This is a genomic window from Mesorhizobium sp. M1142 (assembly GCF_040318565.1).
Classification (GTDB): Bacteria; Pseudomonadota; Alphaproteobacteria; order Rhizobiales; family Rhizobiaceae; genus Mesorhizobium.
In genome coordinates, this window is sequence record NZ_JAMYMK010000008.1 from 1 (window position 1) to 54230 (window position 54230).

A 54230-nucleotide genomic window follows, 5' to 3' on the forward strand; every position below is an offset into this window, starting at 1 on the left:
AAGGCCACCGCCCAGGTGACATTGGCGGCGATCGCCTTCAACATGCGCCGATGGGCCGCCATCACGGGATAGGTGCGCCCGCAGCGCGGCCGCCCGGGCCGAAACCGCCGCCGAAAGCCCAAACAAGGGGGCGGAGCTCACAAAGACGAGCGAAATCCCTGCGATCCCGCCCCATCCAAACATCCCCGGTTACTGCGCAACAGGCCCACAAGGGGAGAAGGAAGGACGGTGCCGCTACCGCCCTTCGCGGTACCACATAGAGCCCATCGCCAAAAGCAGCAGGCCGAGTCCGAGGAAGCCACCGAACAGCGGCACGCGCGAGACGGCCTTGAGCACGCTGTCGTCGGTGGTGCGCAGGCCGATCCAGTCATTGCCGGAAGCCGCTCCCGAGGAGCGGACTGGAACGATCGAGGGCAGCGTGACCATGCTGGTGAGATTGCCAAGTGCCGAGGCCGGCGCCAGCCGGCGAACGCTGCCGCCGGTTGCCTCAGCCGGTGGTTTCAGCCGGTTCTCGGTGGAGACCACATCGGTGAATTCCGGGGCGTTGACCGGCCCGACATGGGCCAATGCCGTCAGGTCGCCATTGCCGACCTGGTAGAGACCGATTTCGCTGGTCTCGACGCTGCCGAGGAAGACACCTGGTTCGGATTTCTCGAGCCTGACGATCAGTGCCTTGCCGGATGGCGTGATGACTTGCGCCGGGCCGGGGTCGTCGCTCATTGTCTGGCGGCGGATTTCCAGCACCATGCCGCGGCCGTCGGCGGTCAGCCGCTCTTCCTCGAGTTCGGGCTCCTTCATCAGCCAGTGGGCGATGCGCCGGTAGAGCTGGACGTGGGGGCCACCGCCCTCGAAGCCGCGCGCCCACAGCCAGCCCTGGTCGGACAGAAGCATGCCGACGCGGCCTTCGCCCTTGCGATCGAGCAGCAGCAGCGGCCGGTTGTCGGCGCCCTTCATCACCACCTCGCCCTCGGGGTTCTCGACCCCGATGGTGCGGAACCAGCGGCTCCAGTGCGGCGGCTCGGTCGCGGAGCCGTCGAGCCCGCGCGTTACCGGATGACGCTGGCCGGTATCGGTGAGGCGCGGATAGAAGGCCTTGTCGATGACCTCGCCGGTCGGCATTGCCGGCAGCGCCGATATCAGCGGCGTGCGGGCGATCGAGCTTTCGCCGGCATATTCGGGGCCTGCCGCGATCAGCAGCGCGCCGCCCTTTTCGACATATTCGGAGATATAGTCGTAATAGAGGATCGGCAGTACGTCGCGGTGCTGATAGCGGTCGAAGATGATCAGGTCGAAATCCTTGATCTTCTCAACAAACAGCTCGCGCGTCGGGAAGGCGATCAGCGACAATTCGTTGATCGGCGTGCCGTCCTGCTTTTCCGGCGGGCGCAGGATGGTGAAGTGCACGAGGTCCACCGAAGCGTCGGATTTCAGCAAATTGCGCCAGGTGCGCTCGCCCGCATGCGGTTCACCGGAAACGAGCAGTACCCGCAGATTTTCGCGAATACCGTCGATCAGCGCGATGGCGCGGTTGTTGGTGTCGGTGAGTTCGCCCGGCTCGTGGTTGATGGCGAGTTCGACAATGTTGCGCCCGGCGCTGGGAATGGTCACCTGCAGCGGCATCGCCTGGCCGATGTTGGCGTGCTCGACCGATACCTGCTCGCCATTGACCGATACGCGGACATCGACCGGGCCGGTGTCGTTGTTGGTGGCGATGACGCGATAGGTCATGTCGAGCGGCTTGCCGACGAGGCCGAAGCGCGGCGCATTCTCGAAGCGAATGCGACGGTCCTTTTCATGCTCGTTGCCGGTAATCAGCGCATGCAGCGGGGCATTGAAGTCGGGTGTGCCGGACGGCGCGTCATGCACCTCGCCATCGGTGATCATGATGGCGCCGCCGATGCGCGATGGCGGCACGTCGCGGAAAGCATTTTCGAGCGAGGAAAACAACCGCGTCTCGGTGCGCTCGTCGGCGGCTTCGGACTTGCCGGCTTCGACGACACGGACGTCGAACTGCTTGAAGCGGCCGAGACGCTGCTGAAGCCCGGCTAACGCCGCGTCGGTCTGCTTGGTGCGGTCGCCGATATCCTGGCTCTGGCTGCGGTCGACGACGACGGCGACGATGCTTTTCAGCGGCTCGCGCTCTTCGTCGAGGAACACCGGATTGAGCAGCGCCGCAGCCAGGGCAATCAGGGCTGCCAGGCGGAAAATCGCACCGCGCTGGCGAAACCAAAGGCCGGCCAGCGCCAGCAGCAGCAGCGGCACCAGGACCACTGCGAGCAGCGGCCAGGTGATGAGCGGTTCGAAGGAGAGCGACCAGTTCATAGTCTACTGCCCCAGCCGTTCGAGCAGCACCGGGACGTGCACCTGATCGGACTTGTAGTTGCCGGTCAGCATGTACATCATGATGTTGACGCCGGCGCGCAGCGCATAGATGCGCTGCATCGGATCCGAAGGCACCGTCGGCAATAGCGGGTCGCCATTCTCGTCGACCGCCCAGGCGCCGGCGAAATCATTCGCGGTGATCATGATTGGCGAAACGCCGTCGCCGGTGCGCACCGGGCGGTTCTCGGTGTTGCTGGCTTCGAGCGATGCCTCGACCCAAAGCGGGCTGCCGGCAAAACGGCCAGGAAACTCCGGAAGAATGTAGAAGGATTTGGTCAGCACGTGGTCCGACGGCACCGGTTCCAGCGGTGGCACGTTGAGGTTGCCGAGGATGTCGCGCAGCCGCTCCGTAGCCGGGCTGGTCGAATCCGCACCAATGCCATTGGCGAACTGGTCACGGGTGTCGAACAAGACCGTTCCGCCCTGCTGCATATAGGCGTCGATGCGGGCGATGGCGGCCTCGCTCGGCATCGGGGCCGAGGGATCGATCGGCCAGTAGATCAGCGGGTAGAAGGACAGTTCGTCCTTCGAGATGTCGACGCCGGCGGGTGCTCCGGGTTCGAGCGCGGTTTTTTCGATAAGAAAGCGGGTCAGCCCTTCGAGCCCGGCGCGGCTGATCGAATCGACACCCGGTTCGCCGGTCAGCACGTAGGCGATCCGGGTCTTTGAAATGTCCCCGATCGCCTCTGTATCTCCCGGTTTGGCGTCGTCGGCACGCGCGACGTCCGCGTGGCCAATCAAGGCGCAGAGCGCAATCAGCAGGACGGCTGCCGTCGCCGCAGCGCCGGCACGGCGCGGCCGGCGCGACAACAGGCCGCCCATCCAGAATACGGCAAGCGTGTCGAGCACCATCAGCACCAGGGCGGCCGTGACAAGCGGACCTTTGAGGTTGCGCTGCTCGTCGAAGGCATACTGGATAGTGGTGACCGGCACCGTGATTTCAGGCCGGGCCAGCGGCGTGAATGCGCTGTCGCCACCGAGCAGATTGTGAGCGAACACTCCCGTCTCCGAGCCGTAGAGGCCGGGCGGGTTTTCCAGCGTCACCGGCAGCGGGCCGGCGCCGGGCACCAGAGGCCTGGCATCCGGCGTCGGCGGCACCAGCGTGCCGTCGGCGGCGATCATGCGATAGGGTGCCAGCGACGTGGCGGCTGCCTCCGCATTGGCGACCGCCGAGCCCTGGTTGCGCGACAATTGCACGATGCGCCGCAGCATCTCGACGAAGCTGCCGGAGATCGGCAGATTGGACCACGTCGCCTCGGGGGTGACGTGGAACAGTACGAGGGTGCCCTTGTCCTTCTTCATCCCGGTCACCAGCGGCGTGCCGTCGGCAAGCGTGGCCCAGGTGCGCTCGACAATGTCGGGCGTCGGCTCGGCCAGCACCTGCCTAGTAACGGTGACCTCGGTTGGCGGCGCGAGGTCGGCGAAGGGACCGGTTTTCGGGAATTCGGTGACCGGCTGCGGCGCCGTCCATGACAGCGCGCCGCCAAGCGATCGCTCGCCGGTGCGCAGCCGGACCGGCAGCAGATCGTCGTCATTGCCGGCAGCGGCCAGCCGCGAACCGGCAAAACGCACCAGTGTGCCGCCCTTGTCGACCCAGTCGACCAGCCTCTGCCGCGCCTGTTCCGGAATGGTGCCGACATCCGCCATGACGATCATCGCCGGTTTCTGGTCGAGCAGTTGCGGAATGGCGTCGGCGAGATCGACGCTCGACGGCTCGACGAGATCGGCGAAGGGCTGCAGGGCGCGGCGGATGTAGTAGAGCGGCGACAGCAGCGGTTGCGCCTGATCGGCCTCGGACTGCGACAGCAACCCGACGCGGCGGCGTTTTGAGCTCTCATCGAGCACGCGGACGGCACCGGCCTGGCGCTCGCCATCGAGCGCGATGTAGGCGAAGTCGTTGCGCAGTTCGAACGGCACCGCCATCGTGCCGGTTGCGGTGGTTCCGCCCGGGGCAAAGGTAAGCGTCGCGTCGGCAATGCGGCGGCCCTTGTCGTCGAACGCGCCGGCCGTCACCTGTGCAGGTGCTGGGTCGCCCGGTGCGCGAATGGCGGTCAGTGCGAAGCCGTCGACCTGGTTGTCGGCGCCGGTCAGGCCGGTCAGCGACAGCCGGTCGGAAACGGCCCAGACAACACGTGCCGCGTTCTTTGACAACAACGTGTCAAAGGCGGCTTCGTCGCCTTGCGCCGCCAAGCCATCGGCGAGCACTGCGACGCTGGCGCCCGGCAGCGAGTTCAGGGCTGATGCGACGCGGGCGTAGACGGCGGGGCGGTCGGTCGGGATCGGCCGCGGCTTTGCCGCGCGCAGCCGGTCGAGCGCGGCAGCGGCATCGAAGGGACCGATCTCGGCATTCGGCTTCTCGGCGGTGAAAGCGATGAGCACCGGCACGCCGTTCGAATTGGCATCGGCGATCAGCCGCTCGGCGGTGGCGACCCGCTTGCCCCAGTCGGCGGCACTTGCCCAGTCATTGTCGATCACCAGCGCCAGGGCGGCGCCCTCGGCCGGCAGCTTTTCGCGCGGGTTGAAGACGGGTTCGGCAAGTGCTGCCACGACAAGCGCGGCCATTAGCAGCCTGAGCAGCGTCAGCCACCAAGGGCTCTGCTGCGGCGTTTCTTCGCGCCTCAACACGCGGGCGAGAATCCTGAGCGGCGGAAACACCTCGGTTTGCGGCCTGGGCGGGGTCAGCCGCAGAAGCCACCAGATCACCGGCAGCGCCAGCAGGCCCCACAGCACCATCGGCGCCCCGAAGGAGAGCGGCAGCCAACTCATGCGCGGGCCCTCCCGGCAAAGCTGCCCTCGGCGGTCATCGCCATATGGATGCGCACCAGCGCCTCGGAGGCAAGGCGATCGGTATGATTGACGGTAAAGCTCCAGCCAAGCCGTTTGCACCAGGCGGCCAGTTCCTGGCGGCGGGCGGCATAAAGCAGGCGATAGCCCTCGCCCAGCATTTCGGCACGGCCGGCGGTCAGCTTGTCGCCGGTCTCAGGATCGGTGAATTCGGTGCGCCCGGCATAGGGGAAGCTTTCCTCGGCCGGATCGGCGACCTCGATCAGGTGTGCGCGCACGCCGTGGCGGGCGAGCACGTCCAGCCAGGCCATGGTGTCCTCGACCGGGTCGAGGAAATCGCTGACGAGGACGATGTCGCAGAAGCGACGAATGCCGGACAGGTCGGGCTTTGCCGGCAGGTCGCCGGCGTGCATCAGTTGCGCCGCGATGCGCTCGGCGCCATTGCGGGCGGTGAACGGGTCGGTCAGGCCGGGCCAGGCAATGCGCTCGCCGCTGCGCGACAAAAGCTCGGCCATGGCCAGCGTCAGCACAAGGGCGCGCGATTCCTTGGAAACGCTGGCTCCGGTCGATTTGTAGAGCATGGAAGGCGAGGGGTCGGCCCACAGCCACACCGTGTGGGCGGCCTCCCATTCACGGTCGCGGACATAGGTGTGGTCGTCGCGGGCGGAACGGCGCCAGTCAATGCGCGAGGAATCGCCTTCGACATAGGGCCGGAACTGCCAGAAGTTCTCGCCGATGCCGCGCTTGCGGCGGCCATGCCAGCCGGCAATTACCGTGTTGACGATGCGGCGCGCCTCGACCAGCAGGTCCGGCACCAGAGAAGCCCGCAACCGGCCTCTGGCGAGCGCATCGCGCGTCGCTGCCGGTACCTGCGCTTCACCGATGCGCGCCATCAAATCCCTTTCGCGAGCTTCGCCACGACGTCGCGAACCGTGGTGCCCTCGGCGCGGGCGGCGAAGGTCAGCGCCATGCGGTGCTGCAGCACCGGCTCGGCCAGTGCGCGGACGTCGTCGACCGACGGCGCCAGCCGGCCGTCATAGAGGGCGCGGGCGCGGGTGCACAGCGTCAGCGCCTGACTGGCGCGCGGGCCTGGGCCCCAGGCGACGTGCTTGTCGGTATCGGCGTTGCCCTGGCCGGGACGCGCAGAGCGCACCAGCTTGAGGATCGCCTCGACGACGCTTTCCGGCACCGGCATGCGGCGGATGAGCGTCTGGATGTCCTTCAGCCGCGCCGGCTGCAGCACGTTTTCAGCCTTGGCATCCTCGATACCGGTGGTTTCCAGCAGGATGCGGCGCTCCGCCTCGATCTCGGGGTAGAGGATGTCGACCTGCATCAGGAAGCGGTCGAGCTGTGCCTCGGGCAGCGGATAGGTGCCTTCCTGCTCCAGCGGGTTCTGTGTCGCCAGAACATGGAACGGTGACGGCAAGTCGTGGCGCACGCCGGCAATGGTGACGTGGTATTCCTGCATCGACTGCAGCAGCGCCGACTGGGTACGCGGTGAGGCGCGGTTGATCTCGTCGGCCATCAGCAGTTGCGCGAAGATCGGCCCGGAAATGAAGCGGAACGAACGCTTGCCGAATTCATCCTGCTCCATCACCTCTGAGCCGAGAATGTCGGACGGCATCAGGTCGGGCGTGAACTGGATACGGCGTGAATCGAGGCCGAGCACGATGCCCAGCGTTTCGACCAGCTTGGTCTTGGCTAGGCCGGGCACGCCGACCAGCAGTGCATGGCCGCCGGCCAGCAATGCGACGAGCGTGCGCTCGACGACGCTTTCCTGGCCGAAGATGACCCGGCCGACGCCGTTGCGAACCCTCGAAATGTCGGCCAGCGCTTTCTCGGCCTGCGCCACCATGTCCTTTTCGCTGATCGGGCTTTCCTTGATCATCACGCTCATGCAGCATCGATCCTTCTGGTTGGAAATACCGCTTGGCACAGTGGGTGCCGCAGAATGCCGCGATTCGGCCTCGCAGGGCGCCTGTCTTTGAATTTAAATCACAGACTTAGGCTGACAAGCGGAACAACAGTGACTATTTCGTGACCATGACGGAAGCCGCAGACAATCGTGAAGAGAGCCTGACGGCCGCGACCGAGGCGCGCGGGCTGCAAGCGCTGGTCTCGCGCGCGACGCGCGCCGGCAAGGGGCCGGCGCCGGTGGAACGCTGGAATCCGGCGTTTTGCGGCGATCTCGACATGGAAATCAAGCAGGACGGCACCTGGTTCTATCTGGGAACGCCGATCGGCCGGATGCCGCTGGTGCAGCTTTTTTCCTCGGTGCTGCGTAAGGACGAGGACGGCAGGACCTACCTGGTGACGCCGGTGGAAAAGGTTGGCATCCGCGTCGCCGATGCGCCCTTCATTGCCGTCGAGATGGACGTGTCTGGCGCGGGCGACGGACAAATCATCACCTTTCGCACCAATGTCGGCGACGTGGTCGAGGCTGGGGTGGGACACCCGCTGCGCTTCGTCGATGAGGACGAGACAGGTGGCCTGAAGCCCTATGTGCTGGTGCGCGGGCGGCTGGAGGCGCTGGTGGCACGGCCGGTGATGTACGAGCTGGTCGAGCACGGCGAAGAGATCGACATCAGTGGCAAGACGATGTTTGCCGTCCGTTCCAAAGGCGAGGTCTATCCAATCATGCCGGCTGAGAAACTGAAACGGCTGAGCGCATGATGGACCGCCTATGATGGATCAGGTGACGCAGTTGGCGTTTTCCGCTGCCGAGTTTCGCCAGCGCGTCGCGGCGCAGCCGCTGGCGCATGCCGGCGACGATTTTGGCGACCACCGCTTCAATCCGGGCCATCCCAGGCTGAAGCTGGCCAAGGCGCTGCGCGATGCCGCCGTTCTGATCCCGGTGGTCGACCATGGCCATGAAGCCACGGTCCTTTTGACCAGGCGGGCGGAGAAGCTGCGCAACCATTCGGGGCAGGTTGCTTTCCCCGGTGGCACCGTCGATCCAACCGATGCGAGCCCGGAAGCGGCGGCGTTGCGCGAGACATTCGAGGAGATAGGTCTCGATAGGGATTACATCGAGATCATCGGCCGTCTGCCGGACTACGTTTCCGGCAGCGGCTATCGCATCGCCCCGGTGCTCGGGATTGTGCGGCCCGGTTTCAGCCTGACGCTGAATTCCGACGAAGTCGATGCTGTCTTCGAGGTGCCGCTGGGTTTTCTGATGGACCCCGCCAACCACACCAGAGACAGTCGCATGTGGAACGACCTCGAATGGTTCTTTTACGAGATGCCCTATGGCGGCCAGCGCATCTGGGGCGTCACTGCGGGCATCATCCGAACGCTCTATGAAAGGCTCTATTCGTGAGCAATCCTGTGTCGATTGCTGGCAAGGCCGGCTGGCTCGGCGAAAGCCACTTGCAGCGCCTGCTCGCCGCGCTCACCGACGGCGGCGAGGAGGCGCGTGTCGCCGGCGGTGCGGTGCGCAACGCGCTCATCGGCCAGCCGGTCGCCGACATCGACATCGCCACCACGACAGTGCCCGAGGAAACCATCCGGCGTGCCGAGGCGGCGGGCTTCAAGACGGTGCCGACCGGCATCAAGCATGGCACGGTCACCGCGGTCGCCCAGGGCAAGGCCTACGAGGTCACCACGCTGCGTGCCGATGTCGAAACCGACGGCCGGCGCGCCAAAGTGTCGTTCGGCCGCGACTGGAAAGCCGACGCTGAGCGGCGCGATTTCACCATCAATGCACTCTATGCCGAAGCCGATGGAACGGTCGTCGATCTGGTCGGCGGTATCGCCGATATCGAGGCGCGGCGGCTGCGCTTCATCGGCGATCCGGAAGCGCGTATCCGCGAGGATTATCTGCGCATCCTGCGTTTCTTCCGTTTCTTCGCCTGGTATGGCGACGGCAGGCCGGATGCCGAAGGGTTAAAGGCTTGCGCACGGCTGAAGCAGGGCCTCGACCAGCTCTCGGTCGAGCGCGTCTGGTGGGAATTGAAGAAATTGCTGTCGGCGCCGGATCCGTCGCGGGCGCTGCTGTGGATGCGCCAAGCCGGCGTTCTGACCGCCGTTTTGCCGGAAAGCGAGAAATGGGGCATCGATGCCATTCACGGGCTGACCAAGACGGAGAAGGACCTGGCCTGGGCGCCGGACCCGCTGCTCAGGCTGGAAGCCGTCGTGCCGCCGGATGCCGCGCGCATGAAGACGCTTGCCGAGAGATTGAGGCTTTCCGTGAGCGAGGCAAGCCGTCTGCGGAATTGGGCGATCACGGCTGCCGTCGATCCGAAAACGACCGAAGGAGAGTTGGCGAAAGGGCTTTATTTTGGCGACCGCCAAGGCTTTGTCGATCGGTTGCGGCTGTTGCTTGCTTCCGCTCGAGCCCGCGCAGTCGAAGACAGTGACGCACTGCTCGAAGCCGGCGGCTTCTCGCGCCTGCTTGCCTTCGCCGCGAAATGGCAGAACCCTGTTTTTCCGCTCAAGGGCGCCGATCTGACGACACTTGGCGCGTCACCGGGGCCAAAGCTTGGTGCAACGTTGAAGAACCTCGAAAAGGAATGGGTCGAGTCCGGTTTTGCGCTCGATCGCGGCGCGCTGCTCAAGCGCGCCGCAGAGGCACTCGAATCCTGACCGTCACGCCGCGTCGCGGACCTTTTCGATGCGCGAGCGGATCGCCTCGATCATCGTCTCGCGGATCACGGTCTCGCCATGCGTCTCGCGCAGATGCTCGACGGCACGGCGCATGACCTCAGCCTCCTCCTCGGCGCGTGTGTGCCACTCGCAGCCGGGTACGAGCGACCCGCAATGGAATTCCTTCATCGGCTTCTCCTCATCTCCTCCTTGGAGCACCGCGCACTGACACGGAAGCTCCCACCTTTGATTGCGCGATCCGGAAACCGCGTCCGGTATCCGGGCTACACGCTGGCCAGGTTAGCATAACACGATCGAATGGTTTTGGTTGCCTTAGAGTGCCGTGCGTCCAAGCCGACACGCGGTGATCGGGTTGCGAAAAGGCGGAGCATCGCTGCTCCGCCCTCTTACGCTACCTAGGAGTAAGACCTCGTCTTGCTCCAGCGGGCAGGACATCACTTCACGATCTTGACTGCCTCGGCAATTTTATCCTTGCCGCTCATATCCCACGTGACGCGGACCTTTTCGCCGACCTTCAGGCCAGGATCCTTGAAGGTCTGGGGCAACGTAAAGGTGGCTCCGTTATCCAGAACTAGGCTCATCGCCGTTCCATCAAAGCTTTTGATCGTGCCGGTGGTGTGCTTGGCCGCAGCGAATGCGGCAGTACCAGAGGCGAGAACGGTAGCAGCGGCTGCGGTCATAATAAGCTTGCGCATGGCATGCTCTCCTGGAAAATGTGGGCACCGCTTGGGAAAGGTGCCCCATTCAATCATGGGCCGTCCGGTCACGTCGGGTCGCGGCTCTCGGGAGTAAAGAACCGCCGGCGTTTCCCGGCCCCACGCGACAAATAGCCCAATCTTTACAATGGTATATTAGACGAAAAAGATATTTTTTGGCACGCCTTGCGCCACATTCGCCGTCAAATTCCGGGGATTTGGACCCGATTGCGGCTCACCTCGTGCTCGCCGAGATTTTACGGCCATTTCGCTTCTGGCGGCAGGCTGGACAGGATCGAGGCGACATTGCCGCCGGTCTTCAGCCCGAAGATGGTGCCGCGATCGTGAAGCAAGTTGAATTCGACATAACGGCCGCGGCGGATGAGCTGCTCGTCACGGTCGCCATCGGTCCAGTTGTCATTGAAGTTGGCGCGCACCAGATGCCCGTAGACGACGAGAAAAGATCGCCCGACGTCCTGGACGAAGTTGAAATCGGCGTCCCAGCCGCCTTTGTCCTCATCCGAATGCAGCCAATCGAAGAAGATACCGCCGGTACCGCGTGGCTCGTCGCGGTGCGGCAGGTAGAAGTACTCGTCGCACCAGGCTTTGAATTTCACGTAGTCGGCGGTCGCCGCGTTCTTCTCGCAGGCAAATTGCATCGCTCTGTGGAAGGCGATCGTGTCGGGGTCGTCCTGGCTGCGGCGGCGCTCAAGCACCGGTGTCAGGTCGGCGCCGCCGCCGAACCACTGGCGCGAGGTGACGACCATGCGCGTGTTCATATGCACGGCCGGCACGTTGGGGTTCCACGGATGGGCGATCAGCGAAATGCCGCTTGCCCAGAAGGACGGGTCCTCTTCGGCGCCCGGCATCTGCTTCCTGAATTCGGGCGAGAACTCGCCATGGACGGTCGAGGTGTGGACGCCAACCTTCTCGAAGACGCGGCCGTGCATCATCGACATGATGCCGCCGCCGCCCTTGCCGGCATCGCGTTGCCACGGCGTCTTTTCGAAGCGACCGGGCGACCAGCTGGCCTGCGGCCCCCGCAGGTCCTGCTCGATCTGCTCGAAGCTGGCGCAGATGCGCTCGCGCAACGTCTCGAACCACAGCCGTGCCTTGGTCTTCTTCTGTTCGATGTCGGCTGGCAGCCCCGCCGGTATCTCGGGTCGTTGCAAATCCTGTCTCCGGTTGCGGGGCGTACCCCGACAAATGACTCGTCTTTTCCGGCCGCGATCCCTAATCTCTTAGGTGCAAGGGTCAAGTGTGAATGGAGTTCTTTCGTGCGCACCCCGGCAAGACCGCCGCTGGATGGCCTGAAGAAGAGGCTCGACCGTTCACGCGCCGAGAACGCGCGCATGCCGCGCGACGGCTTCCTGCGCGAGACCTTCGTGCTGCCGCGTTCCGACGCTCGTCTCAAGGCGAAGGAATGGTTCGAGCGCTTTCCCAAGCAGGCCTATTGGACCGAGATCGAGAGCTGGTTCGAGCGGCCGGGCGACGTCATCGAATTCACAATCAGGCGGCTGCCGGCGGCGGATTAACGCTCGATCAGCAAGCGTCTCGCGCCCGGCCCTCGGATGCTCAGCCGGTCGCCCTTATTCCGCAGCGGGCATTTGTCGATCGACATGCAGCCGCAGCCGATACAGTCGGTCAACCCGTCGCGCAGCTTCGTGAGCTGACTGATCTTCTGATCGAGCTCGTCGCGCCAAGCCGTCGAAAGCAGGTTCCAATCCTCGCGGGTCGGCGTTCGTCCTTCGGGCAGCGATCGAAGGGCTGTGCCGATCTCGGCCAGCGAAATGCCGACCTCCTGCGCTACCTTGATGATCGCCACACGTCGCAGCACGTCGCGGCCGTAACGCCGTTGGTTGCCTGATGTGCGGTGGCTGCGGATCAGCCCGCGCGCTTCGTAGAAATGCAGCGCCGACACCGCCACGCCACTGCGCGTCGCCACCTGGCCGACCGTCAATTCCGTTGCCGCAGCCATCTCCGATTTTCCGCTTGACCTCAAGTTAAGTTGAGCTTGTAGCGAAGAAGCCTCGAAGATGCAAACGGCAGGAGATGGCGATGGGCGTCTGGATTAGAATGACCGGAGAGGACGCAGTGGTGCGTGAGGACGATGCCTTGGTCGCTGCGGCCGGCGATCGCGTACACGTCCTAGCGAAGCTGCCGGATCGCCTCGCCCGCCGCCATCGCAACGGAAAGCGCGACGTTGATGCTGCGCGCTCCGGGCTGCATCGGGATGGTCAGGCACGCATCCGCCGCCTCGTGGACGGCATCCGGCACGCCTGCGGATTCGCGGCCGAACAGGAGAATGTCGTCGCCGGCAAAGGCGAAATCCGTGTAGGCGGCAGCTGCTTTGGTCGACAGCAGCACGAGCCGCCGCTTGGCAAGCTTGCGCCAGTCCTCGAAGGCGTGCCAGTCGACATGCCGGGTGAGCGCCGCCATTTCGAGGTAGTCCATGCCGGCCCGTTTCAGCGCCCGGTCACCGAGCGGGAAGCCCGCCGGTTCGATGATGTCGACGCCGAGACCGAGGCAAGCGGCGAAGCGCAGGATTGTCCCGGTGTTGCCGGCGATATCAGGCTGGTAGAGCGCGATGCGGAGACGGTCGTTCATTTCCGCGTCTTTCTAATAAGTGGCAGATCAGCCACAGAGCTCTCGCGGTTTTGGAAATTCCTGGACTGGCGGGTGGTCATTTTCTGCGAAGTCGGTTATACGGCCAGCATTGTCAACCCGAACCGATGGAGGGGTAATTCATGATGGCCATGCACATCCACCACCTCTCTCGTGGGCTTACCAGCCCGACGGCGGTTTCGGTACGACGATTCTCCTGACCTTCTAGACTTCTGATCGCACCGATTCCCGCCGAAACCTTTTCGGCCTTTGAAGGAATCCTGCGATGTTTTTCAAGCTGTGCAAGGGGCTGAACGCCCCGCCTGAACACAATTCGACCGATGTCACCTTTGCCGCACCGCGCATGCCCGCGGCCTGGGTCGACTCACCCTTCTATCTGCATCTTCAAGTGGAGGACGGACCGATGTTCGATCCCTGTAGAATACCCGGCTCAAGAAGCCTGCACGAGCGCAAGACTGCGACCTGGGCACTTTTGATCGGCGAGACCCACTCGTCGGCGGTTCACGCCGAGACCCGCCGGCGTCCGCATCGCGGCATGCTGCCGGACGTCGATTTCTCGCGCGCCGTTCCGGACTATAGCCGGCCGTCGCTGGTGCGACGGATCATCAGGCTGATCCGGCCTGGTGCAAAAACCGGCGCGAAAATCCGGATCGTCAAAACGTCGTCAGCATCGTCAAGCGAGACTGTCGGCGAAAGGCCCGCGACAACCTATATAGCGCGAAGCAGGGCCGGCGAGGCGGACGATACCGTATCGCCGGTCCTTGACGCCGTGCGGTCTGGGCACCTCGTCCGTTCGCGTGCCGCGTGAGCGGGAAATTGTGAGCATCACTATGTTTAGCTGGTTTGAAAAAAGGCTCGATCCGTTCCCTGCCAAGGAGCCGGTCGAGCCGCCGCGGACACTGATCGCCTTCTGCGTGCATTACACGCGCGGCGCATGGCCCTACATCGCTCTCGATGCGGTACTGGTGACGGCCATCGCCCTTGCCGAGGTGTGGATGTTCGGCTTCATGGGCCGGATCGTCGACTGGCTGTCCGGACAGAATCGCGAGACGTTCCTGCAGACCGAAGGCTTGAAGCTGGCCGGCATGGCCTTCATCGTGGTTTTTGCGCTGCCGGCAACGGTCTGGTTCCATTCGCTGCTCAACCAGCAGACGCTGATGGGTAATTATCCGATGCGTATCCGCTGGCAGGTGCATCGGTACCTGCTCAAGCAGTCGATGAGCTTCTATCAGGACGAGTTTGCCGGGCGCATCGCGACCAAGCTGATGCAGACAGCGCTCGCCGTGCGCGAGTGCGTCATCAAGCTCATCGATGTGCTCAATTATATCGTCGTCTATTTTCTCGGCATGCTGTTCATTGTCGGCTCGGCAGACTGGCGGCTGGCTGCGCCGCTTGCCGTCTGGCTTGCCGGCTATGTCCTGCTGTTGCGCTATTTCATCCCGCGACTGGGCAAGGTCGGCGAGGAGCAGGCCAATGCGCGCTCGACCATGACTGGCCGTGTCGTCGACAGCTACTCCAATATTCAGACGGTCAAGCTGTTCTCGCATGCGCGGCGCGAGGCATCCTTCGCCAAGGACGGTATGGCCGGCTTTCTCGACACCGTTTACCGATCGATGCGGTTGGTGACGCAACTCTACGGCCTGCTCTACGTCCTGAATTCGCTGCTGTTGTTTTCGGTCGCCTCGATCTCGCTATGGCTGTGGCTCGGCCAAGCCGTGACGATCGGCGCTGTCGCCCTGGTCATCGGCCTCGTGCTGCGGCTCTGGGGCATGTCGCAATGGATCATGTGGGAGATGTCCACGCTGTTCGAAAATATCGGCACGGTGCAGGACGGCATCGCCTCGATCTCGCTACCGCGCCTCGTCGAAGACCGGCCTGGTGCCAAGGATATTGCCGTGACCAAGGGCGAGATCCGTTTTGAGGACATCCGCTTCCACTACGGCAAGCAGAAGGGTGTGATCGAAAGCTTGTCGCTGACGGTGAAGCCGGGCGAGAAGGTCGGCATTGTCGGTCGATCGGGTGCCGGCAAGTCGACGCTGGTCAATCTTCTATTGCGCTTCTACGACCTCGAAAGCGGCAAGGTCCTGATCGACGGCCAGGACATTGCGGCAGTGACGCAGGACTCGCTGCGGGCCCAGATCGGCATGGTCACGCAGGACACCTCGCTGCTGCATCGCTCGGTACGCGAGAACATCCTCTATGGCAGGCCGGACGCCAGCAATGAGATGCTGATCGAGGCGGCGCGGCGCGCCGAGGCGCTGGATTTCATTGCCGGCTTGTCGGATTCGAACGGCCGCAAGGGTTTCGACGCGCATGTCGGCGATCGCGGCGTCAAATTGTCCGGCGGCCAGCGGCAACGCATAGCCATAGCCCGTGTCATGCTGAAGGACGCGCCGATCCTCATTCTCGACGAGGCGACCTCCGCCCTCGATTCCGAGGCCGAGGCGGCCATCCAGGAGAATCTCTACAAACTGATGCAAGGCAAGACCGTCATCGCCATTGCGCACCGGCTGTCGACGATCGCGGCCATGGACCGGCTCGTGGTCATGGACAAGGGCCGAGTCATCGAGGAAGGTTCGCATGAGGAACTCGTTGCCAAAGGCGGGCTCTACGCCCAGCTCTGGCAACGTCAGTCGGGCGGATTCCTGCTCGACGACGGCCCTTCTGCCAACGATGCAGCCGCCAACGATGCAATCGCCAAGGGTGAAGCCGCCGAATGATGACTGCCATCTACCGCTGGTTCGAGAACTGGGTCTATCCATTCCGGGAGCCCGCGGACCTTCGGCCACCTGCCAGCGTCAGGGGTTTCCTCTGGCATTACGTCGGGCAGGCGAAGATCGCCTTCTTCGCCATGCTGGTGATCGGCGGCATCGCGCCGCTGGTCGAAGCCGGACTGTTCTATTTCGTCGGGCGGCTGGTCGACATCCTCGACCAGCTTCCCGGGGAACGCAGCTGGCACGCGCTGTGGACTGCCGCCGGCCCGGAACTTGTCTTCATGATCGCGGTGGTGCTGGTCATCCGCACCATTGTCGTCGGTCTGTCGGCGCTGGTCGACGAGCAGACGATCACGCCGGGTTTCTATAATCTGGTGCGCTGGCAGGCGCATCGCCATGTCTCGCGCCAATCCTACGCCTTCTTTCAGAACGACTTTGCCGGGCGTATCGCGACCAAGGTCTGGCAGGCGGGACAGGCGACCGGCGATCTGATGGAAAGCTTCATCGAGGTCGTCTGGTTCATGGTCGTCTATACGGTGACGACGCTGGCGCTGGTCGCCGGGCTCGATCTCCGGCTGGCGGTGCTGGTGGTGATCTGGATTACCGCCTTCGGCTTGCTGGCCAGGCGCTATTTGCCGGCAATCCGCAAACATGCCGAAGCGACCGCCGAAGCCGGCTCGATGATCACCGGCCGCCTTGTCGATTCCTATTCGAACGTGCAGACGCTGAAACTGTTCTCGGCTGATGGCGACGACCACTACATCAGGAACGGCTTCGACATCTATCTCGACGCGCTGCGCCCGTTCACCCGCAGGCTGACCGGCGTGCTCATGGCGCTGACGATGCTGTCGGGCATTATGATAACGGCGATCGCCTGCTTTGCCGTTTATCTCTGGGTCGAGGGTTCGATCACAGTCGGCGCCGTGGCTTTCACGCTGTCTTTGGTGCTGCGGCTGAACATGCTGCTCGGCCGGCTGATGATGCAGCTCAACGGCATCTTGCGTAACCTCGGCGTGCTGGAGAATTCCAAGGCGCTGATCTCGCAGCCGCTCGGCCTGACCGATGCGCCGGACGCGAAAGAGCTTGTCGTCGGCGGCGGGCGCATCGACGTCAGCAATGTCGAGTTCCACTACGGCAAGGGGTCCGGCGTGCTCAACGGCATCGACCTCGTCGTGCGGCCGGGCGAAAAGGTGGGCTTGGTCGGCCCGTCCGGCGCCGGCAAGACGACCTTGGTCAATCTGATCCTGCGCCTCTACGACCTCGAGAGCGGCAAGATCACCATTGACGGGCAGGACGTCTCCAGGGTCACGCAGAATTCGCTGCGCGCCAATATCGGCGTCGTCAGCCAGGATACGGCACTTTTCCACCGCTCGCTGCGCGACAACATCAAGCTCGGCATGCCGGAAGCGACCGACGCCGAGGTGGTCGCGGCAGCGAAGAAGGCCGAGGCGCACGAGTTCATCCTCGGTCTGCGCGACAATCGCGATCGCATCGGCTACGAGGCCTATGTCGGCGAGCGCGGCGTCAAGCTCTCCGGCGGCCAGCGCCAGCGCGTGGCGATCGCCCGCGTCTTCCTCAAGGATGCACCGATCCTGGTGCTCGACGAAGCGACCTCGGCGCTCGATTCCGACGTCGAGGCGGCGATCCAGGAAAATCTGGCAAGGCTGATGGAAGGCAAGACGGTCATCGCCATCGCGCATCGGCTGTCGACCATTGCGGCACTCGACCGGCTGGTGGTGCTCGACGAGGGCCGCATCGTCGAGCAAGGCACGCATGACGAGCTGGTCGGGCTCGACGGGCTCTATGCCAGGCTGTGGAAGCGGCAGTCCGGCGGCTTCCTGTTCAACGAGGAGAGCGCGCTGGCCGAGACCCGGCCGGCGGAGTAGTTTCTAAAAACCGGAGTAGACCATGGCGGTGAGAATGCCATCGAATTTCGGACGGTCCGGCGCGCAGGAGAGCGCGTTGGACCTGCTTGGCCATGAAATCCTCGGCGAGAAGGCGGCCGCGCTCGGCCGCGCCGGCCGGCGCGTCGAGGAAACATTGACGAGGCTGCGCGAGAATTGCGACAGTGTCGACCGTGCCCGGCTGCTCAGGGATGCAGCCGAAGCGGTGCACGGGTATTTCATCCAGCGCGAACTCTGCGGCCTGCGCAAGCACGACGCGGTGATCCGGGAATACAACATTCCCAAGGCCGTGCTGGCCAGGCTCGGCGCCAGCGGATGATCCGAACCGGAACTGATTTGGGAAGCGTTATTCCAGCCACTCGGTGATGAAGCTGCCGTTCTCGTGTATGTCGGTGGTTTCCAGCGGGCCTGGCCCGAGATTGGTGAATTTGTGCGGCGTGTTCGGCGGTACGACCAGGATCTGGCCGGCTGTGGCCTCGATCTGCCGGTCGCCGACGGTGAACAGACCGGTCCCGGTTCGGATGATGAAAATCTCGCAATAGGGATGGCTGTGCAGCCTCGGGCCGCCGCCAGTCTCCGGCAGGTAGTTAAAGATCAGGCAACTGCTGGAACCGTAAGGCCCGCATTGCAACTCGCCTTGCCAGTGGTCGGGCCAGCGGTCGGGCGCTTTGGCCCATTTGTCGCGGTCGATGACATGCGCCATGGGGCGAGGATAAACCGGGCGAGCGTCCGCTGTCGAGGTGAACGCAGCCGTTTGGTTTTGCTGCTGTTTTCCAATCGTTCCGCTGGGCAAATTACGCCCCCGCGACAATCTGCCCTTGTGCCTTCGCCCGTCTGGACAAAAACAGGCTTCACGCATAAACCCAAGTCCCAAATGCCGGAGGAATTCGCTAGCCTGTTCGCCATGCGCTGTCGGGCCGGCGCGATTGAGCGGGGAACAAGCTCGGCCGCCGGCACGGAAGAGGCGAAAGGATCAGGCACCCGTGAGCGCAACCGACACCCAGGATCCCAACCGCCGTGATTTTCTCTACGTCGCCACCGGCATGGCCGCGGTGGTCGGCGCGGGCGCCGTTGCTTGGCCGTTCATCGACCAGATGCGTCCGGATGCCTCGACGCTGGCGCTTGCCTCGGTCGAGGTCGACGTCTCGTCGCTGACGCCAGGAATGTCGCTCGTCGTGAAGTGGCGCGGCAAGCCGGTGGTCGTACGCAACCGCACCGAAAAAGAGATGAAGGACGCCGAGGCGGTCAATCTCGCCGAACTCAAGGACCCAATCGCCCGCAATGCCAACCTGCCGGCCGATGCGCCGGCAACCGACGCCAATCGAACCACGCCGGGCAAGGAAGCCTGGATGGTGATGGTCCAGGTCTGCACCCATCTCGGCTGCATCCCGCTCGGCCAGGAAGGCGATTTCGGCGGCTGGTTCTGCCCATGCCACGGTTCCGTATACGATACCGCCGGCCGCATCCGGAAGGGGCCGGCGCCGGAGAACATGGCGGTACCGGTGTTCCAATTCATTTCTGACACCAAGATCCGTATCGGCTGAGGCAGGGGATATTTCCATGAGCGAGGGACACTCGACCTATACGCCCAAGTCCGGCATCGGACGCTGGTTCGATTCGCGCATGCCGCTGCCGCGGCTGGTCTATGACAGCTTCATCGCCTATCCGGTGCCGCGCAACCTGAACTATGCCTGGACCTTCGGCGGCATCCTTGCGCTTATGCTGGCGGCGCAGATCCTGAGCGGTATCGTGCTGGCCATGCACTATGCAGCCGACAGCACTCTCGCCTTCGATTCGGTCGAGAAGATCATGCGCGACGTGAATTCGGGCTGGCTGCTGCGCTATCTCCATTCCAACGGCGCGTCGTTCTTCTTCGTCGCCGTCTACATCCATATTTTCCGTGGCCTCTACTACGGCTCCTACAAGGCGCCGCGTGAGCTGCTGTGGATCCTCGGCTGCATCATCTACCTGCTGATGATGGCGACCGGGTTCATGGGCTATGTGCTGCCCTGGGGCCAGATGTCGTTCTGGGGCGCCACCGTCATCACCGGCTTCTTCACCGCCATTCCGCTGGTCGGCGACTGGATCCAGCAGCTTCTCCTCGGCGGCTTCGCGGTCGACAATCCGACGCTGAACCGCTTCTTTGCGCTGCACTACCTTTTGCCGTTCATGATTGCCGGCGTCGTCGTGCTGCACATCTGGGCGCTTCACGTCGTCGGCCAGAACAATCCGACCGGCATCGAGGTCAAATCGAAGACCGACACGCTCGCCTTCACGCCTTACGCGACCATAAAGGACGGGTTCGGCATGATCGTGTTCCTGTTCGTCTTCGCCTATTTCGTGTTCTACCTGCCGAATTATCTCGGCCATCCCGACAATTACACCGTGGCCAACCCGCTGAAGACGCCGGCCCACATCGTGCCGGAATGGTACTTCCTGCCGTTCTACGCGATCCTGCGCGCCATTACCTTCAATATCGGGCCCATCAACTCCAAGCTCGGGGGCGTGCTCTGCATGTTCGGCGCGATTGTCATGCTGTTCCTGGTGCCGTGGCTCGACACCTCGAAGGTGCGCTCGGCAGTCTACCGACCCTGGTACAAGCTGTTCTTCTGGCTGTTCGTGGCCGACGCCATCCTGCTCGGCTGGCTGGGCTCGCAGCCGGCCGAGGGCAGCTATGTATTCATGGCGCAGATGGCGACGCTGTTCTACTTCGCCTTCTTCCTGGTAGCTCTGCCGGTGCTCGGGCTGATCGAAAAGCCGCGACGGCTGCCGAATTCGATCACCGAGGCGGTGCTCGAGAAGAACAAGGGCGGCGGCGGATATCCGGCCGGCGCCACGACCGCGCCGGAAACCAAGGGCTGAGCATGATCCCGAAAAGTGGAAACCGGTACTCGGACAAGGTCATGCTCGAGACGATGACAGCGCGTCAGAGAATCTCAAGGGGAATTGGCATGAAAAAGATTCTCTCCTCGCTGGCGCTGCTTGGCCTTGTGGCCGCGGGCATGGGTGCCGCAAGCACTGGAGCCAGCGCCCAGGAAGAGGCGCACAATGAGGCGGCGCCGACGCATTTCCCGATACACGAACCGAAGGAAATGGACTGGAGCTTCGCCGGGCCATTCGGCACCTACGACAAGGCCCAGCTGCAGCGCGGACTGAAGGTCTACAAGGAAGTCTGCTCGGCCTGCCATTCGATGAATTTGGTGGCGTTCCGTACGCTGGAAGGCCTTGGCTATTCGGATGCGCAGATCAAGACGCTGGCGGCCGAATATACGATCCATGACGGCCCGAACGATGCCGGCGACATGTTCGACCGCCCCGGCAAGCCGTCCGACCATTTCCCGGCGCCATTCCCCAATGTCGAAGCGGCAGCGGCGGCAAATGGCGGCGCAGCACCGCCCGACATGTCGCTGCTGGCCAAGGCGCGCGGGGTCGAGCGCGGCTTCCCGCGCTTCGTGTTCGACATCTTTACGCAATATGCGCAAGGCGGCCCCGACTACATCCACTCACTGCTGACCGGCTACGACCAGCAGCCGCCGGCGGGCATGGTCATACCGGAAGGCACGCACTACAATCCGTACTTCCTGTCCGGCGTGTCGCTGAAGATGCCGAAGCCGCTCTCCGACGGCCAGGTTACCTATGATGACGGCGCGCCGCAGACGGTCGACCAGTACTCGCGCGACGTGTCGGCGTTCCTGATGTGGGCGGCCGAGCCGCACCTCGAGGACCGCAAGAAGACCGGCTTTCGCGTGCTGGTCTTCCTGCTGCTGTTCGGTGCGCTGGTCTACCTGACCAAGCGCAAGGTGTGGGCCGGCGTGGCGCACTGAGCCCTGCGATATACGAAAATGCGAGGGCGTCGAAAGGCGCCCTTTTCATTGCAGGCATGTCGATTCATCGCAGCCGACGCTGAGCAAGGCCCTTTGCCGGACAATTTTCCGTCAGGCATCACATGGCGGTAGCCGGACTTGGCGGCGCCGGGTTACGATTGGCCCATTCCTTTCACGCCTTCAGCCGAATCTGAATAGCCCGGAGAGCCGCTCGATGAAATCCTCGCTCGAAGAGACGCTGCTTGCCGCGATCCGCACCATTCCGGATTATCCCAAGCCGGGCATCCTGTTTCGCGACATCACCACGCTGCTCGGCAATGCGCGGGCCTTCCGCCGCGCCATCGACGAACTGGTGCATCCCTATGCCGGCCTGAAGATCGACAAGATCGCCGGCATCGAGGCGCGCGGCTTCATCCTCGGCGGCGCTATCGCCCACCAGCTCTCGGCCGGCTTCGTGCCGATCCGTAAAAAAGGCAAGCTGCCTTACGAGACGGTGCGCGTCGCCTACAGCCTGGAATACGGGCTGGACGAGATGGAGATGCACAAGGACGGCGTTTCTCCAGGCGAAAAGGTAATCCTCGTCGACGATTTGATCGCCACCGGCGGCACGGCCGAGGCGGCCGTCAAGCTATTGCGGCAGATCGGCGCCGATATCCTCGCCGCCTGCTTCGTCATCGACCTGCCGGACCTTGGCGGCCGAGAGAGGTTAGAGGCGCTCGGCGTACCGGTGAGGACGCTGATCGGGTTTGAGGGGCATTGAGCGTTTCTTCCTTCTTTCCTGTGGGAGAGGGAAAGAACTCCGCTCACTCCACCTTCACCAGCACGGCACTTTCGAATTCGATGACCTTGTCGCCGATCGAATCGAAGGCCTCTGAGCGAAGCGTCAGCAGCCGCCAGCCCGGTCGCGAGGCGATGGGGCGATGGGCCAGCGCGGTGCGGGTGAAAGCCACGGTTTCCCCGGCATAGACAGGTTTGGGCCATTTGAGGTTCTTGAAGCCGGGCGAGGGACCGAATTCCGGCACCGGCCCGGGGCCGGGCCAGCGGGCGACCTCTGCCTCCATGCCAGCCTGGAGGTTCAATTTCATCCAGGTGGCGGCGGTGTGCCAGCCCGAGGCGCAGAGCCCGCCGAACATGCTGTTCTTCGCCGCCTCTTCGTCGATATGGAATATCTGCGGGTCGTATTTGCGGGCGAACGCCTTGATCGCCTCCGGTTCGAATCGATGTGAACCGAGCGTGACGGTGATACCGATGCAGAAGAATTCGTCGAGGCTCACGCACTGCCCTCGCGGGTGAGGAACATGACGGTGTTTTCGAGCTCGAAAACACCTTCGCCGCGCTGGTTGAACAACTCGCTGCGCATGGTCACCAGGCCAAGGCGGGGCTTCGATCTGGACAGTCGCTTGGCAAGGACGGTGGTGCTGCCGCTCAACAGGTCACCGGCCAGGACCGGCCGTTTCCATTTGACCTGGTCGACGCCCGGCGCGCCCTGGGAGGTCGAGTCGAGCAGGAAGGCATCGCACAGCATGCGCATGAACATGGCGCAGGTGTGCCAGCCCGAAGCCGCCAGCCCGCCGAGGATGCTGGCCTTGCCCGCGGCCTCGTCGAGATGCATCGGCTGGGCATCGAACTCGTTGGCGAATTCTATGATTTCGGCGGCGCTTACCAGCTTGGTGCCGAGGTTGAGCGAAGCGCCCTCGGCAAAATCCTCATAAGCCCAGGTCTTTGTGGTCATGGTCTGGAAATCCTGTTCAGGATTGTACGATCGCTACGGGTCGGGTCCCGGATGCAGGCAGGGCGGCATTTGGTCAAGCAATTTCTAGTGCGCCAGCCTGCTGTGCCCGAGCCGTGGCGCGTATTGACGACCCTATAGCCAGCCGCGACGGCGGAAATACCAGAAAGGCAGGATTGCCGAAAGCACCATCATGCCGATGGCGAAGGGATAGCCAAAGTGCCATTTGAGCTCAGGGATGATGTCGAAATTCATGCCGTAGATCGAAGCGACAAGCGTCGGCGGCAGGAAGATGACAGCGGCGACGGAGAAGATCTTGATGATGGCGTTCTGCTCGATCGAGATCATGCCGAGCGTCGCGTCGAGCAGGAAGCTGATCTTCTGCGACAGGAACGTGGCGTGGTCGGCGAGCGACAGCACGTCGCGCGACAAGGTCTTGATGCGAGCGCGGGTGTCCTTGCTCATCCTGCTTTGCGTGGAGGCATGGGCGAGAAAGCCGGCAAGGCGCTGCAGCGAGATCAGGCTGTCGCGAATCGAGGAGGCGAGGTCCTCCTTGCGGCCAATGCCTTTCAACAGCTCCTGGAAGTCGCGGTTGCGCTTGGAAACCTTGGTCGAGCGTGCCTCGAAGATGTCGCGCGAGATCGCCTCGACGTCGCGGCCGGCGCGCTCCAGAATGTCGGCGAGGCGGTCGACGATCGCCTCCAGCAGTCCGATCAGGATAGTGTCACCGCTGGTGCAACCGGTCGCCACCTTTTCGGCGCGCAGCGGAAAGGTCTTGAACGCCTTCGGTTCGTGGTACCGCACGGTGATCAGCCTGCTGCCGGCGAGCACGAAGGTAACCGGCGACATCAACGGATCGTTCACCTCGGTCTGCGCAGGCAGAATGGCGGTCATGAAGTAGGCGCCGTCCTCGACGTAGAGACGGCTCGAGATCTCGATCTCTTCCATCTCTTCGCGGGTCGGAACGGCGACGCCGAGCCAGGTCTCGATTGAAGTCTCTTCTTCCTTTGTCGGGTTGAAGAGGTCGACCCAGACGACGGTGTCGCTGTTTTGCAAGAGATCGTCGACCAGGCGCAGGCGATCATTGTCGACGACGAAGGCCTTGATCATCGCCGGGTCTCCCTTGCTGTTGCCAAAGAGCGTTCGTTTGGAGGGGGCGCGTCAGTCACATCGCACGGACACGGGCAGGCGAGGCGCGAGGCCGGTGCAGAGGCCCCTTAGACCCCGCACGATGGCCCGTCAAGCAGCGCAAGAGGCACTGCGACACCCTGCTTTGAAGTTTGTCATCGAGCGACGGCAATGGTGACCATTGGGCTCCCTCGCCGGGTCAGGTGTTGAACTTGAACAGCATGATGTCGCCGTCCTGGACGACATACTCCTTGCCTTCGTCGCGCGCCTTGCCGGCCTCCTTGGCCGCGACTTCGCCGCCCAGCCTGACGAAGTCGTCATAGGCGATGGTCTGGGCGCGGATGAAGCCGCGCTCGAAATCGGTGTGGATGACGCCTGCTGCCTGCGGCGCCTTGGCGCCCTTGTGCACGGTCCAGGCGCGTGTCTCCTTGGGGCCAACGGTAAAGTAGGTGATGAGCTGGAGCAGCTCGTAGCCGGCGCGGATGACCTTGTTTAGGCCGGGTTCGTCCAGACCGAGCGTTGCCAGGAATTCCATTTCCTCTTCGTCCGAGAGCTGGGCGACCTCGGCCTCGATCGCCGCGGAAATCACAACGGTGCGGGCACCTTGCGCGGCGGCCATCTTCTCGACCGCCCTGGTATGCGCGTTGCCGGTGGCGGCATCGGCTTCCGCGACGTTGCAGACGTAAAGCACCGGGTGTGAGGTCAAGAGATTCAGCCCCTGCAGGATGCGCAGATCCTCAGCCGAGATGCCGTTGAGCAGGATGCGGGCGGGCTTGCCGGCCTGCAGCAGTTCAAGCGCCGCTTCCATCATCGGAAGTACGGTCGCTGCTTCCTTGTCCTGGCCGGCGGCACGCTTGCGGATCTGCACGATGCGGCGCTCAAGGCTGTCGAGGTCGGCAAGCATCAATTCGGTTTCGACGGTCTCGGCATCAGCGACAGGATCGATGCGGCCCTCGACATGGGTAATGTCGTCATCCTCGAAGCAGCGCAGCACATGGACGATGGCGTCGACCTCACGGATGTTGGCGAGGAATTGGTTGCCAAGCCCTTCGCCTTTGGAGGCGCCACGCACTAGGCCGGCAATGTCGACGAACGAGATGCGGGTCGGGATGATCTCCTTCGACTTGCCGATCGCGGCGATCTTCTGCAGGCGCGGGTCGGGCACCGCCACCTCGCCGGTATTCGGTTCGATGGTGCAGAACGGATAATTGGCGGCCTGCGCCGCCGCCGTCCTGGTCAACGCATTGAAGAGCGTCGACTTGCCGACATTGGGCAAGCCAACGATGCCGCATTTGAAACCCATTTTTGTCTGGTCCTATCGGGAAATCGAAATTTGATCAGGGCTATGGGCGAAAGCGCCGATGATCGTCAAGCCCTGAGCACTCATGCCCGCGGCGCTGACGGCGCCATGGCTCAGTCCTTGCCGCCAAAAAGCTTCTTCAGCATGGCCGCCATGGGGCCGGTTTCGGGCAGCTTGGCCGCCGGCTGCTGCGGCCGCGCCTGGCGGACGTGGCTTTGTGCCTTTGGCGCCTTGGGCGGCGGGCGGTCGTCGTCGCCCGTCGGCGTGAGCTTGTCGCGCAGGGCCAGCGTCACGCGGTTCATGAAGGAATTGTCGTCGCCCTCGGCAAGCAATCCGGCACCGTCGGCGATTGCGTCGAGCAGCACGTCCAGCCATTCGCGGTCGGCCTTGGCGAAATCGCCGAGCACATGGCCATGCACCATTTCCTTGACGCCGGGGTGGCCGACGCCGATGCGCACACGGCGAAAATCCTTGCCGACGTGCTGGTCGAGCGAGCGGATACCGTTGTGGCCGCCGGAACCGCCACCGACCTTGACACGCACCTTGCCGGCAGCAAGGTCGATCTCGTCATAAAAGACAGTCAGCGCCGAAGGGCCGAGCTTATAGAAGCGCAAGGCTTCGCCGACCGATTGGCCGGACAGGTTCATGAAGGTCTGCGGCTTGATCAGGATCACCTTTTCGCCGGCAAGCGTGCCTTCGGCGATCAGACCCTGGAATTTCTTCGACCAGGGCGAAAAGGAATGGCGGCGGGCGATCGCGTCCGCCGCCATGAAGCCGACATTGTGCCGGTTGCTGGCGTATTTCGCGCCCGGATTGCCGAGGCCTGCAAAGACAAGCATCGTCGCCTCCGGGCGGGAAGGGGTTACTTCTCTTCGGCGGCAGGAGCCGCTTCGGGCGCAGCCGCTTCAGTCGTCTCTTCTACCGCCTCCGGCTTCATCGCCGAGGAACCGGCAATGGTCGCGATGGTGAAGTCGCGGTCGGAGATCACCGGCTTGACGCCGGCCGGCAAGGTGACGGCCGAAATGTGGATCGAATCGCCGATATCGGTGCCGGTGAGATCGATGGTGATGAAATCCGGGATCGCATTCGCCGGGCAGTGGAACTCGACCTCGTGGCGCACGATGTTGAGCACGCCGCCGCGCTTGATGCCGGGCGACTTGTCTTCATTGATGAAGTGCACGGGCACGTCGACATTGACTTCGGTGTCCTTGCCGATGCGCAGGAAATCGACATGGACCGGAAAATCCTTGACCGGGTCGAGCTGAAAATCCTTGGGCAGAACCTGGATCTTGTTGCCGTCGACGTCGATCGTGGCGACCGTGGTCAGAAACCCGCCGCCATGGATCTTGTAGTAGATGTCCTTATAGGTCAGCGCAATCGCCAGGGGAGGCTGCTTGTCGCCGTAAATCACTGCAGGCACTTTACCGTTGCGGCGAACTGCACGGGCGGACCCCTTACCGACCTGTTCGCGCGCTTCGGCCTTGAGCTCGTAAGTATCGTGGCTCATGGCATTTCCTTTCGCGTTGTTCTGGAGCGTTCGCGGCCAGCGTGGCTGGGCCGTAAACGTCGAAAGCCGCCGGGCCTGCATATCCGAAAGCGGCAGCCGCATAAGCAAGCGGACCTTTGTTCGGGATCACAAGGGAAGGCAGCCTTCCGCCGCGTTGCCTCCAAGGGTGTCTACGCGGGTGGCGGCTCTATAGCCGAAGGCGGGAAAGGGTGCAAGTCATGGCAGGCAAGGTCATGGCAGGCAGGTCTACAAGGGTTTCCCATGGCATGGCGATCACCCATGCCGGTGTCATCAGCGCCGACCTGCTGGCCTTCTTCAGGCCTTTAAGAACGTGACAAAAAACTGCCTTCTGGCGAGTGTCTTTTTTTGTCACGTCGTGCCGATGTCAGGCGATGCTCAAGCCGCCATCGATCAGCATTTCCGCTCCGACCATGAACGGGCATTCGTCCGAAGCAAGAAAAACCACTGCATTGGCAATTTCCTCGGCGGTTCCGAAACGACGGGCAGGCACCAGGCCGACCACAGCTTTCGCGCGCGCCTTCGCCGCTTCGGGGGCCAGCCCAAGTTTGTCGTTTAGCGGCGTGTCGATCGGACCCGGGCTGATCACATTGGCGCGAATACCCCGTTCTATCAGTTCGCCCGAGAGCGTCCGGGCGAGCGAAATCATGCCGGCCTTGGCCAGCGCATAGACGTGCGTTCCAGCCATTCCCATATGTGCGTTGACCGAGCCGCTGAGGATGATCGACGACGGGTTCGAAAACAGCGGAACGAGCGCCTTGACCAGGAAGTAGGGCCCCTTGAGGTCGACATCGATGCTCCTGTCAAACGCGGCCTCGGTCCAGTCGCCAAGCGGGCGCAGGTCGGCGATACCGGCATTGAGGAAGAGAATGTCGAGCTTGCCGAAGGTTTCCTCGATCCGCCGCGCTATGTCGTTCTGGGCAGCGGCATCTCCGGCGTCAGCGGCAATGACAAGTACGTCACTGCCGAGGGTGGTGCGCGCCTCCTCGAGACGGCTCGCATTGGTTCCGGTGATAGCGACGCGCGCACCTTCCTCGATGAAACGTTGTGCCGTCACTAGGCCGATGCCGCTGGTGCCGCCGGTAATCAATGCGGCCTTGCCTTTTAGTCTGGACATAAGCGAATTGCCTTTCCTGGCGCGGAGCGCTGCGCAGCATCAGGGGTAAGCCCGGTATGTTCAACTTGGAAGCGTTGCTGACCACAATTTTGCCTTCAGGGGTGACCCTCTCTGACAGGCTTTTCACCCGGCGTATGGTGAAAGAATCATCAAGGGCGCGGCAACTGCCACGCCCTCCTATCAATTCCGAAAGATGCACTGATGTTTAGCTGGCCGCCGCCTCCAGCTTCCTCGCTGCCTTCATGTTAGGCAGGAGGACCGTCAGTAGCCCGAGCAGCGGCAAATACGAGCAGACCTGGAAGACGAAATCGATGCCTTTCAGGTCGGCGACGACGCCAAGCACGGCGGCGGCGATGCCGCCCATGCCGAAGGCGAAGCCGAAGAAGATGCCGGCGATCATGCCGACGCGGCCGGGCACCAGTTCCTGGGCGAAGACGACGATGTTCGAGAAGGCCGAGGACAGGATCAGGCCGATCAGCACGGTGAGAACCATCGTCCACTCGAAATTGGCGTAGGGCAGGGCCAGCGTGAAGGGCAGCACGCCGACGATCGAGAACCAGATCATCGCCTTCTGCCCGTAGCGGTCGCCGAACGGGCCGCCGAGCAGGATGCCCAGGGCAGAGGCGCCGAGGAACAGGAACAGCATGACTTGCGACATCTGCACCGAAACACCGAACTTATGAATGGAATAGAAGGTGTAGTAGCTGGCAAGGCTGGAAATATAGGCGTTCTTGGTCAGTACCAGCAGCGTCAGCACCAGCAGCGCTCCCATCACCTTGCGGCGCGGGAAGGGCGAGACGAAGCTTGCCGCCTTGCGGGCGCCCTGCGCGGCACGCAGCCGGCTGTACCAGCCGCCGACCTGCCACAGCACGATGATGCCGATCAGCGAGCCGCCGGCGAACCAGGCAATGCTGGTCTGGCCGAAGGGCACGACGATGAAGGCTGCCAGCAGCGGCCCCATAGCCTGGCCGAAATTGCCGCCGACCTGGAACAGCGACTGCGCAAGACCGAACCGGCCGCCGGAGGCGAAGCGGGCGATGCGCGAGGATTCCGGATGGAAGATCGCCGAGCCGATACCGATCAGCGAGGCGCCGATGAGGAGCAGGAAATAGTGTCCGGCGTAGGCCAGCACGACCAGTCCGATCAACGAGGAGGCCATGCCGTAGGGCAGCGAATAAGGCATCGGCCGCTTGTCGGTGATCATGCCGATCACCGGCTGCAGCAAGGATGCCGTCACCTGGAAAGTGAAAGTCAAGAGGCCGATCTGCCAGAAATCGAGACCGTAATTGGCCTTCAGCAGCGGATAGATCGCCGACAGCAGCGACTGCATGATGTCGTTGATGCAATGACAGAAGCTCACCGCCAGGATGACGGTGAAGGCCGTCGCCTGAGCTGAGATGTGGCCGGCCGCTGCCGGCTCGCCCTCGGCGATTGCTGTGGTATCTGTCAAGGCATGCTCCGTGGTCTTTTTGGCGGGCACTTCCGCACGCGGTCTTATGGGGCCGCCTGCCTTATACGTCGCTTGTCACGCGACTTCTTTCGTGGTTTGGTCCAATAGTTTCGCAAGTGGGCCATAGCTGATGCCGCATGGCAAGGAAATGTTCAAGGCGGGCGACGCTGATCTCGGGCTGCTGCATGAGCGTCGCTGGCAATGGCTGGAGCAGGCCGTAGGGCCGGCAGTGGCGCTGCCGACCGAATATCCGGACGGCTACCATGTGCCACGGCACCATCACAGCCGCAGCCAGTTGCTGCACGCGCTGGTCGGGGTCGTGCTGGTAACGACGCGGCATGGGCGCTGGATGGTGCCTCCGGACCACGCGATGTGGATCCCCGCCGGCACCGAACATTCCGTCGAGATGCTGGGCGACGTCAGCATGCGGTCCGTCTATGTGATGCCGGAGGCCATTCCCGGCCTACCGGACGGGTTGCGTGTCGTGGGCATCACCGACCTGATGCACAGCCTGATCGTGGAATCGGAAAAGCTGCCGCAGGGCGCCGAGCTGGAGGGCCGGGGCGGACTGATCATGAAGCTCCTGCTGCACGAAATCCCGAACCTGCCGGAACGGCCGCTCGGCCTGCCGTTCCCGTCCGATGCAAGGCTGGCGACGCTGTGCCGGCGCTTCGTCTCGGCACCGTCACCGCATGCGACGATCGACCAATGGGCCGCTATCGTTGGCATGAGTCGCCGCTCTTTCACCCGCGCGTTCCACCGCCAGACGGGATTGTCGCTGTCGACCTGGCGTCAGCAGGCCTGCCTGTTCGCGGCGCTGCCACGGCTGGCCGACGGCGAGCCGATCACAAGGGTGGCGCTCGATCTCGGCTATGACAGCGTGCCGGCGTTCATCACCATGTTCAAGCGCATGCTGGGAGCCTCGCCACGCGGTTACATGCGCGGCGCCCGTGATGCTGGCGAAGGTGCGGCGAACAAGCGGTCCGGCTCGGCCTGAGTCGCAGCCCTGAAGGCGTCGCGTTCGACCCGCCTCATGCGATGCGCTTTAGGTTCTTGTTTTTATGCATGTCGTTATCGGAAAACCGCTGCACAGTTTTGCGCGACACGCATTAATCGAACAGGCTCGACACCGATTCCTCGGTCGCCGTGCGTGAGATCGCCTCGCCCATCAGTTCGGCGATGGAGATGACGCGGATATTGGCGGCGTCGAGCACTGCCTGGGTCGGCTGGATGGAATCGGTGATGACCAGTTCCTGCAGTTTCGAGGCGCCGATGCGGGCGATGGCGCCGCCGGACAAAACGCCATGAGTAGTATAAGCGGTGACGCTGGTGGCGCCGTCGGCAAGCAGCGCATCGGCTGCATTGCACAGTGTTCCGCCCGAATCGATGATGTCGTCGATCAACAGGCAATCCTTGCCGCGCACGTCACCGATGACGTTCATGACTTCCGATTCGCCGGGGCGCTCGCGGCGCTTGTCGACGATGGCGAGCTGGGCATCGATGCGCTTGGCGAGGGCGCGGGCGCGGACCACGCCGCCGACATCCGGCGAAACCACCATGACATTGGCAAGCTGCTTGTATTTCGCCTTTACGTCGCGGGCCATGACCGGCACGGAAAACAGATTGTCGGTCGGGATGTCGAAGAAGCCTTGAATCTGGCCGGCATGGAGATCCAGGGTCAGCACCCTGTCGACGCCCGCCCTCGTGATCATGTTGGCGACCAGTTTGGCCGAGATGGGTGTGCGGCCCGAGGCGCGGCGATCCTGCCTGGCATAGCCGAAATAAGGAATAACCGCAGTGATGCGCTTGGCCGAAGAGCGCATGAAGGCGTCGATCATGATGAGCAGTTCCATCAGATGATCGTTGGTCGGGAACGAGGTGGACTGCAGGATGAAGACGTCCTCGCCGCGCACATTCTCCTGGATCTCGACGAAGATTTCCTGGTCGGCGAAGCGCCTGACGCTGGCCTTGCCCAGCGGAATGTTGAGGTAGCGGGCGACTGATTCGGCCAGCACCCTGTTGGAATTGCCCGCGAAGAGCTTCATGCACCGTTCCTGGCGAAGGATTGAGAGACTCCGATAGCACTCCAGCCTCTTAGTCGGGCTTTTAGCGGCCCGCGCCGGTATTGCAAGCGTCGTGAATGGGAATCCGCCGGCTAATCTCAATAAACGCTTACGGCTTGACGATGCGGCGATAGGTCCACTGCGATGCCGACGGAATCGGGGATAGCTCTATCTTTCAGTCTGAGCATGGTCTTTTCCGAAAACCGGATTCCACTTTTCGGAAATCATGCTCCAGGTCAGCCGGCGCCGCCGCCAAGCCAGGTGGCGAACTGGTCGATTGTCTGGTCGGCAATTGCCTGCATGGTCGCCGGCGCCACCGCCGCCCAGCCTTCACCGCCGCCGACGGAGGGTGCCTTCTGCTGGCCATTGATGCGATGCAGCCGGTTGCCGGCCGGGTCATAGATGTCCCAGACGTAGATGACGGTGGTGTCCTTGCCTTCCGTCATGGTCGAGAAATAGCCCTTGAGCACATGCGTTGGGGTCTGGTCGGTGCTGCCGGCCAAGGTGATGCCGCGCTGCCTGGCGCGTGTCTGAAGCTCGGCGGTCAGCGGTGTCGCGGCTTCTACCGAGGCGCCGACGATCGGCGCCACCTGCAGCCGGGTCCGCGCAATGGCAGCCGCGCTTTTGGCGGGCGGCACGGCTACTGCAGCCGAAGGCTGCGCTGTATCTGCAGTTTGCGCGGTGCCGGCAGGCCGAGCCGGAGTTGCGGGGGGCGTTGCGGCACTTCCGGCTCCGGAGAGCGATTGCGTCGATTGCGGGGCAATGGCCGACGGTTCGAGAACGTCCTTCGCATTGGTGCAGGCCGCCAGCGCCAGCGCCACGAGCAATGACACGGTCGTCACATGCGATCGTCTCATTAGCCTGAAAACTCCTTGGCGATGAACGCCCCTCACACTCTTTGCATTATGGATTCACTGCACGATCAAGTCGAGATCATGGCGGGACAGCGGCTTCGGCTGGGATTCGGTCGTCAGATAGGTGCGGCCAAGCGTCATCGCGGTTTCGGTTTCGGAGTCCATGATGATCATATGGGCGAACAGCGTCATGTTCGGCGCAATCGGTTCGGGATTACCCTGATAGAACATCGGCATATCCATCCAGGACGGGGTGAAGCGGGCGCCGAGCGAATAGCCGCAGGCATTAAGCCGGTGCTTGGTCAAATTGTGGACTTCGAGGGTGCGGGCATGGGCGTCGAACACGTCGCCGAACGTATTACCGGGCGTCATCGCCTTCTCGACTGCAAGTAGCGCGGCGCGGGCGGCATCGAACAATTCCTGGTGGCGTTTCGATACCTTGCCGGTCAACACCGTGCGCATCATTGCCGCATGGTAGTGGTGGAAGACACCGGCCCATTCGAGCGTCAGCTGGTCGTTCTTGGTGAGCTTGCGGCGGCCGGCTTTGTAGCGGCAAAGCAGGGCGTCGACGCCGGAGCCGATGATGAACTCGTTGGCCGGATAATCGCCGCCGCCGGCAAAGATGGCACCTTGCATGGCGGCGAGGATCAGCGCCTCATCGCCGCCCTGCTTGATCAGCGGCAGTGCTGCGTCCAGCGCGTCGTCGGCCAGATTTGCGGCTTTTTCCGCCTTGGCGATTTCTGCCGGGCTCTTGAACAGCCGTAGCCGGCTGACAATGCCGGAGGCATCCGCGATCTGCCCGAAGGTCTGCAACTGCTCGTCGAGGCGCCGGCCATTATAGGCGGTCAGGCCGTGGGTGTCGTATTCGACGCCGATGCGGGCACCGAGCAGGTCGAGTTCGTTGAGCAGGTTGCGCAGGTCTACCGCCGGATTGGCGCCGTTGCGGTCCGTCCACAAAACGATGTTGTCGATGATCGAGGTGTGGCGCGCCTGGCGCAAGTCGGCCGAACGCGTCAGCAGCACCATCGAGCCGTCGGCCTTGACCACCAGGCACTGGAAAAAGCAGAAGCCGAAGGTATCGTAGCCGGTTAGCCAATACATGCTTTCCTGGGCAAACAGCAGGACGGCGTCGAGCTTCTTTTCGGCGATCTCGATCATCAGTCGATCGCGCCGCGCGTCGAATTCCGAGCGTTCGAAATGCAGCGCCATCAGTCAGCCTCCAAAACGATTGCCGAAACCTGCCGCCCGTAGTCGGGCTCGTTGCGATGCGTGCTGCGCCGATAGGAGTAGAAAAGCTCTTCCTCGGCATAGGTGCAGCGGCCAAGTCCTTCGGCGTTGACGCCAGCCTTGGTCAGCCGGTCAACCGTGTAGCGGTTGAGATCGAACATCGCGTGTCCGGCATTTGCGGAGGGCGCGAAATAGCGAGCATTGCAGGCATCGGCGTCGACGAAACGGGCGACGAATTCCGGTCCGACTTCGTAATTCCGTGTGCCGATCGAAGGACCGAGCACTGCGACGATGCAGTCGCGCCGGGCGCCGAGGCTTTCCATTGCCGCGATGGTGTTTTCCAGCACTCCGGTGAAAGCGCCTTTCCAGCCGGCATGGGCGGCGCCGATAATGCGCGCCTCGGCGTCGGCGAAGAGGACCGGTCCGCAGTCGGCGGTCGAGGCACCGACGGCAATGCCCGGCCGGTCGGTGACAATGGCGTCGGCCTTGGGCCGCTCGCCGGCAAAAGGCTCCCTGGCAATGACGACGTCCGGCGAATGAACCTGGTGAGCGGTCAGCAGATGGTTTGCGGGCACGCCCATCCATTCGGCGACCCGGCGGCGATTTTCGCGCACCAGCGTCTGGTCATCGTTCGAACCGGCCCCGATGTTGAGGCCCCGGTAGATGCCGCTGGAAATGCCGCCGACTCGCGTGAAGTAGCCGTGGCGGATGCCTTGCGCCGTTTCCAGCAAGGGCGACCGAACGGGATCCGGTTTGGTCTGATTCAGCATGGCGGCTTTGTTGTCCGTATGGGCGATTTCGTCAAGCGAGTTGAAGGGGCGCAGTTGAAGGCTGGGCGGTTGAAGGCTGGCGAAGTTGATGTCGGGCGCTAGTCGGAGACGGGAGAGTGAAAGAGGCGGCAGCGAAAAGTCAATCCGTGCTTGGAAACGGCGGAACGGCAATGCCGGCAGGGAGGACGGCAAGCACCTTGAAGAGTTCGCCCATGGCCTGCGGGCCGGCGAGGCGCTCGACGTCGGCCGCGATCTTTTCGCGAGCTGCCTCATCGGCGTTGGCGCCGAGCCGGCCAGCCCGTTCGAGAAGCCCCATCTTGAGCAGGAATTCACCTTGCGTTGAGAGGTGGGCATCGAGGCCGTGTGCCCGAACGGTTGCCGCGAGGGGAGCGAAATCGACATGGGCTGTGAGATCGGCCTGCCCCGGATTGGCCAGCACGTCCTCATGACCGTGCTTGCGCAAGGCCTGCAAGGTGTCGCCGATCCCGGGCTGGAGATGACCGTAGTCGAGAAACAGGCCGGCTCCGCCAAATCCGGCAAGTCGCCCGGCGATGGCCGCCATCAGGGCGGCGCGGGCTGGCGCCACCTCGACGATGGCACCTTGCGTCGCATTCTCGGCACCCTCCGGCAGCAGCATCGGGTCAAGCGAGCCGGCGCCGACGAAAAAGCGCAGCCGGTTCGCGTCGTCGAGACCGATCATCCGTTCGCTCCAGCCGGCTCCAGCGCGGACGAACTGGCGGATGGGCACGGCGTCAAACAGCTCGTTACCAACAATCAGAAGCGGCCCCTGCGGCAGCGTGTCGACGGCCTCATGCCAGGCGATGGTGGCCGACGTCCCGGCAAGCGTCCGTTTCTGGACCTCGGTCAACCGCGGACTGGCCTCGATCAAGGCGAACGATGCGCTGGCGGTAAGCGTCGGATCGAGCCGCGAAAGCGTGCGCAGCATATCTCTCATCAGCGTGCCGGGGCCGGGGCCGATTTCGGCGATGGCGACCGGCGTCGGCCGGTCGATCGCCAGCCACGCCTGGTAGAGCCAGATGGCGACCAGCTCGCCAAACATCTGGCTGATCTCCGGCGCGGTGACGAAGTCGCCGGCGGCGCCAAACGGCTCGCGTGTCGTATAATAGCCGTCCTGCGGATCGAACAGGCAGAGCGCCATGTATTCGCTGATGGGGATCGGTCCTACCGCACCGATCAGCTCGGCGATGCGGGTCTTCAGCCGCGTCATGCCGGCTGCGGTTTTGTCACCGGCTTGGCTGTAGCCATCGCCCAGATGCCGGCCAGCACCATCGGCAGTGACAGCACCATTCCCATGGTCAGCCAGCTCGTGCCAAGGAGGTAGCCAAGCTGCTGGTCGGGCTCGCGGAAGAATTCGACGAAGATGCGCGAGGCGCCATAGCCGGCGATGAAGGCGCCGCCGACGAAGCGCGGCGTCTTCAGCTTGAGCCTGGAATGGGTGAGGAAGCGCAGGACCAGGAACAGCACCAAGCCTTCGAGCAGCGCCTCATAGATCTGGCTCGGATGGCGTGCAAATGGGCCGCCATTGGGGAATTCGAATGCCCATGGCACGTCGGTCGGCCGGCCCCATAGTTCGGAATTGATGAAGTTTGCCAGGCGAACGAGGCCAAGCCCTACCGGCACGCCGGCGGCAACCACGTCGAACAGCGACCATGTGCGGATGCCGCGAGACCAGGAAAACAGCGTCATGGCGAGAATGACGCCGAGTAGGCCGCCATGAAACGACATGCCGCCCTGCCAGACGGCGACGATATCGAGCGGATTGGCAATGTAGCGCGGCAGGTCGTAGAACAGCACGTAGCCGGTGCGTCCGCCGAGCACCACACCGATGGCTGCCCAGACGATGAAGTCGTCGAGGTCGATGGGCTTCATCGGCAGGATGCCGTCGGGCCAAAGTTTGGGGTTGGTGACGAGGCGTTTGGCATACCACCAGGCGAACAGAATGCCGACGATATAGCCGACGCCGTACCAATGCACCGCCAGTGGTCCGATCCGGACGATGACCGGGTCGATGTTGGGAAAGGGCAGGGCGGCCAGCGGCAGCAAATATTCGCTCAACAGGGTCTCCGGGTTCCAATCAGGTTCGGGCGCGGACCATGCGGCAGGCTTTTGGCGCGGTCAAGGCAAGCATATGCTTGCATTCCGAATGGTGCGCCACTACGTCAATTCAACCAAGCGAGGATTTGCCATGGCGACTGGACCGAACCGCATTCTCGATGAATTCGCCAAGCTGATGACCGATGCAGCCGGTGCCGCGCAGGGCGTGCGGCGCGAGGTGGAGACCGCCTTCAGGGGCCAGGCCGAGCGCATACTCAACTCCATGGACGTGGTGCAGCGCGAGGAATTCGACGCTGCTCGCGACATGGCGGCGAAGGCCAGGGAAGAAAACATCCGGCTCGCCGCTCGCATCGAGGCGCTCGAGGCCAGGCTTGCCGAATTGACCGGTCAAGCAGCGCCTGTGGCTGCGGCAAAGCCGCGTGCAAAAAAATAATCAGAAATAAATCGTTAAACTTTTCCACAAAGCCGGATCGTAAAAAGCGCTTTGTCGTGAATCGCTTACCGGTACTGCGTGAATCTTTGTGACATCGCCTTTCCACATGCGAATGACGCAGTGCGAAAAATTTGGCTGGTCACGCGACTCCCGATCAATAGACTGAATTTGTTGCATGATTCGGAGCAGGGTCATGCGCCGGGCGGTGGGGTCCGGTCCGGGGTCTTTGCGTTGACGAAGTCCTGGCCGTCCGAGTTCTAGGCAGAATTGTTCGAGTGTGCCTCTCCCGCGGAGCGTGTGGTGGCGCTCCCAGAACGACAGGAAGCATTTCATGGAACTTCTCGAACTCGAATTCTCCCGCGAAATCCATCCGGTGGATGTTATCGAGCAGGTGGCGCACAACAACGACTGGTCCTTCGAACGGGCCGGCGACGACGAGATCTCGATTTCGGTTGCCGGGAGCTGGACCGACTACCACGTTTCATTCTCCTGGATGGAGGACTACGAGGCGCTGCACCTGGCCTGCGCCTTCGACATCAAAGTCCCGGAGGCGCGCGCGCTCGAGGTGATGCGGCTGCTTTCGCTGATCAACGAGCAGATGCTGTTTGGCCATTTCGATCTCTGGGAGCAGGAAGGCGCCATCATGTTCCGCCAGTCGCTGCTGCTGGCCGGTGGGGTCGAGCCGTCAAGCCAGCAGGTCGAGGTGCTGCTGTCGTCGGCGCTGGAAGCCTGCGAATGCTATTTCCAGGCGTTCCAGTTCGTCGTCTGGTCGGGGACTTCGGCCAAGGATGCGTTGGCCGGCGTGCTGTTCGAAACCTACGGAAACGCCTGACCGTCGATGAGTTCGAGCAACAGGCGAAAACCCGAGATCAGCTTTGCCGATTTCGACCGTATCGACATCCGCGCCGGCACGATCGTAGAGGCCGAGCCTTTTCCCGAGGCGCGCAAGCCGGCGATCAAGTTGAAAATCGATTTTGGTCCCGTGATCGGGGTGAAGAAATCCTCGGCCCAGATCACAAAATACTATACGCCCGAAACCCTGATCGGCCGGCAGGTGTTCGCTGTAGTCAATTTCCCGCCGCGCCAGATCGGGCCATTCATGTCGGAAGTGCTGACGCTAGGCTTTCCCGATGAAGAGGGCGCCGTCGTGCTTGGCGCGATCGAGCGCAAGGTGCCGGACGGAGGCAGGTTGTTCTAGCTGCGCTGTTGCTCACGCAGCCAGTTTACGCGTGGTGCCCAGCGCCTCTTCAACCGTTTTCATGAACATTTCCGCGCAGGCCTTCCAGCTGTAGCGCATCGCGCGTTGCCGCGCCTCGGCGCGGTCGACGTGAAGGGCGGCGAGCGCTGCTTGCCGCAGGTCGTCCGATACCGCGCCGCCGATGCCGTCTCCGATGATGTCGATCGGTCCGGTGACGGGATAGGCTGCGACCGGCGTGCCACTGGCCAGCGCCTCGATGATGACGTTGCCGAATGTGTCGGTGCGGCTGGGGAAGACGAAGGCATCGGCCGAGGCGTAGATCTCGGCCAGCTCGTCATTCGGACGATGGCCGAGGAAATGGGTATCGGGATATCTGGCCTTCAGCTTCGCCAATTCCGGCCCTTCGCCTACGACCACCTTGCTGCCCGGCAGGTCGAGGTCGAGAAAGGCCGGCAGGTTCTTTTCGATCGCGACGCGGCCGACGCAGAGGAAGATCGGTCCGGGAAATCCCAGGTCCTTTCTTTTATCCGGCCGAAAATGATCGGTGTCGACGCCGCGCGTCGACGGCCGGAGCTTGGTGAAGCCGCGCGCCGCAAGATCGTCGGCAAGCGACTGGGTGGCGACCAGCGTGCCCTGTCCTGAATTATGGAAATCGCGCAGCCAGCGATAGGCCCATGCTTCAGGCACCGGCAGGCGTGCGCTCAGATATTCCGGAAAACGTGTGTGATAGCTGGTCGTGAACGGGCGGCCGGCGTTGCGGCAGTAGCGCCGGGCCATAATGCCGAGCGGTCCTTCGGTGACGATATGAACGTGGTCCACCTTGCGCGCCTCGATCAGCCGCGCCACGCGGTGCGGCGTCGTCAGCGCCAGCCTGATATCGGGATAGGTCGGCAGAGGCAGGGTGCGAAAGATGTTGGGTGTCAGGAAATCCGTCTCGACATCGAAGGATTTCAGGGTCTCCGAGAGGCGCTCCAGCGTGTGGACGACACCGTTGACTTGCGGGCGCCAGGCGTCGGTGACCATCAGGATGCGCATGGCGGTCCCTTGGCGGAGAGCTTGATTGCCTTGCCGCGATGCCTGAGCGGCGACCACGCCGCAGCTCTGGCGTCGCACCGGCGCACCCGGGCAGGCGCGGGGTCGAAATGAGGCCGCAGGGCCGAATCAATCAGGATCGCGCGCTTCATTGGCGCTCTTCACCATGGTTTCATGACGGGCGAATGAAGGCCGGGTCTCGCTGCCGTCAAGCCGGAACCTTGATCACCGCCCGCAAGCCGCCGAGCGGGCTGCGTTCGAGGACGATGTCGCCGCCATGGCTGCGGGCAATGTCGCGTGCGATGGAGAGGCCAAGGCCGGTGCCGCTGGCGTCGAGGTTGCGGGCCTCGTCGAGCCGCACGAACGGCTTGAATACATCCTCCCGCTTTTCGGGCGGAATGCCCGGACCGTCATCGTCGATGGTGACGAGCAGCGAACCGCGTCCATGATTGGCGTTGATCTCCACCGTCTTGGCATAGCGGAATGCATTGCCGACGACATTGGAGAGCAGCCGGGCAAAGGCATTGGGGCGCACGTGGACGTGCGGATCGCCGGCAAGCACGGTCGACAGCTTGCGCTTGCGCAGCACGGCTTCCTCGCGAAGCTTTTCGAAGAAGGCTTCGAGGTCGAACCGGCCGGCGTCTTCCGATGCTTCGCCGCGTGCAAAGGCAAGGTAACCTTCCAGCATCGACTGCATGTCGTCGATGTCCTGGTCGAGTGCCTGGGTGTCGGCCGCCTTGGTCCCGGCCAGCGCCAATTGCAGCTTGAAGCGGGTGAGGATGGTCCTCAGATCGTGGCTGACGCCGCTCAGCATGGCGGTGCGCTGCTCGAGCTGGCGTTCGATGCGTTCGCGCATCTGGATGAAGGCAAAGCCGGCGCGGCGGACTTCCTCGGCGCCGCGCGGGCGAAAATCGCGCGGCATCGGCCGGCCTTTGCCAAAGCTCTCGGCCGCCTCGGCCAGCGTCAGAATCGGCCGGATCTGGTTGCGCAGGAAGGGAATGGCGATCATCAGCAGCACCAGTGAGGTGCCGACCATCCAGATCAGGAAAATATGGGTGTTCGATGCATAGGCCTGGCTGCGGCGCACGAAGACGCGCAGCACCTTGTTCTCAAGCTGGACGCGGACCTCGACGATATTGGAATTGCCGACCGTATCGATCCAGAACGGACGGTTGATCTGGCGGGTGATCTCGGACGAAAGGATCTCGTCGAGGATCGAGAAGAACGGCTTTGGTCCGGGTGGCGGCAGCGGGTCGGGGGGGAGGAGGTCGACCTTCAGCTGCATGCGATCCTGGGCGATGCGGATGATGTTCGCGTAGTCGGCGTCATGCGGATAGGTCTCTATCAGGTCGATGATGGCGGCGATGTCGCGCACCGTGGCCTGTGACAGGCGTTGCGTCACGGTCTGCCAATGGCGCTCCATGAAGACAAAGGCGACGACCGACTGCAGCATGATCATTGGCGCTATGACGATGATCAGCGAGCGGGCATAGAGCCGCTTCGGCATGTAAAGCGACACCAGGCGCCAGAAACGGTTCCAGGCGCGCGGCACGGCCTTCAGCGCCCGCGTCGCGCGGGCGCTGAAGCCGCCATCTCCCGGCCGTTCGAGGTGCGTGGTCGCCATTCGTCTTTTCGCTCACCGGGACACGGCAAGGTCCGCTGTCGGCGGCATTCTATTCCACGCTGAGCCGATACCCAATACCGCGCACGGTCTGCAGCCAGACCGGATTGGACGGATCGCGTTCGATCTTGCGGCGCAGCCGGTTGATCTGGACGTCGATCGTGCGCTCGCCGACCTCGGATTCGTCGCCGACAAGCTCATGCCGCGGTATCGTCTCGCCGGCACGGGCAGCGAAGATCGCCAGGATTTCCTGCTCGCGGTCGGTCAGCTTGAGCGCCTCTCCGCCGCGCTTCAGCTCACGCCTGGCGATCTGGAACGTATAGGGACCGAAGACCAGCTGTTCGACCTTGGGCGTCGTCGCGGGGCCGCCGCGGCGCAGGATATTGTTGATACGCAGGATCAGCTCACGCGGGTCGAACGGTTTAGGCAGATAGTCGTCGGCGCCGGCCTCGAGCCCGGTGATCCGGCTGTCGGTTTCGGACAGTGCGGTGAGCATCAGGATCGGTACGTTTTTCTCCGCCCGCAGCGCCTTGGTGAGATCGACGCCGCTTTCACCCGGCATCATGACGTCGAGCACGATCAGATCGAAGTCGAGGCCGGCGAGCTTGCGCCGCGCCTCGCCGGAATTTCCGGCGACGGTGACGCGAAAACCGTTTTCGGTCAGATACTGTTTCAGAAGATTGCGGATTCGGGTGTCGTCGTCGACCACCAGCAGATGCGGCGCGTCGTCTTCCGGTGCTGTCGGATGATCAACCCTCTCAATGGTCTCCATGGCTTTTCCCTGACATCTTTGCGGGCACAATGTCGATCTGCGCCCTTAGTTCCGGATTGACCATCGCTTCAAGGAACCGTTCGATAACGGCGCGTTCGGTGGCTCCGGAATCTTCCAATGCAGCATGGATGCGGCGCGACTGTGGCCGCGCCAGCGCCAGCGCCAGCGCACGGCCCTTGGCCGTCGGATAAAGCTCGCGCTGGCGGCGGTCGCGAGGGCCCTGCAATTGCACGATATGGTCGGTGTCAATCAGTTGCTTGAGCACGCGCGCCAGGCTCTGCTTGGTGATCTTGAGCACGTCGAGGAGCTCGGCGACCGTCAGGCCGGGCCGGCGATTGACGAAATGCAACACCCGATGATGGGCGCGGCCAAAACCGTAATCGGCCAGGATCTGGTCCGGATCGGAGGTAAAGTCGCGATAGGCGAAGAAGAACAACTCGATGATGGCGAAATCGATGCCGTCCTCGTCGGTGATCGCCGTCCTGATCGGCTCTGCGGCTGCGTGGCTCGTCATCTTTTCTCCGTGTGAAGCAGGAAATTATGTCAGCACTATTGACGTATTTTCCGCGCGATGGTAATTTTTGGCAAGCTTTTCGGCGGATTGCGAACGAAAAGGCAAGCGAAGCCGTTTTTTTCCGGAACTTCCTGAGTTTGCCAGACCTTAAATATCCGCCTACGCTTTGAGACAATGGCCGTCCGCAGCGGCCGAGGCGAAACACGCAACGACACTGTGCGGGCTGCCGCCCGCGGGAGGTTACCATGGCATCCGTTCCCTTCGACCAACTGGACGGCTTTATCTGGATGAACGGCGAATTCGTCAAATGGGCCGACTCCAAGATCCACGTCTTGACCCACGGGCTGCACTACGCCAGCGCGGTATTCGAGGGCGAGCGCGCTTATGGGGGCGAAATTTTCAAGCTGACCGACCACACCGAACGCCTGCATGAATCGGCGCGCCTGCTTGGCTTCAAGATACCCTACTCGGTCGCCGAGATCGACGACGCCTGCCGCACGCTGTTGAAGAAGCAAGGTTTCCAGGACGCCTATGTCCGGCCGATCGCGTGGCGCGGCAGCGAACAGATGGGCGTTTCCGCACAGAACAGTCGGATCAACTGCGCCATCGCCATCTGGCAGTGGCCGAGCTATTTCGACCCGGCGCAGAAGCTCAAGGGCATCCGCCTCGACATGGCCGAATGGCGCCGCCCCGACCCGCGCACCGCACCGTCGAAATCGAAGGCGGCCGGCCTCTATATGATCTGCACCATGTCCAAGCATGCCGCCGAGGCCAAGGGCTATGCCGACGCTATGATGCTCGACTGGCGGGGCCAGGTGGCGGAAGCGACAGGCGCCAACATCTTCTTCGTCAAGGACGGCAAGATCCATACGCCCAAGCCCGATTGCTTCCTCGACGGCATCACCCGCCGCACGGTCATCGGCCTTGCCAAGGACCGCGGTTTGGAGGTGATCGAGCGCGCCATCATGCCGGAAGAGCTTGAAGGCTTCCAGCAGTGCTTCCTCACCGGGACGGCAGCCGAGGTGACGCCGGTTTCGGAGATCGGTCCATACCGATTCGAGGTCGGCGAAATCGCCAAGACGCTGATGAATGACTATTCTGCGGCCGTTCAGCCCAAGCACGCAATCGCTGCAGAATAACGAAAGTCACAGCTTTTTTAACTAGTAAGGGCGGTTTTCGGGCCGCCCTTTTTATTTAAGCGCTTCTGCATTTGACTTTCACACAATTCGGCGTCTCATGATGGGGTCGGCCCGGGAGGCTGGCAGCTATGGAGGGACTGGAAATATGGATATGAACACGCTTCTTCCGATCATTATTCAGGTGATTACGGGTATCATCGGTGGTCAGGCGGTTGGCGCGGCTATCAAGACGGCGGCGATGGGGCAGCTTACCAAAATCCTGGGCGGCGCTGTTGGCGGCGTCGGCGGTGCGGCCATCCTCAACAGTCTGCTGGGTGGCGCGGTCGATCCGACAGCCGCGGCCACGGCGGCAGGGGCAGGCAGCGCGTTGAACATTTCAAATATCGTTGGCGGTGCCGGCGGCGGCGCCATCCTGACCGGCATCATCGGTGCGGTCATGAACGCGATGAAGAAATAAGCTTTGACGTTTCAGGGTTTTAAATGGGCGGCTTCGGCCGCCCATTTCGTTTTCCGTTTTGCGTTTTTCCGTTTGCCGTTTGTGGAGCGGTGGACGCCGTTCGCGTGTGTCTCTACATCAGGGTAAGGTTAGGGCTTTCCTGACGCGTTCGAGGGGGCGCGCAGCGCTCCGACAGCGTGAAAGGACGAATATGGGTCAGCTCAACGCCGGCATCGTGCCGGTCACGCCGTTCCAGCAGAACTGCACCATTCTCTTCGACATGGACGACAGGCAAGGCGTTGTCGTCGATCCGGGCGGCGACATCGACAAGGTGCTGGCGGCGCTCGAGGACAATGCGATCACAGCCGGCGCGATCTGGATCACGCATGGCCATATCGACCATGCCGGCGGGGCCATGGAGCTGAAGGAGGCGCTCGGTATCGAGATCATCGGCCCGCATGCCGCCGACCGGCCGCTGCTCGCCAATCTCGAGAACCAGGCGAAGCGCTACGGCATCACCGATCCCGTGCGCAACTGTGTCCCCGACCGGTTCCTTGCCGAAGGCGAGACCGTTTCGTTCGGCTCACACGTGTTCGAGGTGCTCCATTGTCCGGGCCACGCACCCGGCCACGTCGTCTACTATAACCGGGCGGCGAAGTTCGCGCATGTCGGCGACGTGCTGTTCCGCGGTTCGGTCGGCCGCACCGACCTGCCGGGCGGCGACCACGCCGCGCTGATCGCCTCGATCAAGGAGAAGCTTTTGCCGTTGGGCGACGACATCGGCTTCATCTGCGGCCACGGTCCCGGCGGCCGTTTTGGTGAGGAGCGGCGGAGCAATCCGTTCCTGATCTGAACCGCTTGCCGGAAACAAAAAAGCGCGGCCTGTGCGACCGCGCTTTTTTCCGGCAGGAAACTGCCTCCGTTAATTGGCGGTGCAGAAATGCTGTTCGCCGTCATAGCCTGTGAACGTGCCGGTACGCGCGTTGAAGCTCCGGTAGCGGTCCGAGCAGTATTCGTACCAGCCGCGGGTCCAGGGCTCCGCGTAGCTTTCGGCATAGGCCACTCGCGGCTGCACGTAATAACGGCGCACCGGGGCAGGCCGGTAGTATTCATCATCATAGGCCGGGTCGTAATAGCGGGGCTGCGGGCTGGCGAGCGCACCGCCGATCAGGGCACCGGCCGCAAGGCCGAGCACGCCTGCCGCAACGGCGTCGCCGTTGCCGTGGTGCTGGCGGTGATGGCGCCATTCATCGGCACTGGCCGCGGGCAAGGTCGCAAGCGTGGTCGCAACGACCGCGGCGGACAGGATGGCAGTCTTGAAAATTCGGTTCATGTCGGTCTCCTTCGTGCCGGCCCGGGTCGTTTTCGGGGGATGCGGTCCGGCTTTAACGAAGATTAATATGGGACCGTGGCTGAACGGGGGCTGAACGAAATTTGGCCAGGCGGGTTCATCCAACCGGGCGATTCAAGCGTGCGGCAAACACCGCAGGCCAGACCGGCCCGCGTCCATTCTGTCCAGGGCCGGTTCAGCCGATCGACAGGTTGACGGCTTTCGGACCCTTGCCGCGCTTGTCCGGCTCGGTGTCGAATGTCACTTTCTGCCCATCCTCAAGACCGGGAAGACCCGACGCCTGCACGGCCGAAATATGGACGAAGACATCCTTTGCCCCGTCGTCCGGCGTGATGAAGCCGAAGCCCTTGGCGTGATTGAAGAATTTGACGGTGCCGGTCTGCGGCATGGGAAGCTCCTTTGATCCCACAAGTCCAGTCTCGGGCCGGCAAATGCCCGGACGGAAATTTGTCCTTTATTTTAGTGCCATCGGCAAGAGAAAGTTTTGCGGGTGCCGGCAAGCATCCCAGAACACAAAAGGCGCGACGAAAGCCGCCGCGCCTTTATAAAATTCACGTCACACCAAAGCCTTGCAGCATCCTCACACCCCGAAAGGACGCGCGGCACGCCGCCGTTCAGGCGGCGCGGAGATTGACCGCTTTCGGACCCTTCCCCATACGGTCGGGCTCGACATCGAAAGTGACCTTCTGACCGTCGACGAGCGTGCGCAGCCCGGAAGCCTCGATCGCCGAGATGTGGACGAACACATCCTTGGCGCCGCCATCGGGCGTGATGAAGCCGAAGCCTTTGGTAGCGTTGAAGAATTTAACGGTGCCGGTCTGGGCCATTGGGGAAACTCCTTCACCCGTGTCAGTCTTGGTGGTTCCGCCCGCCGCCTGGCGCCGTGGGCAAGTCCCGGTGGTTGCTTCGGCAGTCATGCACTGGCGCATGGTAAAACCCCCCGCCGAAAACGGGGCTGTCAGAGATTCACAGTATCGGGGAAAGGTCGTCCAAAACGTTCCGCTCTCCGGGTCGCAAATGCCCGAACACAAAATTTATCGCACGGAAACGTGATGCTTGCAAGATAGAGCCGCGGGCGGCCCAACAGGCGCATCCCGACGCATCGCAGCGATAGTTCCGGTTCTCCGCGCGGTCATCGGCCAGACGCAGCCCAGGCATGGTCCAGCAAGCGGGGCCGGTGCTGTTTTGCCTTTGCGCCGGCCTACCGTCGCCCTGGTTGGCCATGCCGCCGGTTGCAAACAGGGGTTGCATTTGGCGGCGGAATGACGAGGATCGGCCGGACGCAGGCACCATTTGTGCAGGCACGAGTTTCGAGGGAGGGAACATTCATGCGGTTTCTTGCGGCAATCTTCTCGCGGCAGGGTTTTTCCATCCTGTTCCTGTCGGCAATTCTCGCGGCCTGCACCGTCGTGGTCGATGAGGGGCCGGGGCCGCGCCCGCCACGGCCGGGACCGCAATTCTGCACCAGGCAATATGACCCGGTCTGCGCCAGGCGCGGCGGCGACCGCCAGACCTTCGCCAACGCCTGCCTTGCCGAACGGGCCGGATACCGCATCATCCGTGAAGGCGAGTGCCGTGGCGGTGGTGGCGGCGGGGAGCACACATTCTGTACCCGCGAATACCGCCCGGTCTGTGCCCGTCGCCATGGCGAACTGCGCACGTTCCCCAATGAATGCGAGGCCCGCGCGGCTGATTATCGGGTCGTCGATGATGGGCCGTGCTAGCGCACCGGCCTCACTGTTCGTCCGGATAGGCACCATCGGCGGGGCCGACGTAGAGCTCGGCGCCGTCCTCGTTGGAGATGCGCAGGCGATCGGGGATCTGCGGCATCATCAACGTGTGAAGCAGCGTGGCGGCGCCTTGCAGGGCGGCGCGCAGGTTCGGCGCCTCCAGCGACACCCGGTCGAGTGTCGCTTCGTCGGCATCGCGCAAGCGGTAGAACTCGATGACGAAGTTCAAGCACGCCTCCAGCAGATTGTCTGCGATCGACCCTAGCCTTTGGACTTGGGTTTCGTACCGGTCTCCGCCTGCTTGACCGCCGAGCCGAACGGCGAGGCCGGCTTTGCAGCCACCTTGTCCTTCTTGGGCTTGCGTGTCTCGCGGTTGCTTCGCTGTTGACCCTTGGCCATTTCTGATCCCTCGTGCGTGGGTGGTAATGTCGAGAGTGCTATCGCTCAGCCGGCCGGGTTGTCGACCGGTTCGAGATTGTCTTCCGTGGTGACCCGCTCGTAGGTCTCCTGCTCGCTGCGGATGCGGTATTGCGGCGAGCCGTCCTTGACCGGCAACCGGCTCTTGATCTGGAACAGCTCCGCGGTCTTTTGGACAAGGCCGATGCGGCTCTTCATGCGGACGGTCTGGCCGATGGTGAAGATATGCGACGGCGTATCCGTGCGCCGCGCACTCTGCTGGAAGCGGATCATGTAACATTCTCCTGATCGTGCCGAAGCGCTGCTTCGAGTTCGGCGTGGTCGACGGCGACAAGCTGGCTGGTCGGGCTTTTCACCGTCCTTGACGGCAGATGGATGAAAGTGGCGACGCGCCGCCAGGCAAGCCACGACATGCCGTCGATCAGTTCCTCGTCGTGGTCGATGTCATAGTCGCCGGCCGGCTGCACGCCATCTAGCCCGCCAAGCACGAAAGGTGCCGCGAAATGCGCGATGGAATGAGTGGTGCGGGCAGACATTCTTGTGCCTTGAAGTTTCTTTCCGGCCTGGCCCTGAAAACGGGGCCTGCATTGCGGTATCGGGTATCGGCGATTTGAATGAGTTTTGGCGGGCCGAGAACCCCTGACGCCGCGAGGGGACCAAGCACGGCCCAAAAACGGTTCCATACCAATATTCTGAAAATGCGGCTTATTCAAGAAGATTCCGGCTTTTTGCCGCTACCAACGTAAAATTACTTTTCTATGGTTATTTGCGAAACGATGATACGGTGCCGGGCATCTCAAAAATTGTTTGAAGAAGTTCCGGAAGAGTTCCTCCGGCATTTGTGTTTATTTAGGTATGAAGGGAATAGAGTCATGAGTTCCGTAAGAACAGCGAATGTCCCGACAGTTGCAGTCGATCCTGTCGTCAAGCCGACAAAGGTCATATCGCCGCGCCTCACGATAAGAAGCGACGAGGCGGCAAGGCGAAGGATTGCCGACACCGACGGCACGGTGCGGCGGGCGCGCCAGCTTGCCGAAAGCAACCGCCTGATTTGACGCGCAAGCCATGACACTCAATTTTCCCAATCCCAGCCGGTCCTACGACGCTGCAGCCAAGCGCGTTCGTTTCGTCGGGCATGACGGCATGTTCGAAGTCCCGTTCTTTATCGAGGTTACGGCACTTTCGACGGTAAACCCGGCTGCAAGCGGAGCCGAAGCCGAATTCCTCAGTGCCTTCGACGCCAAGCGTTCGTCGATCCACGATATTGCGCGCGAAGCCTACTCGCACGGCCGCAAGAACATGTATGTGCTGACGCCGGCCGACTTTCGGTAAGTTCCCCGGGTTCGGAGGTTTGCTTCGTAGCGACCGCCGTCTGCTCTTGCACGTGCCGCAGCGATGGCCTAGATCGCGGCAGGCGGACAACACGGCAGGTTTCCCATCAACAGAGATCCGAGACAACCGGCAGGCACACGTTACGGCTCAGGCGGACAGCCGCCGCTGGGGCTCGACCAGCACGTGCAGCGGGCGCTGCAGCTGCACCAGGCGGGGCGCCGGCAGGAAGCCGAGGCGCTTTACCGTCAGGTGCTGGCGCAAAAGGCCAACCACCCGGCTGCTGCGCATTTCCTCGGGCTTCTGCTGCACCAGACCGGGCGCAGCGCCGAGGGGGTGGCGCTGATCGAACAATCGGTGCGTCTGCAGCCGAACAATCCGGATTTCCTCAACAATCTCGGCACCGTGCTGCGCGACCTGGGCCGGGTAGCGGCCGCCGCCGATCTCTTCCGCAAGGTGGTGGCGATTCGGCCGGACCAGTTGGCGGCGCGCGACAATCTCGGCTCGTCGCTGAAGCAGCTCGGCCAATTCGAAGGCGCCGAAGATATTTATCGCGGCACGATCGGCCGCAACCCGTTCCATGTCCGCGCCCGCGTCGGGCTTGCCGAAACGCTGCAGGAAGCGGGCCGGCTGGATGAAGCACTGGCTGTTTTTCGCGAGGCGCTGACGATCCGGCCGAAGGATGCCGATCTTTTGCACGGCCTGGGCGTCGGGCTGATGGAAAAGGGCAATCTCGACGAGGCTGCGGATCTTTTCAGGCAGGCGCTGGCGGTGGACCCCGGCATGGCCAGGGCCTGGCTGATGCTCACCCAGGTCAAGCGCCAGGAGGAGCGCGACGCCGAGCTTGCCCGCATGGAGGCGGAGCACGCCAAGGCGCCGCAAGGCAGCCTGGCGCGCATGCAGCTTTCCTTCGGCCTCGGCAAGGCCAACGACGACCTCAGGGATTATGGCCGCGCTTTCGACTATTTCGCCGAAGGCAACGCGATCCGCCGCCAGGGCATCGACTACGACGCCGGCAAGACGCGCGGCGAGTTCGAGGCGATGAAGGCGGTATTCGACAAGACCTTTTTTGAAAAACACAGGCCGGGCGGGATCGCCGACGACACGCCGATCTTCGTTGTCGGCATGCCGCGATCCGGCACCACGCTGGTCGAGCAGATCATCGCCAGCCATCCGCAGGTCTATGGCGCCGGCGAGCTCAGCATATTGAAGACGGCGGTCGGCAAGCAGTTTCCGCTCAGCATGAAGGGCGGCTTTCCCTGGGGCATCGCCGACATGCCCGACAAGGCCTATGCTGAGGCCGGCCAGGCCTATCTCGACATGCTGCACGCCTGCTATCCAGGTTTTCGGCACGTCACAGACAAGATGCCCGGCAACTTCCTCTTGGTTGGCTTCATCCATATGATGCTGCCGAAGGCCAAGATCATCCATTGCGCGCGCGATGCGGCGGCGACGTGCCTGTCGATCTACAAGGTGCACTTTCGCGGCGACAGCCATCGCTACGGCTACGATCTCGACGAGCTCGCCGATTTCCACAACCTCTACACCGATATCATGGCGCACTGGCACGCCGTACTGCCTGATGTCGTGCACGACGTTCGCTACGAGGATTTCGTCGCCGACCAGGAAGGCCAGTCGCGGGCGCTGATCGCCCATCTCGGCCTCCCATGGGACGACGCCGTGCTGTCGTTTCACCAGACCGACCGGCCGGTGCGCACGGCGTCGGCCGCGCAAGTGCGCCAGCCGATGTATCAGGGCTCGGTCGATCTGTGGAAGCGCTATGGCGACCGGCTGAAGCCGCTGCTCAATAAACTTGATCGAGGGGCGCCTACAGCTCGATGAAGGGCTGAAAACCGCCAAAGATCATGCGCTTGCCGTCGAACGGCATGGTCTCCCAGTCCTGCTTGAGACGAGGATCGGCCATCACCTTGGCCATCACCGCGTCGCGGCTCTGGCGCGATTTGTAGACCACCCATGAGAAGATGACGACCTCGTCGTCCTTGGCCTGTACGGCGCGCGGGAACGAGGTGAGTTCGCCATAGGGCACGTCGTCGCCAATGCATTCGACATAGGCCAACGCGCCATGCTCCTTCCAGACGGCGCCGGCCGTCTGCGCTATTTTCTTGTAGGCATCGAGATTTGCCTTGGGCACGGCCAGTACGAAACCGTCGACATAGGACATCTGACTTCCTCCATGTGATCGTTTTCCTCTCCCTTTAGAGCGGGGAGAGGTGATTTCAGACACAGCCTGTGTTGGATGTTAAGCTGCTTTCACCGGTGCGTTCATTGCCCATTCGACGCCGAACGGATCACGCATATTGCCCCAGCGGTCGCCCCAGAACATCACCTGCAACGGCACGACTTCCTCGCAACCCGCCTCGATGGCCCGCTTCCACCAGGCGTCGATATCATCGCTGCCGAGATGGAGCTGCATGGTGTAGCCCTGCGGCTTCACAGCGGCCATTCCATGCTCGGGATAGAAGTCGGAAAGCATCAGGGTCGAACCGTTGATGTGCAGATGAATATGCATGGTGCGGCCCTGTTCATCCGGCGGATAGGCAAAGACCTGCTCGGCACCGAAGGCCTTTTGGTAAAATTCTGCGGCTTTGAAAGCGCCGTCCAGCTGAAGGTAGGGCGTCAATCCGCCAAGCACTTTGGCGGCGGACTGGGTCTGCGGCTGATCATTCATGTCATGCTCCTCTTTGCGTCTGGTTGGCCTTTGCGAACCACAGGACGAACGGAACGGCGAAGATCCTACACGGCCGATGGTTTTTGGATTCGAAATGGCGCCTGCCGCGACGGCCAACTGCCACCTTTCAACCTTCGATGCGAATCCGCGGGCTGTTTTGCGCGTCGACGACGATTTCCGGCCAGCCGATATCTTTGCGCAACTCGATCGGCAATGAAAGGATGGCGCGTTCGCTGCGATAACGGGCGCGAGCCGCCGAGTAACGCGTCACGGCGTGACCTATGGATGACAGAATAGACATGATGCTTTCTCCTCGATTGGCGCCGGCATCACCGTGTCGGCGTCCCAAGGACGTGGCATGCGATCATCATCCGACAGAGCGCCGGATTTTTTTCCGCAATTTTCTAACCGCCCGCTTCGGCTACCTCCTGGAAGAAAGCTTCCGGGCTATCGATCTCGGTCAGCCGCCGTTTCTCGATCAGCCAGAAGCGGTTGCCAACCGCGCGGATGAAGGAGCGGTCGTGCGAGGCGAACAGACAGCTCGCCTGACGTTCCAGCAATTCCGCTTCCAGCGCTTCCTGGCCGTCGATGTCGAGGTGGTTGGTCGGCTCGTCGAGCAGGTAGAAATTGGGATTGGCGAGCCTCAGCGCCAGCATCATCAGCCGCGCCTTTTGCCCACCGGACAGCACGCCGATCCTGCGCTCCTGCATGTCGATGCTGACGCCGGCGCCCGCCAGCAGCGAGCGGGCGCGCTGCTCACCCACATCGAATCTGCGCGCGACCATCGCCAGCGGCGTGTCATCGCCGCCGATGCCCGACAATGCCTGGTCGCTATAGCCGAGCACGGTCGACGGCGTCACCTTCACGCTTTGCGCCACCGTTTCTGGCTCGACGATGGCGTTCCGGATCAGGCCGATCAGCCGTGATTTGCCGACACCGTTACGGCCGAGCAGGACGATGCGGTCGCCTTGGCAGATGTGTCGCTTGCCGGTGCTGAACAGAACCGTGCCGTCAGGTGTTCCGACCACCAAGTCGTCGAGCGTGATCAGCACCTTGGCATGGCTGCCGCGATTGGCGAGCTTGATCGCGCCCGCCGATCTTTCGCGGTGTGCCGGCGCTGCCGCTTCTTCCAGTCGCTCTGCCCGCTGGTTGAGCTGCTTGGTCTTGACCGTCAAAAGGTCACTGCCGGAATTGATGCCGATATTGTTGAGCTTGGCCGCTTGCCGGCGCAGCTGCTGCGCCACTTTCATGTCGCGCTGGAATTTGCGCTCGGTCGAGGCGTCGACCTCATCCAGCGCAAGCCTCGCCCGCGAATAGGGCAGCGAAAACACCGGCGATTGTTCGGGGCGTAGAAACAGCGTGCGGCTGGTCGTCGCGTCGAGGAACGCCCGGTCGTGGCTGGCGATCACCACCGGCACCTCACGCGGCAGCGCGTTCAGCCAGGTCTCGAGTTGGCTGATTTTTGCGAGATCGAGATGGTTGGTCGGCTCGTCGAGAAGCAGGACGTCGGGATGGGTGACCCAGACACGGGCGATCAGCGCCAGCCTTTGCCAACCACCGCTCAAGGCTCGCATCGGCCGCTCGCGCATCGGCTGCGGCACATCGAGTGAATCGAGGACCACATCGACGCGCCATTGTTCGCTTTCGGCCTGCTCGGCCGGCAAGACGTCGGCCACCACTTCATGAAAGCTGCGCCCGGCGAGCGCTGCGGGGATGATTTGCTCGACATAGCCGACGCGCAGGCCACGCGTGCGGGTGATGTCGCCTGTGGTGGCTTCGAACTCGCCCGTCAGGCACCTCAACAAAGTGGATTTACCGCGACCATTGGCGGCGACGATGCCGAGGCGGTCGCCGGTGCCGATGCTGAGGTCGAGGTTGGAGAAGAGCGGCGCACTCATGGTGACGCCGAGGGACTTGAGGCTGATCAGGGCCATGTCGATTTCTCTGGTCTGTCCGGAGTGAGTTCCGGTTCAATGCACTTTGACGGTGCGCAGGCTGGCCATCAGGCTCAGCGTTGCAGCACCACGAAGGGCAGACCAAGAAAATCGAAGCGGGAAGAAAAACCCGGACCGTCTCTGGTCAGCCCTGCAAGCAAGCTCGCAGGGCAGAGACAGGGCCGCGCTGACGGTGGTGAGAAAATAACACGCAGCCCTCCTTTCAAGACGTTCAAGTTGTAGAAACTGGCTACACCAAGGGTAGGGCCGATGGCAAGTGGCTAGGCTCCCCCTTCTCCCCTTGCTTGGTGGGAGAAGATGGCCGCGAAGCGGTCGGATGAGGGGTGTTCCAGCTTGGCATCGACGGCGCTCCGTCCAACACCCTCAACCGTCTCGGCGCTGCGCGCCGATCCACCTTATCCACAAGGGGAGAAGGGAAGCTCGCTACCGTCCCGGCCGACCCGTCTTGCCCGGCCGGCGCTTTTCACGGCGGGCGTCGGCGGGGTCTTCGTAGGAGCCGATGCCGGCGCGCTGACGGACAATGGGTTTGGCTGAAACGTCGCGTTCCTTCGCGCCCCCCTCTGCCCTGCCCTCTTTGCCACCACTTGGCATCTCCCCCACGAGGGGGGAGATTGGCTGTGGTTTCGCCGGCGCTTTTCCCTCGACCGGCTTCTCGGTCCGCCGCACCGTCATCTCGTCCAGTGAGTTCTTCCTGAACAGCGGCTTGGTCGGTTCACCCGGTATACCGAAATCCGAACCGTGCGCTTCCTGCGCCGACTGTTTCTTGAACAGCGAACGGGAGACCGCGCCTGACGGCGTCGGCATGTCGGTGCCAGGTCCCATATCGTCCAGCGGAGGTTTCG

Annotated in this window: 63 protein-coding genes (1 of these 63 running past the window's edge); 23 read left to right on the plus strand and 40 right to left on the minus strand. The window is 63.0% G+C overall.

The window, feature by feature from the left end:
* Positions 1-234: 234 nt before the first annotated feature.
* Genes NKH42_RS14825 through NKH42_RS14840 form a run of 4 tightly spaced genes read right to left on the minus strand, consistent with a single transcriptional unit; the run spans position 235 to position 7063 of the window.
* Positions 235-2322 carry a hypothetical protein gene (locus tag NKH42_RS14825; RefSeq protein ID WP_352508158.1) on the minus strand — a complete coding sequence of 696 codons (2088 nt, stop codon included), beginning with the start codon at positions 2320-2322 and terminating at the stop codon, positions 235-237.
* A gap of 3 nt (positions 2323-2325) precedes the next feature.
* Positions 2326-5148 carry a DUF4159 domain-containing protein gene (locus tag NKH42_RS14830; RefSeq protein WP_352751877.1) on the minus strand — a complete coding sequence of 941 codons (2823 nt, stop codon included), beginning with the start codon at positions 5146-5148 and terminating at the stop codon, positions 2326-2328.
* Positions 5145-6059: a DUF58 domain-containing protein gene (locus NKH42_RS14835; RefSeq protein ID WP_352687913.1), complete on the minus strand. Its 915-nt coding sequence runs from the start codon at positions 6057-6059 to the stop codon at positions 5145-5147. Before NKH42_RS14835 ends, NKH42_RS14830 begins: the two co-directional genes overlap by 4 nt.
* A complete protein-coding gene (locus NKH42_RS14840; RefSeq protein WP_254819166.1) occupies positions 6059-7063 on the minus strand; it encodes an AAA family ATPase in 1005 nt (334 codons plus the stop codon). Before NKH42_RS14840 ends, NKH42_RS14835 begins: the two co-directional genes overlap by 1 nt.
* A gap of 146 nt (positions 7064-7209) precedes the next feature.
* Between NKH42_RS14840 and NKH42_RS14845 the strand changes: the two genes are divergently transcribed.
* The 3 genes from NKH42_RS14845 to NKH42_RS14855 are packed head-to-tail and all read left to right on the plus strand — an operon-like array spanning position 7210 to position 9750.
* Complete coding sequence (locus NKH42_RS14845; protein ID WP_352687911.1) at positions 7210-7839, plus strand: DUF1285 domain-containing protein; 630 nt, start codon at positions 7210-7212, stop codon at positions 7837-7839.
* Positions 7840-7852: 13 nt separating this feature from the next.
* Positions 7853-8485, plus strand: coding sequence for a CoA pyrophosphatase (locus NKH42_RS14850; protein ID WP_352687909.1), 633 nt, complete (start codon positions 7853-7855; stop codon positions 8483-8485).
* Complete coding sequence (locus NKH42_RS14855; RefSeq protein WP_352687907.1) at positions 8482-9750, plus strand: CCA tRNA nucleotidyltransferase; 1269 nt, start codon at positions 8482-8484, stop codon at positions 9748-9750. Before NKH42_RS14850 ends, NKH42_RS14855 begins: the two co-directional genes overlap by 4 nt.
* A gap of 3 nt (positions 9751-9753) precedes the next feature.
* Here NKH42_RS14855 and NKH42_RS14860 read toward each other — a convergent pair whose 3' ends face one another.
* From NKH42_RS14860 to hemF, 3 genes are all read right to left on the minus strand, one after another.
* Positions 9754-9939, minus strand: a complete 186-nt coding sequence (locus tag NKH42_RS14860; protein WP_023679490.1) for a DUF1059 domain-containing protein — start codon at positions 9937-9939, stop codon at positions 9754-9756.
* A gap of 266 nt (positions 9940-10205) precedes the next feature.
* The gene (locus tag NKH42_RS14865) at positions 10206-10466 is read right to left on the minus strand and encodes a DUF1344 domain-containing protein (RefSeq protein ID WP_352687905.1); all 261 of its coding nucleotides are present in this window, start codon (positions 10464-10466) and stop codon (positions 10206-10208) included.
* Between the two features lie 257 nt (positions 10467-10723).
* Positions 10724-11638 carry an oxygen-dependent coproporphyrinogen oxidase gene (gene hemF / locus NKH42_RS14870; protein WP_352508146.1) on the minus strand — a complete coding sequence of 305 codons (915 nt, stop codon included), beginning with the start codon at positions 11636-11638 and terminating at the stop codon, positions 10724-10726.
* Positions 11639-11743: 105 nt separating this feature from the next.
* On the opposite strand from hemF, the gene NKH42_RS14875 reads away from it, so the two are divergent.
* Entirely contained in the window at positions 11744-12001 is a 258-nt protein-coding gene (locus NKH42_RS14875) for a hypothetical protein (protein ID WP_023679487.1), read from the plus strand.
* Here the strand turns inward: NKH42_RS14875 and soxR are convergent.
* Entirely contained in the window at positions 11998-12444 is a 447-nt protein-coding gene (gene soxR, locus NKH42_RS14880) for a redox-sensitive transcriptional activator SoxR (RefSeq protein WP_352508145.1), read from the minus strand. The genes NKH42_RS14875 and soxR overlap by 4 nt on opposite strands.
* Positions 12445-12614: 170 nt before the next feature.
* Positions 12615-13073, minus strand: coding sequence for a tRNA (cytidine(34)-2'-O)-methyltransferase (locus NKH42_RS14885; protein WP_352508144.1), 459 nt, complete (start codon positions 13071-13073; stop codon positions 12615-12617).
* Positions 13074-13356: 283 nt separating this feature from the next.
* Here NKH42_RS14885 and NKH42_RS14890 point away from each other — a divergent pair, with 283 nt between their 5' ends.
* From NKH42_RS14890 to NKH42_RS14905, 4 genes are read left to right on the plus strand one after another with little or no spacing between them, the layout of a single operon-like run.
* Entirely contained in the window at positions 13357-13899 is a 543-nt protein-coding gene (locus NKH42_RS14890; protein WP_352508143.1) for a hypothetical protein, read from the plus strand.
* Between the two features lie 22 nt (positions 13900-13921).
* Entirely contained in the window at positions 13922-15811 is a 1890-nt protein-coding gene (locus tag NKH42_RS14895; RefSeq protein WP_352508142.1) for an ABC transporter ATP-binding protein, read from the plus strand.
* Entirely contained in the window at positions 15808-17691 is a 1884-nt protein-coding gene (locus NKH42_RS14900; RefSeq protein ID WP_352508141.1) for an ABC transporter ATP-binding protein, read from the plus strand. The genes NKH42_RS14895 and NKH42_RS14900 overlap by 4 nt, the downstream gene beginning before the upstream one ends.
* 22 nt (positions 17692-17713) lie before the next feature.
* Positions 17714-18028 carry a DUF6665 family protein gene (locus tag NKH42_RS14905; protein WP_254819177.1) on the plus strand — a complete coding sequence of 105 codons (315 nt, stop codon included), beginning with the start codon at positions 17714-17716 and terminating at the stop codon, positions 18026-18028.
* Between the two features lie 27 nt (positions 18029-18055).
* Here the strand turns inward: NKH42_RS14905 and NKH42_RS14910 are convergent, their stop codons facing one another.
* The gene (locus tag NKH42_RS14910) at positions 18056-18412 is read right to left on the minus strand and encodes a cupin domain-containing protein (RefSeq protein WP_352508140.1); all 357 of its coding nucleotides are present in this window, start codon (positions 18410-18412) and stop codon (positions 18056-18058) included.
* Positions 18413-18692: 280 nt separating this feature from the next.
* Here NKH42_RS14910 and petA point away from each other — a divergent pair, with 280 nt between their 5' ends.
* The 4 genes from petA to NKH42_RS14930 all read left to right on the plus strand — a co-directional run bounded on the left by petA (position 18693) and on the right by NKH42_RS14930 (position 22293).
* Positions 18693-19253: a ubiquinol-cytochrome c reductase iron-sulfur subunit gene (petA, locus tag NKH42_RS14915; protein WP_352508139.1), complete on the plus strand. Its 561-nt coding sequence runs from the start codon at positions 18693-18695 to the stop codon at positions 19251-19253.
* Positions 19254-19269: 16 nt separating this feature from the next.
* On the plus strand, positions 19270-20571 hold the full coding sequence (locus NKH42_RS14920) for a cytochrome b (RefSeq protein WP_352974219.1): 1302 nt from the start codon (positions 19270-19272) through the stop codon (positions 20569-20571).
* Positions 20572-20660: 89 nt separating this feature from the next.
* Positions 20661-21533, plus strand: a complete 873-nt coding sequence (locus tag NKH42_RS14925; RefSeq protein ID WP_352477976.1) for a cytochrome c1 — start codon at positions 20661-20663, stop codon at positions 21531-21533.
* Positions 21534-21747: 214 nt separating this feature from the next.
* On the plus strand, positions 21748-22293 hold the full coding sequence (locus NKH42_RS14930) for an adenine phosphoribosyltransferase (protein ID WP_254819181.1): 546 nt from the start codon (positions 21748-21750) through the stop codon (positions 22291-22293).
* A 43-nt stretch (positions 22294-22336) separates the two neighbouring features.
* Here the strand turns inward: NKH42_RS14930 and NKH42_RS14935 are convergent, their stop codons facing one another.
* From NKH42_RS14935 to NKH42_RS14970, 8 genes are all read right to left on the minus strand, one after another.
* Complete coding sequence (locus NKH42_RS14935) at positions 22337-22807, minus strand: MaoC family dehydratase (RefSeq protein ID WP_352751883.1); 471 nt, start codon at positions 22805-22807, stop codon at positions 22337-22339.
* Positions 22804-23265 carry a MaoC family dehydratase gene (locus NKH42_RS14940; protein WP_352974221.1) on the minus strand — a complete coding sequence of 154 codons (462 nt, stop codon included), beginning with the start codon at positions 23263-23265 and terminating at the stop codon, positions 22804-22806. Before NKH42_RS14940 ends, NKH42_RS14935 begins: the two co-directional genes overlap by 4 nt.
* A gap of 132 nt (positions 23266-23397) precedes the next feature.
* Positions 23398-24372, minus strand: a complete 975-nt coding sequence (gene corA, locus NKH42_RS14945; protein ID WP_352508136.1) for a magnesium/cobalt transporter CorA — start codon at positions 24370-24372, stop codon at positions 23398-23400.
* A gap of 217 nt (positions 24373-24589) precedes the next feature.
* On the minus strand, positions 24590-25693 hold the full coding sequence (gene ychF, locus NKH42_RS14950) for a redox-regulated ATPase YchF (RefSeq protein ID WP_352508135.1): 1104 nt from the start codon (positions 25691-25693) through the stop codon (positions 24590-24592).
* Positions 25694-25803: 110 nt separating this feature from the next.
* On the minus strand, positions 25804-26529 hold the full coding sequence (pth, locus tag NKH42_RS14955; RefSeq protein WP_254819186.1) for an aminoacyl-tRNA hydrolase: 726 nt from the start codon (positions 26527-26529) through the stop codon (positions 25804-25806).
* A gap of 23 nt (positions 26530-26552) precedes the next feature.
* Positions 26553-27197, minus strand: coding sequence for a 50S ribosomal protein L25/general stress protein Ctc (locus NKH42_RS14960; RefSeq protein ID WP_023719196.1), 645 nt, complete (start codon positions 27195-27197; stop codon positions 26553-26555).
* 385 nt (positions 27198-27582) lie between these two features.
* Positions 27583-28332 carry an SDR family oxidoreductase gene (locus NKH42_RS14965; RefSeq protein ID WP_352508134.1) on the minus strand — a complete coding sequence of 250 codons (750 nt, stop codon included), beginning with the start codon at positions 28330-28332 and terminating at the stop codon, positions 27583-27585.
* 205 nt (positions 28333-28537) lie between these two features.
* Positions 28538-29782: an MFS transporter gene (locus tag NKH42_RS14970; RefSeq protein WP_352508132.1), complete on the minus strand. Its 1245-nt coding sequence runs from the start codon at positions 29780-29782 to the stop codon at positions 28538-28540.
* Between the two features lie 130 nt (positions 29783-29912).
* Between NKH42_RS14970 and NKH42_RS14975 the strand changes: the two genes are divergently transcribed.
* Positions 29913-30779 (plus strand): AraC family transcriptional regulator, encoded by an 867-nt coding sequence (locus NKH42_RS14975; protein ID WP_352508131.1) that lies wholly within the window; start codon positions 29913-29915, stop codon positions 30777-30779.
* Positions 30780-30891: 112 nt separating this feature from the next.
* On the opposite strand, the gene NKH42_RS14980 is transcribed toward NKH42_RS14975, so the two are convergent.
* From NKH42_RS14980 to lgt, 6 genes are all read right to left on the minus strand, one after another.
* Positions 30892-31827 (minus strand): ribose-phosphate pyrophosphokinase, encoded by a 936-nt coding sequence (locus NKH42_RS14980; protein WP_254819191.1) that lies wholly within the window; start codon positions 31825-31827, stop codon positions 30892-30894.
* Positions 31828-32081: 254 nt separating this feature from the next.
* A complete protein-coding gene (locus NKH42_RS14985) occupies positions 32082-32702 on the minus strand; it encodes a hypothetical protein (RefSeq protein WP_352508129.1) in 621 nt (206 codons plus the stop codon).
* A gap of 54 nt (positions 32703-32756) precedes the next feature.
* Positions 32757-33908, minus strand: coding sequence for a M24 family metallopeptidase (locus NKH42_RS14990; protein WP_352508128.1), 1152 nt, complete (start codon positions 33906-33908; stop codon positions 32757-32759).
* Complete coding sequence (pgeF, locus tag NKH42_RS14995) at positions 33908-34696, minus strand: peptidoglycan editing factor PgeF (protein WP_352508127.1); 789 nt, start codon at positions 34694-34696, stop codon at positions 33908-33910. Before pgeF ends, NKH42_RS14990 begins: the two co-directional genes overlap by 1 nt.
* 139 nt (positions 34697-34835) lie before the next feature.
* Entirely contained in the window at positions 34836-35924 is a 1089-nt protein-coding gene (locus tag NKH42_RS15000) for a class I SAM-dependent methyltransferase (protein WP_352751886.1), read from the minus strand.
* The gene (gene lgt / locus NKH42_RS15005) at positions 35921-36772 is read right to left on the minus strand and encodes a prolipoprotein diacylglyceryl transferase (RefSeq protein ID WP_352508125.1); all 852 of its coding nucleotides are present in this window, start codon (positions 36770-36772) and stop codon (positions 35921-35923) included. Before lgt ends, NKH42_RS15000 begins: the two co-directional genes overlap by 4 nt.
* A gap of 130 nt (positions 36773-36902) precedes the next feature.
* Between lgt and NKH42_RS15010 the strand changes: the two genes are divergently transcribed.
* The 3 genes from NKH42_RS15010 (at position 36903) to NKH42_RS15020 (ending at position 38403) form a co-directional block, all read left to right on the plus strand.
* Positions 36903-37205, plus strand: coding sequence for an accessory factor UbiK family protein (locus tag NKH42_RS15010; protein WP_352508124.1), 303 nt, complete (start codon positions 36903-36905; stop codon positions 37203-37205).
* A 331-nt stretch (positions 37206-37536) separates the two neighbouring features.
* Positions 37537-38037: a type III secretion system chaperone family protein gene (locus tag NKH42_RS15015; protein ID WP_023678420.1), complete on the plus strand. Its 501-nt coding sequence runs from the start codon at positions 37537-37539 to the stop codon at positions 38035-38037.
* 6 nt (positions 38038-38043) lie between these two features.
* Positions 38044-38403 carry a tRNA-binding protein gene (locus NKH42_RS15020; protein WP_352687875.1) on the plus strand — a complete coding sequence of 120 codons (360 nt, stop codon included), beginning with the start codon at positions 38044-38046 and terminating at the stop codon, positions 38401-38403.
* 12 nt (positions 38404-38415) lie between these two features.
* Here the strand turns inward: NKH42_RS15020 and NKH42_RS15025 are convergent, their stop codons facing one another.
* From NKH42_RS15025 to NKH42_RS15040, 4 genes are all read right to left on the minus strand, one after another.
* Positions 38416-39438 (minus strand): glycosyltransferase family 4 protein, encoded by a 1023-nt coding sequence (locus tag NKH42_RS15025; RefSeq protein ID WP_352753857.1) that lies wholly within the window; start codon positions 39436-39438, stop codon positions 38416-38418.
* A 205-nt stretch (positions 39439-39643) separates the two neighbouring features.
* Entirely contained in the window at positions 39644-41059 is a 1416-nt protein-coding gene (locus tag NKH42_RS15030) for an ATP-binding protein (protein WP_352687871.1), read from the minus strand.
* A gap of 49 nt (positions 41060-41108) precedes the next feature.
* A complete protein-coding gene (locus NKH42_RS15035) occupies positions 41109-41828 on the minus strand; it encodes a response regulator (RefSeq protein ID WP_023678415.1) in 720 nt (239 codons plus the stop codon).
* Positions 41815-42342, minus strand: coding sequence for a MarR family winged helix-turn-helix transcriptional regulator (locus tag NKH42_RS15040; protein WP_023719182.1), 528 nt, complete (start codon positions 42340-42342; stop codon positions 41815-41817). The genes NKH42_RS15035 and NKH42_RS15040 overlap by 14 nt, the downstream gene beginning before the upstream one ends.
* A gap of 245 nt (positions 42343-42587) precedes the next feature.
* On the opposite strand from NKH42_RS15040, the gene NKH42_RS15045 reads away from it, so the two are divergent.
* The 3 genes from NKH42_RS15045 to NKH42_RS15055 all read left to right on the plus strand — a co-directional run bounded on the left by NKH42_RS15045 (position 42588) and on the right by NKH42_RS15055 (position 44770).
* On the plus strand, positions 42588-43481 hold the full coding sequence (locus tag NKH42_RS15045) for a branched-chain amino acid aminotransferase (protein ID WP_352751890.1): 894 nt from the start codon (positions 42588-42590) through the stop codon (positions 43479-43481).
* Positions 43482-43626: 145 nt separating this feature from the next.
* Positions 43627-43938 (plus strand): hypothetical protein, encoded by a 312-nt coding sequence (locus NKH42_RS15050; RefSeq protein WP_254819202.1) that lies wholly within the window; start codon positions 43627-43629, stop codon positions 43936-43938.
* Between the two features lie 190 nt (positions 43939-44128).
* Positions 44129-44770, plus strand: coding sequence for an MBL fold metallo-hydrolase (locus tag NKH42_RS15055; protein ID WP_352713127.1), 642 nt, complete (start codon positions 44129-44131; stop codon positions 44768-44770).
* Positions 44771-44839: 69 nt separating this feature from the next.
* Here NKH42_RS15055 and NKH42_RS15060 read toward each other — a convergent pair whose 3' ends face one another.
* From NKH42_RS15060 to NKH42_RS15070, 3 genes are all read right to left on the minus strand, one after another.
* Positions 44840-45250: a BA14K family protein gene (locus tag NKH42_RS15060; RefSeq protein WP_352704112.1), complete on the minus strand. Its 411-nt coding sequence runs from the start codon at positions 45248-45250 to the stop codon at positions 44840-44842.
* 193 nt (positions 45251-45443) lie between these two features.
* Entirely contained in the window at positions 45444-45656 is a 213-nt protein-coding gene (locus NKH42_RS15065; RefSeq protein ID WP_006202521.1) for a cold-shock protein, read from the minus strand.
* A gap of 226 nt (positions 45657-45882) precedes the next feature.
* Positions 45883-46095 (minus strand): cold-shock protein, encoded by a 213-nt coding sequence (locus NKH42_RS15070; protein WP_006202520.1) that lies wholly within the window; start codon positions 46093-46095, stop codon positions 45883-45885.
* 501 nt (positions 46096-46596) lie between these two features.
* On the opposite strand from NKH42_RS15070, the gene NKH42_RS15075 reads away from it, so the two are divergent.
* Positions 46597-46992, plus strand: a complete 396-nt coding sequence (locus NKH42_RS15075) for a Kazal-type serine protease inhibitor family protein (RefSeq protein ID WP_352704114.1) — start codon at positions 46597-46599, stop codon at positions 46990-46992.
* A 10-nt stretch (positions 46993-47002) separates the two neighbouring features.
* Here the strand turns inward: NKH42_RS15075 and NKH42_RS15080 are convergent, their stop codons facing one another.
* The 4 genes from NKH42_RS15080 to NKH42_RS15095 are packed head-to-tail and all read right to left on the minus strand — an operon-like array spanning position 47003 to position 47951.
* On the minus strand, positions 47003-47227 hold the full coding sequence (locus tag NKH42_RS15080) for a hypothetical protein (protein WP_352704117.1): 225 nt from the start codon (positions 47225-47227) through the stop codon (positions 47003-47005).
* A 32-nt stretch (positions 47228-47259) separates the two neighbouring features.
* Positions 47260-47397 (minus strand): hypothetical protein, encoded by a 138-nt coding sequence (locus NKH42_RS15085; RefSeq protein WP_254819207.1) that lies wholly within the window; start codon positions 47395-47397, stop codon positions 47260-47262.
* A gap of 45 nt (positions 47398-47442) precedes the next feature.
* The gene (locus NKH42_RS15090; RefSeq protein ID WP_352704119.1) at positions 47443-47688 is read right to left on the minus strand and encodes a hypothetical protein; all 246 of its coding nucleotides are present in this window, start codon (positions 47686-47688) and stop codon (positions 47443-47445) included.
* Positions 47685-47951: a hypothetical protein gene (locus tag NKH42_RS15095; protein WP_352477936.1), complete on the minus strand. Its 267-nt coding sequence runs from the start codon at positions 47949-47951 to the stop codon at positions 47685-47687. Before NKH42_RS15095 ends, NKH42_RS15090 begins: the two co-directional genes overlap by 4 nt.
* 336 nt (positions 47952-48287) lie before the next feature.
* On the opposite strand from NKH42_RS15095, the gene NKH42_RS15100 reads away from it, so the two are divergent.
* The 3 genes from NKH42_RS15100 to NKH42_RS15110 all read left to right on the plus strand — a co-directional run bounded on the left by NKH42_RS15100 (position 48288) and on the right by NKH42_RS15110 (position 50586).
* Positions 48288-48470 carry a hypothetical protein gene (locus NKH42_RS15100; RefSeq protein WP_352477934.1) on the plus strand — a complete coding sequence of 61 codons (183 nt, stop codon included), beginning with the start codon at positions 48288-48290 and terminating at the stop codon, positions 48468-48470.
* A gap of 10 nt (positions 48471-48480) precedes the next feature.
* Positions 48481-48747 carry a DUF1488 family protein gene (locus NKH42_RS15105; protein ID WP_254819211.1) on the plus strand — a complete coding sequence of 89 codons (267 nt, stop codon included), beginning with the start codon at positions 48481-48483 and terminating at the stop codon, positions 48745-48747.
* Positions 48748-48930: 183 nt separating this feature from the next.
* Positions 48931-50586, plus strand: a complete 1656-nt coding sequence (locus NKH42_RS15110; RefSeq protein ID WP_352751891.1) for a tetratricopeptide repeat-containing sulfotransferase family protein — start codon at positions 48931-48933, stop codon at positions 50584-50586.
* On the opposite strand, the gene NKH42_RS15115 is transcribed toward NKH42_RS15110, so the two are convergent.
* From NKH42_RS15115 to uvrB, 5 genes are all read right to left on the minus strand, one after another.
* Positions 50573-50926, minus strand: coding sequence for a DUF1428 domain-containing protein (locus NKH42_RS15115; protein WP_352751893.1), 354 nt, complete (start codon positions 50924-50926; stop codon positions 50573-50575). The genes NKH42_RS15110 and NKH42_RS15115 overlap by 14 nt on opposite strands.
* A 78-nt stretch (positions 50927-51004) precedes the next feature.
* Positions 51005-51433: a VOC family protein gene (locus NKH42_RS15120; RefSeq protein ID WP_254819275.1), complete on the minus strand. Its 429-nt coding sequence runs from the start codon at positions 51431-51433 to the stop codon at positions 51005-51007.
* Positions 51434-51560: 127 nt separating this feature from the next.
* Positions 51561-51734, minus strand: a complete 174-nt coding sequence (locus NKH42_RS15125; protein ID WP_023719167.1) for a hypothetical protein — start codon at positions 51732-51734, stop codon at positions 51561-51563.
* Positions 51735-51837: 103 nt separating this feature from the next.
* Positions 51838-53367, minus strand: a complete 1530-nt coding sequence (locus tag NKH42_RS15130) for an ABC-F family ATP-binding cassette domain-containing protein (protein ID WP_352751895.1) — start codon at positions 53365-53367, stop codon at positions 51838-51840.
* 444 nt (positions 53368-53811) lie between these two features.
* Positions 53812-54230, minus strand: partial view of an excinuclease ABC subunit UvrB gene (uvrB, locus tag NKH42_RS15135; RefSeq protein ID WP_352751897.1) — the 3' end only. Its footprint extends 2896 nt past the window's final position; 419 of the gene's 3315 nt are visible here — the last part of the coding sequence; the start codon falls outside the window, past its right edge; it ends in the stop codon at positions 53812-53814.

Excerpts from the sequence above, each read along its gene's own strand:
- NKH42_RS14965 (WP_352508134.1), bottom strand. The coding sequence starts at position 28,332 with ATGTCCAGACTAAAAGGCAAGGCCGCATTGATTACCGGCGGCACCAGC.
- NKH42_RS14975 (WP_352508131.1), top strand. The coding sequence starts at position 29,913 with ATGCCGCATGGCAAGGAAATGTTCAAGGCGGGCGACGCTGATCTCGGG.
- NKH42_RS15130 (WP_352751895.1), bottom strand. The coding sequence starts at position 53,367 with ATGGCCCTGATCAGCCTCAAGTCCCTCGGCGTCACCATGAGTGCGCCG.
- pgeF (WP_352508127.1), bottom strand. The coding sequence starts at position 34,696 with ATGCTGAATCAGACCAAACCGGATCCCGTTCGGTCGCCCTTGCTGGAA.
- NKH42_RS15055 (WP_352713127.1), top strand. The coding sequence starts at position 44,129 with ATGGGTCAGCTCAACGCCGGCATCGTGCCGGTCACGCCGTTCCAGCAG.
- NKH42_RS15020 (WP_352687875.1), top strand. The coding sequence starts at position 38,044 with ATGAGTTCGAGCAACAGGCGAAAACCCGAGATCAGCTTTGCCGATTTC.
- NKH42_RS14825 (WP_352508158.1), bottom strand. The coding sequence starts at position 2,322 with ATGAACTGGTCGCTCTCCTTCGAACCGCTCATCACCTGGCCGCTGCTC.
- NKH42_RS14835 (WP_352687913.1), bottom strand. The coding sequence starts at position 6,059 with ATGGCGCGCATCGGTGAAGCGCAGGTACCGGCAGCGACGCGCGATGCG.
- NKH42_RS15120 (WP_254819275.1), bottom strand. The coding sequence starts at position 51,433 with ATGAATGATCAGCCGCAGACCCAGTCCGCCGCCAAAGTGCTTGGCGGA.
- NKH42_RS15090 (WP_352704119.1), bottom strand. The coding sequence starts at position 47,688 with ATGATCCGCTTCCAGCAGAGTGCGCGGCGCACGGATACGCCGTCGCAT.
- NKH42_RS15035 (WP_023678415.1), bottom strand. The coding sequence starts at position 41,828 with ATGGAGACCATTGAGAGGGTTGATCATCCGACAGCACCGGAAGACGAC.
- NKH42_RS15125 (WP_023719167.1), bottom strand. The coding sequence starts at position 51,734 with ATGTCTATTCTGTCATCCATAGGTCACGCCGTGACGCGTTACTCGGCG.
- pth (WP_254819186.1), bottom strand. The coding sequence starts at position 26,529 with ATGCTTGTCTTTGCAGGCCTCGGCAATCCGGGCGCGAAATACGCCAGC.
- NKH42_RS15025 (WP_352753857.1), bottom strand. The coding sequence starts at position 39,438 with ATGCGCATCCTGATGGTCACCGACGCCTGGCGCCCGCAAGTCAACGGT.
- NKH42_RS15000 (WP_352751886.1), bottom strand. The coding sequence starts at position 35,924 with ATGACGCGGCTGAAGACCCGCATCGCCGAGCTGATCGGTGCGGTAGGA.
- NKH42_RS14840 (WP_254819166.1), bottom strand. The coding sequence starts at position 7,063 with ATGAGCGTGATGATCAAGGAAAGCCCGATCAGCGAAAAGGACATGGTG.
- NKH42_RS15075 (WP_352704114.1), top strand. The coding sequence starts at position 46,597 with ATGCGGTTTCTTGCGGCAATCTTCTCGCGGCAGGGTTTTTCCATCCTG.
- NKH42_RS15105 (WP_254819211.1), top strand. The coding sequence starts at position 48,481 with ATGACACTCAATTTTCCCAATCCCAGCCGGTCCTACGACGCTGCAGCC.
- NKH42_RS15030 (WP_352687871.1), bottom strand. The coding sequence starts at position 41,059 with ATGGCGACCACGCACCTCGAACGGCCGGGAGATGGCGGCTTCAGCGCC.
- NKH42_RS14920 (WP_352974219.1), top strand. The coding sequence starts at position 19,270 with ATGAGCGAGGGACACTCGACCTATACGCCCAAGTCCGGCATCGGACGC.
- NKH42_RS14850 (WP_352687909.1), top strand. The coding sequence starts at position 7,853 with ATGGATCAGGTGACGCAGTTGGCGTTTTCCGCTGCCGAGTTTCGCCAG.
- NKH42_RS14985 (WP_352508129.1), bottom strand. The coding sequence starts at position 32,702 with ATGAGACGATCGCATGTGACGACCGTGTCATTGCTCGTGGCGCTGGCG.
- NKH42_RS15095 (WP_352477936.1), bottom strand. The coding sequence starts at position 47,951 with ATGTCTGCCCGCACCACTCATTCCATCGCGCATTTCGCGGCACCTTTC.
- NKH42_RS14865 (WP_352687905.1), bottom strand. The coding sequence starts at position 10,466 with ATGCGCAAGCTTATTATGACCGCAGCCGCTGCTACCGTTCTCGCCTCT.
- NKH42_RS14860 (WP_023679490.1), bottom strand. The coding sequence starts at position 9,939 with ATGAAGGAATTCCATTGCGGGTCGCTCGTACCCGGCTGCGAGTGGCAC.
- NKH42_RS14930 (WP_254819181.1), top strand. The coding sequence starts at position 21,748 with ATGAAATCCTCGCTCGAAGAGACGCTGCTTGCCGCGATCCGCACCATT.
- NKH42_RS14845 (WP_352687911.1), top strand. The coding sequence starts at position 7,210 with ATGACGGAAGCCGCAGACAATCGTGAAGAGAGCCTGACGGCCGCGACC.
- NKH42_RS14890 (WP_352508143.1), top strand. The coding sequence starts at position 13,357 with ATGTTTTTCAAGCTGTGCAAGGGGCTGAACGCCCCGCCTGAACACAAT.
- NKH42_RS14980 (WP_254819191.1), bottom strand. The coding sequence starts at position 31,827 with ATGAAGCTCTTCGCGGGCAATTCCAACAGGGTGCTGGCCGAATCAGTC.
- NKH42_RS15050 (WP_254819202.1), top strand. The coding sequence starts at position 43,627 with ATGGATATGAACACGCTTCTTCCGATCATTATTCAGGTGATTACGGGT.
- NKH42_RS15040 (WP_023719182.1), bottom strand. The coding sequence starts at position 42,342 with ATGACGAGCCACGCAGCCGCAGAGCCGATCAGGACGGCGATCACCGAC.
- NKH42_RS15045 (WP_352751890.1), top strand. The coding sequence starts at position 42,588 with ATGGCATCCGTTCCCTTCGACCAACTGGACGGCTTTATCTGGATGAAC.
- NKH42_RS15065 (WP_006202521.1), bottom strand. The coding sequence starts at position 45,656 with ATGCCGCAGACCGGCACCGTCAAATTCTTCAATCACGCCAAGGGCTTC.
- soxR (WP_352508145.1), bottom strand. The coding sequence starts at position 12,444 with ATGGCTGCGGCAACGGAATTGACGGTCGGCCAGGTGGCGACGCGCAGT.
- NKH42_RS14910 (WP_352508140.1), bottom strand. The coding sequence starts at position 18,412 with ATGGCGCATGTCATCGACCGCGACAAATGGGCCAAAGCGCCCGACCGC.
- NKH42_RS15015 (WP_023678420.1), top strand. The coding sequence starts at position 37,537 with ATGGAACTTCTCGAACTCGAATTCTCCCGCGAAATCCATCCGGTGGAT.
- NKH42_RS14900 (WP_352508141.1), top strand. The coding sequence starts at position 15,808 with ATGATGACTGCCATCTACCGCTGGTTCGAGAACTGGGTCTATCCATTC.
- NKH42_RS15070 (WP_006202520.1), bottom strand. The coding sequence starts at position 46,095 with ATGGCCCAGACCGGCACCGTTAAATTCTTCAACGCTACCAAAGGCTTC.
- NKH42_RS15010 (WP_352508124.1), top strand. The coding sequence starts at position 36,903 with ATGGCGACTGGACCGAACCGCATTCTCGATGAATTCGCCAAGCTGATG.
- ychF (WP_352508135.1), bottom strand. The coding sequence starts at position 25,693 with ATGGGTTTCAAATGCGGCATCGTTGGCTTGCCCAATGTCGGCAAGTCG.
- NKH42_RS15085 (WP_254819207.1), bottom strand. The coding sequence starts at position 47,397 with ATGGCCAAGGGTCAACAGCGAAGCAACCGCGAGACACGCAAGCCCAAG.
- NKH42_RS15100 (WP_352477934.1), top strand. The coding sequence starts at position 48,288 with ATGAGTTCCGTAAGAACAGCGAATGTCCCGACAGTTGCAGTCGATCCT.
- NKH42_RS14895 (WP_352508142.1), top strand. The coding sequence starts at position 13,922 with ATGTTTAGCTGGTTTGAAAAAAGGCTCGATCCGTTCCCTGCCAAGGAG.
- corA (WP_352508136.1), bottom strand. The coding sequence starts at position 24,372 with ATGATCAAGGCCTTCGTCGTCGACAATGATCGCCTGCGCCTGGTCGAC.
- NKH42_RS14925 (WP_352477976.1), top strand. The coding sequence starts at position 20,661 with ATGAAAAAGATTCTCTCCTCGCTGGCGCTGCTTGGCCTTGTGGCCGCG.
- NKH42_RS14960 (WP_023719196.1), bottom strand. The coding sequence starts at position 27,197 with ATGAGCCACGATACTTACGAGCTCAAGGCCGAAGCGCGCGAACAGGTC.
- NKH42_RS14990 (WP_352508128.1), bottom strand. The coding sequence starts at position 33,908 with ATGGCGCTGCATTTCGAACGCTCGGAATTCGACGCGCGGCGCGATCGA.
- NKH42_RS14830 (WP_352751877.1), bottom strand. The coding sequence starts at position 5,148 with ATGAGTTGGCTGCCGCTCTCCTTCGGGGCGCCGATGGTGCTGTGGGGC.
- NKH42_RS15060 (WP_352704112.1), bottom strand. The coding sequence starts at position 45,250 with ATGAACCGAATTTTCAAGACTGCCATCCTGTCCGCCGCGGTCGTTGCG.
- NKH42_RS14905 (WP_254819177.1), top strand. The coding sequence starts at position 17,714 with ATGGCGGTGAGAATGCCATCGAATTTCGGACGGTCCGGCGCGCAGGAG.
- NKH42_RS15115 (WP_352751893.1), bottom strand. The coding sequence starts at position 50,926 with ATGTCCTATGTCGACGGTTTCGTACTGGCCGTGCCCAAGGCAAATCTC.
- NKH42_RS14885 (WP_352508144.1), bottom strand. The coding sequence starts at position 13,073 with ATGAACGACCGTCTCCGCATCGCGCTCTACCAGCCTGATATCGCCGGC.
- NKH42_RS14940 (WP_352974221.1), bottom strand. The coding sequence starts at position 23,265 with ATGACCACAAAGACCTGGGCTTATGAGGATTTTGCCGAGGGCGCTTCG.